Source organism: Morganella psychrotolerans, from assembly GCF_001676055.1.
In the GTDB taxonomy this organism is placed as follows: Bacteria; Pseudomonadota; Gammaproteobacteria; order Enterobacterales; family Enterobacteriaceae; genus Morganella; species Morganella psychrotolerans_B.
Genome location: NZ_LZEX01000045.1, coordinates 57,672 through 115,342, shown reverse-complemented (window position 1 = coordinate 115,342; position 57,671 = coordinate 57,672). Strand labels below are relative to the sequence as shown.

The 57,671-nt window shown below is 48.4% G+C and carries 55 protein-coding genes and 3 pseudogenes (1 of these 58 only partly in view); 17 read left to right on the top strand and 41 right to left on the bottom strand.

Going from position 1 to position 57,671, the window contains the following annotated elements; genetic code table 11:
- Positions 1-65: 65 nt before the first annotated feature.
- Both leuE and AYY17_RS19520 read right to left on the bottom strand, forming a co-directional pair.
- Positions 66-704: a leucine efflux protein LeuE gene (gene leuE, locus AYY17_RS19525; RefSeq protein ID WP_067426582.1), complete on the bottom strand. Its 639-nt coding sequence runs from the start codon at positions 702-704 to the stop codon at positions 66-68.
- Positions 705-925: 221 nt separating this feature from the next.
- Positions 926-2,404, bottom strand: coding sequence for an MFS transporter (locus tag AYY17_RS19520; protein ID WP_067426579.1), 1,479 nt, complete (start codon positions 2,402-2,404; stop codon positions 926-928).
- A 144-nt stretch (positions 2,405-2,548) separates the two neighbouring features.
- On the opposite strand from AYY17_RS19520, the gene AYY17_RS19515 reads away from it, so the two are divergent.
- On the top strand, positions 2,549-3,088 hold the full coding sequence (locus AYY17_RS19515) for a TetR/AcrR family transcriptional regulator (RefSeq protein WP_235845435.1): 540 nt from the start codon (positions 2,549-2,551) through the stop codon (positions 3,086-3,088).
- Positions 3,089-3,205: 117 nt separating this feature from the next.
- On the opposite strand, the gene map is transcribed toward AYY17_RS19515, so the two are convergent.
- From map to AYY17_RS19490, 5 genes are all read right to left on the bottom strand, one after another.
- The gene (gene map / locus AYY17_RS19510) at positions 3,206-3,982 is read right to left on the bottom strand and encodes a type I methionyl aminopeptidase (protein WP_067402626.1); all 777 of its coding nucleotides are present in this window, start codon (positions 3,980-3,982) and stop codon (positions 3,206-3,208) included.
- Positions 3,975-4,181, bottom strand: coding sequence for a ParD-like family protein (locus AYY17_RS19505; protein WP_067361214.1), 207 nt, complete (start codon positions 4,179-4,181; stop codon positions 3,975-3,977). The genes map and AYY17_RS19505 overlap by 8 nt, the downstream gene beginning before the upstream one ends.
- 108 nt (positions 4,182-4,289) lie before the next feature.
- Complete coding sequence (trpS, locus tag AYY17_RS19500) at positions 4,290-5,303, bottom strand: tryptophan--tRNA ligase (protein ID WP_067426577.1); 1,014 nt, start codon at positions 5,301-5,303, stop codon at positions 4,290-4,292.
- Between the two features lie 1,137 nt (positions 5,304-6,440).
- Positions 6,441-6,686 carry a GDCCVxC domain-containing (seleno)protein gene (locus AYY17_RS19495; RefSeq protein WP_067402635.1) on the bottom strand — a complete coding sequence of 82 codons (246 nt, stop codon included), beginning with the start codon at positions 6,684-6,686 and terminating at the stop codon, positions 6,441-6,443.
- A gap of 258 nt (positions 6,687-6,944) precedes the next feature.
- On the bottom strand, positions 6,945-7,214 hold the full coding sequence (locus tag AYY17_RS19490) for a hypothetical protein (protein ID WP_067426568.1): 270 nt from the start codon (positions 7,212-7,214) through the stop codon (positions 6,945-6,947).
- 708 nt (positions 7,215-7,922) lie between these two features.
- Between AYY17_RS19490 and AYY17_RS19480 the strand changes: the two genes are divergently transcribed.
- From AYY17_RS19480 to AYY17_RS19470, 3 genes and pseudogenes are all read left to right on the top strand, one after another.
- On the top strand, positions 7,923-8,255 hold the full coding sequence (locus tag AYY17_RS19480; protein WP_067426560.1) for a hypothetical protein: 333 nt from the start codon (positions 7,923-7,925) through the stop codon (positions 8,253-8,255).
- A gap of 343 nt (positions 8,256-8,598) precedes the next feature.
- A pseudogene (locus tag AYY17_RS19475) lies at positions 8,599-8,961 on the top strand (site-specific integrase); the annotation flags it as partial.
- 302 nt (positions 8,962-9,263) lie between these two features.
- Positions 9,264-10,016: an LEM-3-like GIY-YIG domain-containing protein gene (locus tag AYY17_RS19470; RefSeq protein WP_067426554.1), complete on the top strand. Its 753-nt coding sequence runs from the start codon at positions 9,264-9,266 to the stop codon at positions 10,014-10,016.
- Positions 10,017-10,155: 139 nt separating this feature from the next.
- Here the strand turns inward: AYY17_RS19470 and AYY17_RS19465 are convergent, their stop codons facing one another.
- Positions 10,156-10,695, bottom strand: a complete 540-nt coding sequence (locus AYY17_RS19465; protein WP_067426551.1) for a cysteine hydrolase family protein — start codon at positions 10,693-10,695, stop codon at positions 10,156-10,158.
- A gap of 502 nt (positions 10,696-11,197) precedes the next feature.
- Positions 11,198-12,451, bottom strand: coding sequence for an NADP-dependent isocitrate dehydrogenase (gene icd / locus AYY17_RS19460; protein WP_067426547.1), 1,254 nt, complete (start codon positions 12,449-12,451; stop codon positions 11,198-11,200).
- 139 nt (positions 12,452-12,590) lie between these two features.
- Here icd and rluE point away from each other — a divergent pair, with 139 nt between their 5' ends.
- The 8 genes from rluE (at position 12,591) to AYY17_RS19420 (ending at position 20,512) form a co-directional block, all read left to right on the top strand.
- Positions 12,591-13,232 carry a 23S rRNA pseudouridine(2457) synthase RluE gene (gene rluE / locus AYY17_RS19455; RefSeq protein ID WP_067402659.1) on the top strand — a complete coding sequence of 214 codons (642 nt, stop codon included), beginning with the start codon at positions 12,591-12,593 and terminating at the stop codon, positions 13,230-13,232.
- A complete protein-coding gene (locus tag AYY17_RS19450; RefSeq protein WP_067426543.1) occupies positions 13,222-13,683 on the top strand; it encodes an NUDIX domain-containing protein in 462 nt (153 codons plus the stop codon). The genes rluE and AYY17_RS19450 overlap by 11 nt, the downstream gene beginning before the upstream one ends.
- Before the next feature lie 156 nt (positions 13,684-13,839).
- Positions 13,840-14,943 (top strand): tRNA 2-thiouridine(34) synthase MnmA, encoded by a 1,104-nt coding sequence (gene mnmA, locus AYY17_RS19445; RefSeq protein WP_067426540.1) that lies wholly within the window; start codon positions 13,840-13,842, stop codon positions 14,941-14,943.
- A gap of 2 nt (positions 14,944-14,945) precedes the next feature.
- Positions 14,946-15,575, top strand: a complete 630-nt coding sequence (gene hflD, locus AYY17_RS19440) for a high frequency lysogenization protein HflD (protein WP_067402667.1) — start codon at positions 14,946-14,948, stop codon at positions 15,573-15,575.
- Between the two features lie 21 nt (positions 15,576-15,596).
- On the top strand, positions 15,597-16,964 hold the full coding sequence (gene purB, locus AYY17_RS19435; protein WP_067426538.1) for an adenylosuccinate lyase: 1,368 nt from the start codon (positions 15,597-15,599) through the stop codon (positions 16,962-16,964).
- 177 nt (positions 16,965-17,141) lie between these two features.
- On the top strand, positions 17,142-17,816 hold the full coding sequence (gene phoP / locus AYY17_RS19430) for a two-component system response regulator PhoP (protein ID WP_067402673.1): 675 nt from the start codon (positions 17,142-17,144) through the stop codon (positions 17,814-17,816).
- 23 nt (positions 17,817-17,839) lie between these two features.
- Positions 17,840-19,306, top strand: a complete 1,467-nt coding sequence (gene phoQ / locus AYY17_RS19425) for a two-component system sensor histidine kinase PhoQ (RefSeq protein ID WP_067426536.1) — start codon at positions 17,840-17,842, stop codon at positions 19,304-19,306.
- Between the two features lie 84 nt (positions 19,307-19,390).
- The gene (locus AYY17_RS19420; RefSeq protein WP_067426533.1) at positions 19,391-20,512 is read left to right on the top strand and encodes a ribosomal protein uL16 3-hydroxylase; all 1,122 of its coding nucleotides are present in this window, start codon (positions 19,391-19,393) and stop codon (positions 20,510-20,512) included.
- 74 nt (positions 20,513-20,586) lie between these two features.
- On the opposite strand, the gene AYY17_RS19415 is transcribed toward AYY17_RS19420, so the two are convergent.
- The 11 genes and pseudogenes from AYY17_RS19415 to lolC form a co-directional block, all read right to left on the bottom strand.
- Positions 20,587-21,144 (bottom strand): fimbrial protein, encoded by a 558-nt coding sequence (locus AYY17_RS19415; protein ID WP_067426530.1) that lies wholly within the window; start codon positions 21,142-21,144, stop codon positions 20,587-20,589.
- Positions 21,145-21,200: 56 nt separating this feature from the next.
- Entirely contained in the window at positions 21,201-21,608 is a 408-nt protein-coding gene (locus tag AYY17_RS19410) for a hypothetical protein (RefSeq protein ID WP_067426525.1), read from the bottom strand.
- Between the two features lie 10 nt (positions 21,609-21,618).
- Entirely contained in the window at positions 21,619-21,816 is a 198-nt protein-coding gene (locus tag AYY17_RS22470) for a FimD/PapC C-terminal domain-containing protein (RefSeq protein ID WP_235845439.1), read from the bottom strand.
- A 132-nt stretch (positions 21,817-21,948) separates the two neighbouring features.
- Positions 21,949-24,041, bottom strand: a pseudogene (locus AYY17_RS19405) (fimbria/pilus outer membrane usher protein); the annotation flags it as partial.
- Between the two features lie 48 nt (positions 24,042-24,089).
- Positions 24,090-24,758, bottom strand: a complete 669-nt coding sequence (locus tag AYY17_RS19400; RefSeq protein WP_067426521.1) for a fimbrial biogenesis chaperone — start codon at positions 24,756-24,758, stop codon at positions 24,090-24,092.
- Positions 24,759-24,812: 54 nt separating this feature from the next.
- On the bottom strand, positions 24,813-25,373 hold the full coding sequence (locus tag AYY17_RS19395) for a fimbrial protein (protein ID WP_067426518.1): 561 nt from the start codon (positions 25,371-25,373) through the stop codon (positions 24,813-24,815).
- Between the two features lie 269 nt (positions 25,374-25,642).
- A complete protein-coding gene (pepT, locus tag AYY17_RS19390) occupies positions 25,643-26,878 on the bottom strand; it encodes a peptidase T (RefSeq protein WP_067426514.1) in 1,236 nt (411 codons plus the stop codon).
- A 51-nt stretch (positions 26,879-26,929) separates the two neighbouring features.
- Positions 26,930-27,778 (bottom strand): Sir2 family NAD+-dependent deacetylase, encoded by an 849-nt coding sequence (gene cobB / locus AYY17_RS19385; protein ID WP_067426511.1) that lies wholly within the window; start codon positions 27,776-27,778, stop codon positions 26,930-26,932.
- Positions 27,779-27,861: 83 nt separating this feature from the next.
- Positions 27,862-29,109 carry a lipoprotein-releasing ABC transporter permease subunit LolE gene (gene lolE / locus AYY17_RS19380; RefSeq protein WP_067426508.1) on the bottom strand — a complete coding sequence of 416 codons (1,248 nt, stop codon included), beginning with the start codon at positions 29,107-29,109 and terminating at the stop codon, positions 27,862-27,864.
- Positions 29,106-29,801: a lipoprotein-releasing ABC transporter ATP-binding protein LolD gene (lolD, locus tag AYY17_RS19375; protein ID WP_067402701.1), complete on the bottom strand. Its 696-nt coding sequence runs from the start codon at positions 29,799-29,801 to the stop codon at positions 29,106-29,108. Before lolD ends, lolE begins: the two co-directional genes overlap by 4 nt.
- Positions 29,794-30,996 (bottom strand): lipoprotein-releasing ABC transporter permease subunit LolC, encoded by a 1,203-nt coding sequence (gene lolC / locus AYY17_RS19370; protein WP_067426505.1) that lies wholly within the window; start codon positions 30,994-30,996, stop codon positions 29,794-29,796. Before lolC ends, lolD begins: the two co-directional genes overlap by 8 nt.
- Positions 30,997-31,358: 362 nt before the next feature.
- Here lolC and mfd point away from each other — a divergent pair, with 362 nt between their 5' ends.
- Positions 31,359-34,799, top strand: a complete 3,441-nt coding sequence (mfd, locus tag AYY17_RS19365) for a transcription-repair coupling factor (protein ID WP_067426762.1) — start codon at positions 31,359-31,361, stop codon at positions 34,797-34,799.
- 169 nt (positions 34,800-34,968) lie between these two features.
- On the top strand, positions 34,969-36,138 hold the full coding sequence (locus AYY17_RS19360; protein WP_067426502.1) for a pyridoxal phosphate-dependent aminotransferase: 1,170 nt from the start codon (positions 34,969-34,971) through the stop codon (positions 36,136-36,138).
- Between the two features lie 207 nt (positions 36,139-36,345).
- Here AYY17_RS19360 and AYY17_RS19355 read toward each other — a convergent pair whose 3' ends face one another.
- The 20 genes and pseudogenes from AYY17_RS19355 to yceD form a co-directional block, all read right to left on the bottom strand.
- Positions 36,346-36,687: a glycine zipper 2TM domain-containing protein gene (locus tag AYY17_RS19355; protein WP_235845434.1), complete on the bottom strand. Its 342-nt coding sequence runs from the start codon at positions 36,685-36,687 to the stop codon at positions 36,346-36,348.
- A gap of 647 nt (positions 36,688-37,334) precedes the next feature.
- Positions 37,335-38,639: an NAD(P)/FAD-dependent oxidoreductase gene (locus AYY17_RS19350; RefSeq protein WP_067426496.1), complete on the bottom strand. Its 1,305-nt coding sequence runs from the start codon at positions 38,637-38,639 to the stop codon at positions 37,335-37,337.
- Positions 38,640-39,113: 474 nt separating this feature from the next.
- Complete coding sequence (gene ycfP / locus AYY17_RS19345) at positions 39,114-39,662, bottom strand: alpha/beta hydrolase YcfP (RefSeq protein ID WP_067426493.1); 549 nt, start codon at positions 39,660-39,662, stop codon at positions 39,114-39,116.
- Positions 39,659-40,681, bottom strand: coding sequence for a beta-N-acetylhexosaminidase (gene nagZ / locus AYY17_RS19340; RefSeq protein ID WP_067426490.1), 1,023 nt, complete (start codon positions 40,679-40,681; stop codon positions 39,659-39,661). Before nagZ ends, ycfP begins: the two co-directional genes overlap by 4 nt.
- Positions 40,682-40,699: 18 nt before the next feature.
- A complete protein-coding gene (locus AYY17_RS19335) occupies positions 40,700-41,542 on the bottom strand; it encodes a phosphotransferase (RefSeq protein WP_067426487.1) in 843 nt (280 codons plus the stop codon).
- Positions 41,532-42,116 carry a penicillin-binding protein activator LpoB gene (lpoB, locus tag AYY17_RS19330; protein ID WP_067426481.1) on the bottom strand — a complete coding sequence of 195 codons (585 nt, stop codon included), beginning with the start codon at positions 42,114-42,116 and terminating at the stop codon, positions 41,532-41,534. The genes AYY17_RS19335 and lpoB overlap by 11 nt, the downstream gene beginning before the upstream one ends.
- A 22-nt stretch (positions 42,117-42,138) precedes the next feature.
- On the bottom strand, positions 42,139-42,489 hold the full coding sequence (hinT, locus tag AYY17_RS19325; RefSeq protein ID WP_067426476.1) for a purine nucleoside phosphoramidase: 351 nt from the start codon (positions 42,487-42,489) through the stop codon (positions 42,139-42,141).
- A gap of 43 nt (positions 42,490-42,532) precedes the next feature.
- The gene (locus AYY17_RS19320) at positions 42,533-43,312 is read right to left on the bottom strand and encodes a metal-dependent hydrolase (RefSeq protein WP_067426474.1); all 780 of its coding nucleotides are present in this window, start codon (positions 43,310-43,312) and stop codon (positions 42,533-42,535) included.
- 7 nt (positions 43,313-43,319) lie between these two features.
- Positions 43,320-44,321 carry a DNA polymerase III subunit delta' gene (holB, locus tag AYY17_RS19315; RefSeq protein WP_067426471.1) on the bottom strand — a complete coding sequence of 334 codons (1,002 nt, stop codon included), beginning with the start codon at positions 44,319-44,321 and terminating at the stop codon, positions 43,320-43,322.
- A complete protein-coding gene (gene tmk, locus AYY17_RS19310) occupies positions 44,321-44,965 on the bottom strand; it encodes a dTMP kinase (RefSeq protein WP_067426469.1) in 645 nt (214 codons plus the stop codon). The genes holB and tmk overlap by 1 nt, the downstream gene beginning before the upstream one ends.
- Positions 44,962-45,984, bottom strand: coding sequence for an endolytic transglycosylase MltG (gene mltG / locus AYY17_RS19305; RefSeq protein ID WP_067426467.1), 1,023 nt, complete (start codon positions 45,982-45,984; stop codon positions 44,962-44,964). Before mltG ends, tmk begins: the two co-directional genes overlap by 4 nt.
- A gap of 20 nt (positions 45,985-46,004) precedes the next feature.
- Positions 46,005-46,844 (bottom strand): aminodeoxychorismate lyase, encoded by an 840-nt coding sequence (pabC, locus tag AYY17_RS19300; RefSeq protein WP_067426466.1) that lies wholly within the window; start codon positions 46,842-46,844, stop codon positions 46,005-46,007.
- A 249-nt stretch (positions 46,845-47,093) separates the two neighbouring features.
- On the bottom strand, positions 47,094-48,338 hold the full coding sequence (gene fabF / locus AYY17_RS19295) for a beta-ketoacyl-ACP synthase II (protein WP_067426465.1): 1,245 nt from the start codon (positions 48,336-48,338) through the stop codon (positions 47,094-47,096).
- Between the two features lie 77 nt (positions 48,339-48,415).
- Positions 48,416-48,655, bottom strand: a complete 240-nt coding sequence (gene acpP, locus AYY17_RS19290; RefSeq protein ID WP_067402743.1) for an acyl carrier protein — start codon at positions 48,653-48,655, stop codon at positions 48,416-48,418.
- A gap of 155 nt (positions 48,656-48,810) precedes the next feature.
- Positions 48,811-49,545 carry a 3-oxoacyl-ACP reductase FabG gene (fabG, locus tag AYY17_RS19285; protein WP_067402746.1) on the bottom strand — a complete coding sequence of 245 codons (735 nt, stop codon included), beginning with the start codon at positions 49,543-49,545 and terminating at the stop codon, positions 48,811-48,813.
- A gap of 7 nt (positions 49,546-49,552) precedes the next feature.
- Positions 49,553-50,484: pseudogene (gene fabD / locus AYY17_RS19280) on the bottom strand (ACP S-malonyltransferase).
- Between the two features lie 19 nt (positions 50,485-50,503).
- On the bottom strand, positions 50,504-51,457 hold the full coding sequence (locus tag AYY17_RS19275) for a beta-ketoacyl-ACP synthase III (RefSeq protein ID WP_067426463.1): 954 nt from the start codon (positions 51,455-51,457) through the stop codon (positions 50,504-50,506).
- Positions 51,458-51,462: 5 nt separating this feature from the next.
- Positions 51,463-52,509, bottom strand: a complete 1,047-nt coding sequence (plsX, locus tag AYY17_RS19270) for a phosphate acyltransferase PlsX (RefSeq protein WP_082981456.1) — start codon at positions 52,507-52,509, stop codon at positions 51,463-51,465.
- A 27-nt stretch (positions 52,510-52,536) separates the two neighbouring features.
- Entirely contained in the window at positions 52,537-52,707 is a 171-nt protein-coding gene (gene rpmF / locus AYY17_RS21395; RefSeq protein ID WP_074401108.1) for a 50S ribosomal protein L32, read from the bottom strand.
- A 5-nt stretch (positions 52,708-52,712) separates the two neighbouring features.
- Positions 52,713-53,246 carry a 23S rRNA accumulation protein YceD gene (yceD, locus tag AYY17_RS19265; RefSeq protein ID WP_067402757.1) on the bottom strand — a complete coding sequence of 178 codons (534 nt, stop codon included), beginning with the start codon at positions 53,244-53,246 and terminating at the stop codon, positions 52,713-52,715.
- A 156-nt stretch (positions 53,247-53,402) separates the two neighbouring features.
- On the opposite strand from yceD, the gene AYY17_RS19260 reads away from it, so the two are divergent.
- Both AYY17_RS19260 and AYY17_RS19255 read left to right on the top strand, forming a co-directional pair.
- Entirely contained in the window at positions 53,403-53,993 is a 591-nt protein-coding gene (locus AYY17_RS19260; protein WP_067426460.1) for a Maf family protein, read from the top strand.
- A gap of 42 nt (positions 53,994-54,035) precedes the next feature.
- Positions 54,036-54,371 (top strand): hypothetical protein, encoded by a 336-nt coding sequence (locus AYY17_RS19255; RefSeq protein WP_067426458.1) that lies wholly within the window; start codon positions 54,036-54,038, stop codon positions 54,369-54,371.
- Positions 54,372-54,485: 114 nt separating this feature from the next.
- Here the strand turns inward: AYY17_RS19255 and rluC are convergent, their stop codons facing one another.
- On the bottom strand, positions 54,486-55,445 hold the full coding sequence (gene rluC, locus AYY17_RS19250; RefSeq protein WP_067426457.1) for a 23S rRNA pseudouridine(955/2504/2580) synthase RluC: 960 nt from the start codon (positions 55,443-55,445) through the stop codon (positions 54,486-54,488).
- A 533-nt stretch (positions 55,446-55,978) separates the two neighbouring features.
- On the opposite strand from rluC, the gene rne reads away from it, so the two are divergent.
- Positions 55,979-57,671, top strand: the 5' portion of a protein-coding gene (rne, locus tag AYY17_RS19245; protein ID WP_067426455.1) for a ribonuclease E. Its footprint extends 1,562 nt past the window's final position; only the first 1,693 of its 3,255 coding nucleotides appear in the window; it begins with the start codon at positions 55,979-55,981; its stop codon lies beyond the right edge, outside the window.

Below are 57,671 nucleotides of genomic sequence, written 5' to 3'. Positions count from 1 at the left end.
GCCTGTACCTGACCTGAAATCAACACCATCAGTGCCTGTTATTTGTATTATCTGTTATTTCTGTCTCATGCCGTAAATAACGCCAGCTTGGCGGCAAATCCCATAAAAAATAACCCGATAGTACTGTTACCGGCTTTCGCCACCTGTTTTTTATGGCGGAAAAATTGGGATAATTTGGCACCGCTGTAAATTAAAAAGGAGAGATAAATAAAGCTTATCGCTTCCAGAAGCAGCGCCAGAACCGCATAACTTATCCCGGGATGGGCATAGTTAAAATCAATAAACTGTATAAAAAAAGAGACATAAAACAGAATAGCTTTCGGATTTGTCAGGCTCAGTATCAGCGCTTTATTAAAAGCATTCTCCACCCGCAGGGGCTTATCGTCATGATCGCCCTGTTTCTGAATAAAGGTGGCATAGAGAATTTTTAATCCCAGATAAAGCAGATAGGCCGCGCCGAGATAACGCACTGCGGTAAATAATAGCGGAGACGCTTTAATGACAGACGCCACACCCAGGAATGACAAAAATACCAGAACCGCATCCCCGACAAATACACCGAACGCGGCCTGATAGCCTTTTTTATAACCGAATGTTGCGCTGGATTTCAGGACATACAGCGAATTAGGACCGGGAACCAGGATGATAAAAATGGCGCCGATTAAATATGTCCCGATATTCAGTATGCCCAGTTGTTCAAACATGACGTCTCCGCGTGTCAGCACGATATCTGCTTTATATACCCTTATTCATTCAAACTGCAGGTTTGTTGGCTGCGCTCAGCTAGCCGGGTCACATACATGTGTATGCTCCCCGTCTGTCTTCCCTTGCCGCCTTCCTGCATCCTGAATGACGTTGGGTATAGTGTTAATTTGATTACTGACTAATTAAACACAAAATAACCGCCCCGGATAGCCCTTCTCTGTTATGAGGTTATTTTCCCGTTTTCCTGCCGGATTTTGTGGTGACGGGGATAAAAAATCAGGATAAATACCCATGCTGCCGACAATGCTGCGCCCGCCATCGCCAGACTGAATCCTCCGGCAAACGCCTCATAAAGACTATTTTGTACCGCCGCTGTCAGCTCCTGTCCCTGTGTACCGGTAATCAGCTGTTCCGCATCCGCCAGATTACTTCCCCGGGCAAGTGTTACCGCGCGCTGAGTCATCAGTGTGCCGAGCAGTGCTATCCCCAGTGTCATCCCGGTCTGGCGCATCATATTCAGTGTGGCAGAGGCAACACCTGAGCGTGCGGGATCGGCCGTATGCATAATCAGCGCGCCGACTGCCGGAATCGATAAGCCCATCCCCGTACCAAGCATAAACAGCATCAGACCTGTGGCAACATAAGGTGTGTTTGGTGTCAGCGTAGTCATCAGCGCACACGCACCTGCCGTCAGCACCAGACCAGTACCGAGGATCTGTTTAATGCTGAATGTGCGGGAGATCTGACCAAAGGAAAATGAAAACAGCGCCATCGCAATAAATTCCGGCGACATACGTAATCCCGCTTCCAACGCATTCCAGCCCTGTGCTTTTTGTAAAAACAGCGCAATAAAAAAGACATTGGTATAGGCGGAAAAACCAATTACAAATGAAGCAAGGTTGTAATGACGATAGTCCCGCTGTTTAAAATCCGTCAGCGGCAAAAGCGGGCGCGCCACACGGCTTTCGGTGACTAAAAAGACTAAAAATAAAATAATACCGCCGATAACCGCCGATAGTGTCACCGGATGCAGCCAGCCCCGGCTGCCCGCCTCAATCAGCCCGTAAGTCACCGCACCAAGTGCGGCAATACTCAGTAGTTGTCCTGCCGGGTCAAACGCAGCTTTCTCCGGATCCGCGCTTTCGCTGATACCATACGCACCCAGCAGAAAAGTGATAATACCTATCGGGATATTGATAAGAAAAATACCTTCCCAGCCGGTGGTATGTACCAGTACCCCGCCGAGTATCGGCCCGACAATCAGTGACAGCGCACTGACGGCTGACCAGACACCTATCACGCGGATCCGCTGCTGACTGTCGGTAAAGGTGTGAGAGATAAGCGACAGCGCTCCGGGGATAAGTAATGCCGCCGCAATCCCCTGCACAATCCGTCCCGCCAGTAATAATGTCAGCTCTCCGGCGAGTGCGCAGAGTAATGAGCCGAGTGTGAAAATCACCACGCCGGTCAGCCACATTTTTTTCCGCCCCCAGCGGTCACTGAGCGGTCCGGCAGAGAGAATAAGGGCGGATAAACACAATGCATAAGCATCAATCAACCATTGCAATGACACCATTGACGTATTCAGCTCATGCTGAATAGCAGGAAGTGCCACATTGACAATACTGATATCCAGCGTTGCCATAAACGTCCCCAGACAGATAGCCGTGGTGACGGCAAAATAACGAATTCGGTTCATGTTGTTCTCCTTTCTCTGATGCAGAATACACATCGACCGACCGACGGTCAATCCAAATGAGAACGATTTTTATTTGTCTGTTTTTTTCGCGTTAATCTGCCGGAAATGGCATAATCCCTGTTTTCCGTTATATAAGGCGCGTTTATGACTCCGTCAGCGGAACACAAACCTCGTTTTAAACCTGCCGACGTCCGGATCAATGAACTGATGGATGCCGCCGAAGCACTGTTCCTGGAAAAGGGATTTGATGCGACCACTGTCAGCGATATTGTGGCGCGCGCCGGCGTTGCCAAAGGCACGTATTATCACTATTTTACCGCCAAGCCGGATATTTATGAGGCGCTGCGTCAGCGCTATATGAAATGGTTTTTATCACAAACTCAGCAGGCAACAGATGCCTGTGCTGCCGGTGATGTGAATGCAAAACTGGCGGCCTGGTGTGAGCGCTCTGTCACCGCGTACGCAGAAAAGCAGACGCTGCATGATGTTCTGTTTCATCAGGGCTTTCATCAGCAGGAAAATGAGCATGAAAATGCCGTACTGAAGCAATTACTCGCGCTGATCGCCGAAGGTGAGCAACTCGGAATATGGCAGGTCACACATCCGGATATCACTGCCATGATTATTTATCACGGCATGCATGCGCCGTCGATATCCTGCCGCACTCCCGCGATTATGATGTGAATACTCTCGGGCCGGTATTATACGAACAGTTTCTGCGTTTTTTACGCGCCTGACATTAAATATGAAAAAACCCGGTCGCAGCCGGGTTTTTCACTAACACTCTCTGTATCTGGTGGATCAGCGCAGTGTTTCATCCGCACGCAGCGTCAGCACTTCATAACCGGTTGCCGTCACCACAATCGTGTGCTCGGATTGCGCAGATAATTTTTTATCCCGCGTGACAACTGTCCAGCCATCTTTCTTGGTTTTAATCTTAGCACCGCCCTGGTTGATCATCGGCTCAATCGTGAAGGTCATCCCCTCTTTGAGCTCAGTGCCCTGACCACGGACACCATAGTGCAGCACCTGCGGCGATTCATGCATTTCACGCCCGATCCCGTGCCCGCAATATTCGCGCACCACACTGTAACCGCGTGACTCCGCATAGTGCTGAATGGCAGAGCCGATATCACCGAGTGTGGCACCCGGTTTTACCTGCTGAATACCTTCCCACATCGCTTCGTAAGTCGCTTTCACCAGTTTTTTCGCCAGCGGAGAGGCTTCCGGCATTACATACATCTTACTGGAATCGGCAATAAAGCCATTTTTTTCCAGAGTGATGTCCACATTGATAATATCTTTATCTTTTACCAGTTCATCCGCTTTCGGCACACCATGGCACACCACTTCATTCAGTGAGGTATTCAGCACATATTCAAACCCGTACTGACCTTTGCTGGCAGGACGGGACTGAAGTGTATTAACAATATAATCTTCAACTTTGTCATTGATTGCCAGAGTGGAAACCCCCGGCTTAATGAAATCATCAAGCATGGCAAAAACCTGTGCCAGCAAACGACCTGATTCCCGCATCAGTTCGATTTCTGCGGCTGTCTTAATAACGATACTACTCATGCTGCTCTCCTTTCCGGCTCAGTGACTCTTTTTCCAGCATCTCACTGATAAGCATTGTGAAGGTTTTATCGGGATTCATTTCAGCCTGCATACCGATTTTTATCCAGAATTCCGCCTGTGCATTGATTGAGCGTGACATTACATTGCTCGCACGGCGCAGATAAACATGTAATTCATCGGAGATTTTAACAATACCCACGTGAAATCCTTTACTGATAAACCATATATGAAACAGATATGGTTCATATAGTAAACCTACCGGAAACGGTAATCAATCGCATCCGGTTTAATCCGCATGATCCGTCAATCAGATAACAAACAGTCCCATGCCCCGCTTTACCTGATCCAGTGTCTTCTGTGTCACTTCGCGCGCCTTTTCCGTGCCGCTGCGGATAACCGAAAGCAGATAATGTTTATCCGCCATCAGACGTGCCCGCTCCTCACGAACCGGTGCCAGCAGTGTCTGCAAACAATCATTCAGTACAATTTTACACTGCCGGTCACCCAATCCGCCGCCCTGATACTGTGCTTTCAGATCAGAAACCAGGGCAGTATCCGGATGAAACGCATCAAGATAGGTAAATACGACATTTCCCTCAATCCGCCCGGGATCAGACACCCGTAGATGCTGCGGATCAGTAAACATCGCATTCACCGCGCGGGTTAAATCATCCTCACTGACAGACAAATTGATCACATTCCCGAGGGATTTTGACATTTTCCCGTTACCGTCAATGCCGGGCAACCTTCCGGCTTTACCGACCTGTGCGCGGCAATGCATCAGCAGCGGCTCACCGGTAATACTGTTTACTTTACTGACGATTTCATTGGTTTGTTCAATCATCGGCAACTGATCTTCCCCTACAGGCACCAGTTCAGCTTTGAATGCTGAAATGTCTGCCGCCTGGCTTACCGGATAGATAAGAAACCCCGCCGGAACAGTTCGGGTAAATTGCTTTTGAATGATTTCATGTTTAACGGTTGGATTGCGCTCAAGGCGCGAAACCGTCACCAGATTGAGATACAGCAGTGTCAGTTCCGCCAGCGCGGGCAGTGCGGATTGCAGACAAATCACCGACAGAGCGGGATCGATACCGACTGCCAGATAATCGGCAACCACATCATACAGATAGCGGTTAACTTTTTCCGGATGTGCTCCGTTATCAGTCAGGCCCTGTAAATCGGCCATCAGCACATATTGAGTGGATGAATGTTGCAGTAAAACGCGCTGATGCAGGGAGCCGATATAATGACCAAGGTGCAATGGCCCGGTAATACGGTCGCCGGTCAGGATAATCGGCTTGGTTTGATGAGCTGGCATATTATTTCCTCTTGAATACTATCAGAGGCCGCCAGAGTGAATACCTTAAACGAAATCGCCGCACTCCGGCGGCGATTTGTTAAAATTAAAATGACATAACAAAACCGGCGCCGCACGTTGTGCGCCACCAAAAAGCATTGTGTGATAACCGGGCTGTAATTTTATTATTCATCATTATTTCAATTTACAACTTTTTTAATTTATTGCCACTACTTTCTCCGGTGGTAAGAAAAGACAGACAGGGAGCATCGGGCTTCATCCCGCCAACGAACCTGTAGTTTGAATAAATAAGGATATATTTACATTCATTATTTTTTGTCAAAAAAAAATTATTAACAATGACAAATCATGACAATAAAATACCTTACTTTCATTGTGTTACATCACTGTTCAGGTAAGATTAATCACTGACAGCGTAACTGATTTATATATATTCAGCGGAGTATTTTTATCAGACTAACTTAACGTGGTATTGAGGAGAGCATATGTTTTTACTGACACTGGGGTTAATTATTACATCCTGTCTGTTTGCTACAATAATGAGCCCAAAATGGGATGATTAAATGAACGCAGGTACATTATCTGATTAAACGCCTTTCAGTTTTCGTCATAAACTGAAAGGCGTTTTCGTTTTATCCGGCTGATCCGATCCTATTCTGTCCTATTTTTATAATCTGTCCTGCCCTTTAAACCGCCTGCGCAACAAATCGGCATAATGCTGCGATAAATACACGTATTATGACAAATCTTTTTTTGACTAATTCAAATACCTTAACTATATTTAAAGTGTTACCAAGCTGAAAGTAACACCTGATGCCTCTGAACCTGCTTTGTTTGTTCAGAGGCTTTTTTTTTGCCCCTGCGCAGTGAAAAACATTAATGTATTTATAAATCAATTCATTACTATTATGTCGCGATCTTTGCCGGGAGTAAATAAAAGGCATTACCCGGGTTACGTATAAATACCAAAAAATAAAGTGGTCGTTTTTTTGACCTGTACATTCTGACCACACCCGGTATATTGATAAGTGTTTTTAATTAATTGATATTCACTTTATTTCACGGATGATATAATAATCCGGTTTTATTACTGATGTACTCTGCCCGCATTATCATTAATACGGGCATTTTTTTTCTTTATTTTCCGTCCGGTGACGGACAGCAACACGCGGTTTTACCCGTAAGTGCGGCTTCCTGTATTGGCGGACATGCAATCGTACCAAAAGAACAAAATACACAACAATCCCCCGGCAACGGCTTTAATAATGTATGGCACTGTTCACACTCATAAAACCACTGACAGGCATCCACCGGCATTGTCTCTGTTTTTTTATAACCACAAACCGGACAGGTTAATTCAGACTGTAATTCAATGTTGCTCATGCTCAATTTGCTCCTGTAAAATCACGGCTATTCACACTGCCAGCCAGATACTATCAGCTCAGAAACATTGCGGCTAATAATACAATTTTAAACTTTGACCAGGTTTGTTAGAGCTTCGTTTAAGTTAAACCTATTATTATGTCTGCATGAACTGTCTGAACTACCATTCATGATGTTCATACCTATATCTCTTTCTGCCCGGTGCCCATAACACCGGGCTTTTTTTTATCCGGAAAACAAAAAAGTAAAAAAGGCCACCTAAGTGGCCTTAATGTGATATATACTCAGAGAGTACTTACCACATATTAAAAAATTAAATGTTTTGATAAAGCCAATCATTGGTCCGAGAAAGAACGGGAAAATACCAATCCCGAAACCAATCCCACCACCAATAATTAATTTACCACCACCAGTACACTCCGTTGGAGGTGTAACTGGAGGAGAAACGTTACCAGTTCCGGGCTTCAGAAAATCGAATAACCCACTTCCGCTGACAACTTCACGCTCACTAACAGATAATTCTTTCATAATGATTTCCTTATCAAAAAGTAAAGGACGTACCATGTCATGTTATATATTTATAAATTAAAAAAACATAATCACATGCACTTATTCTATGATCATTTTTTTTTAAAAATTAAATCAAGACATTATTTTGATGTTAACAAAAAATAAGATATTATCCGACTGGTGCAGGGGTTAATATTAATTTTTATATAATAGCATACCGAAATACTACCGGTCCGAAGTGTAACATTCCACAGAAAACACACGGAAAAATAAAGTTATTACAATAGCAAAGTAATATCGCGTATTTTCATAATCCTGTTATTGTATTCATTTGTTACTATACCCAACTAAAAATAACAGAATTATTTTGTAGGAAAAACCGTTAAGAAAACAGGCTGGCATGAGTATAAGCAGCGCCATTAAACGAATAAAGGCATCCGGTAACGGCTCTGATAACTCACCAACAGCAATTCCTTTTTGTGCACCTTTATGCTGATCAAACGATAAGCCGCTTTCTGCAATTAATACCGGCCCGGATCGACACACCGGAAATATCAGAATATATCCTGTAAGACATAAATCACATTAATAAGACAATCAGAGTCAGTCTCAGTAATGCACTGTAAACCACAGTAAATCTGGTCATTATTATTTGACCCTGCCTTTAGGGGAAGGTTTATACATTAATCAATGTAAAGCGTTTACTATCCCTACAGGAGTATTACCATGAAAAATATTAACGAATGTGTAGCTGTATTTAACGACTGCGTATCACACTGCCGTCAGAGTCTCGTCCGTTGCCTGAAAGAGGGTCACGGTGATAACACGCAATGCCACCTTGCCATGCTTCACTGCGCTGAGGCAGCACAGTTTGCGGCGATGGCCGTGTCCTCTGCCGCGCCGTACACTAAAGCAGCCTGCGAAATCTGTATGAAAGCATGCCGGGATTGCATTGATGTATGCAAATCAGAAGGAGGCCATGCGGAGTGCATCGGATGCTGTCAGGCGTGTATTGATATGTGCCACGAAATGATTAAAACTGATTGTTGCAGTAACTAAGCTGTTCAGCCCCCGGCAATCGGGTGTCCGGGGGCTTTATCGGCCAGATGATCCTCTTACTGTGATTGCAATCTTCCATTTTTCCTCTTATTTGTTAGCCGAAAATATTCATCGTGGCCATAAAACATTTTCCTGCTGACGCTGGACACAAAATCAATATTTTACAGCCAGACGCAGAACGCGGCGCGCAATGACCCGTGACATACAAAAATGAGGGGAAGTACCCAAAAAACTCTGTAGAGAACATACTGGTTTGATCGGTCGTAATTGAAAATTTATTTAATAAGGTTGGCTTCCAATAAGCTGATAACTACATCTGCCCGACCGTTATGGGTTTTCGGTAATCCCTCTCTCACTGAGATACCAGGCCATAGGTATGTCATTATGCAACGTTATTGTTTTCTGCCGGGATCGTGTTGTCAGTAAATACCTGGTTCATTATCAGCACACCACATCGCCGGCACAAAAAGGGGAAAAGGTAACAGCCAATACGCTGACTATAACTTTCCGGAAAGCCCGGGATAAATGCGAAATTAAATGGAATAAAGGTGCTGCACCGACATTTCATGAAATGCGGTCATTATCGGAGCGTCTATACCGGCAACAGAGAATTAACACCAAAAATCTGTTGGGCCATAAAAACCAGCAACAAACCGATAAATATCATGATGATCGTGGCAAAGATTGGATAAGAGTGTTGATATAATATTTTATTGATCCATAGTTAAACTCGTATATCCGCCTTTCAAACTGCATGTCAGCTTTGTGCCAATAGCTGAAGTGATTAGCACATCACAATGTGAATCAGTCAAGGAACATCATTCCTGTCGCTTATTAATTGCCACTTTAAGCCTGCTGGCAAAATCCATAACTCTTTTATTGAAGTTAGCCACCAAAACCTTCATTTAACGTTAGCTAAGCCCCATGATCATTTATAGCTTAAGTTCTGGCATGTTATGCCGATAGTTTAAATAACTATTATATATCAAATGAATAAGGAAAAAAGTTGTGAAGGATTTATCAAAATATACAAAATCTTTGGATTTGGCTAAGCACTATGTTTATGCCTTTTATGACACAGAAGATGCGTCTAAGAAACCATTTTATATTGGAAAAGGGAAATCTAGTCGTTGTCTTGACCACTTAAAATGTCCCGATGACTCCCCGAAATCTAAACGAATTAAAGAGCTCATTGTTAGAAAAAACTTAGGTATTGATATTCTTCGTCATGGCATGGACGAGCCAACGGCCAAACTTGTTGAGGCCACGTGTATCGACCTCCTCGGTGTCGGCGAGCTTACCAACAAAGTACGAGGAAGCAGCTCTATGATGGGGCGTGTAACGCTTGATGAGCTTCACCACTTACTTCTAAAAGAAGAAACGGAAATTGCACCTGAGCATACCGGGCTCGCTTTTCTTCTCAACAGTACATATAAATCTGGTATGAGTTCACTGGAATTATATGAGTCCACACGGGGAGTTTGGGCTAACGTACCTAAGGATGAAAAACTTAAATTTGCTTACGCAACTTATGGTGGGCTCATTATGGAAGTCTACGAAATACAGTGCTGGGTGAAGGCCGGTTCTCAGCAATACTTTACTCGTGATTTGACTATTACGGCTGAGACTAATCGCTCTGAGTTTGTTGGACGAATTGCAGCTAAAGAAGTAAGAGACTTGTATGTGGGGAAACTGATTAAAAAATCACGCAGTCACGGAAGTCCCTTTGTAAAAGTCGGGATTTGTGAAGTGACCGCATAAAGTGCGACACTTTTAGTTAGTCCGCTCCTCACTCAAAGCAGACTCTGTGACTCATCAGTTGATACTAAGCGGTAAGTGCCGGAAGCTGACGTTGAATATTTTAGCCGCCATAAGGCGGCTCTGTATTCAGGCTCATTTCTCAGAATGAAAAACTCCAGTCAGCTGCGGTTGCGAGAGCCACAAACGGTCCGGCCAGCGTAACGTTGTGATGGCCGATGATTTCACTCGCTGACAAATGTTCGTTATCCATTGTTGTATGCGCATCGGAGATCAGCACAGTCCTGAATCCCAGTTCCGGTGCTGCGCGGCAGGTAGTATCCACACAGAATTCTGTTTTCATACCGGCAATAACCAGCTCTTTAACGCCTCTCTGGCTAAGCTGAAGCTGCAGACCGGTATCCCGGAAACAGCTGGGGTACTTTTTAACGAACACGATATCCTGCTCAGCGTTAACGTCCATTTCGCGTATCAATTGTGTTAGCGGACTTTGCTCTGAGAAAGGGGAATCGTCGGGACCTGTGTGTCGGGCAAAAAAAACAGGTACCTGAGCCTGCCGGGCTTTTTCAATCAGCAGACAAATATTTGACAGAACCGCGTTTGCGGAATATGGGGAAACCGGGCCATAAAAAAGCCCCTGCTGCATATCGATAATTAAAAGTGCATATTTAGATAAAAGCATAATGAGTCTCCATTCAGAGTGTTATGAACGGAGAGATTTTCTTCCCCGTCTGGTTTAGCGGGGAGTCTGAATCTGTTTTGTCAGGAGCCAGTCACAGATACACCCACACCGCTGAATTTTCCGGTGGTGGTGACTGTAGTTACTGACCAAACTGACTTAATCATTTTCTGACCTTCTCGTATTTATTTAGTATCAGGTGTCATAAAAAACTGCCTTTTTGTTGTAGCACTGATCAAATACCGGTTTCAACAAATATTTTGCCTGAAGGAAGAACTATCTTAGCTGCTGCATACCGGCTGTGCTAAGAATATTAAACTAATTTCCGCTGATCGCTCAAAGCCGCCCCGCTTGCTTAAAACCCCCGCTCATCTGAATCTTAAATACACTACAAACCGTACAAATTTCATACCGTTTTGGGGAAGAGTTTTGATAACCGTTTCAAACTGAATAATAAAAAACGGGAACCAATCAGTTCCCGTTAACTATTTCACAACATGCTTAATTACATGTGTTTGATAATCGCATCACCAAACTCTGAGCATTTCAGCAGTTTAGCGCCGTCCATCAGGCGTTCGAAATCATAAGTGACGGTCTTGGCAGCAATTGCGCCCTCAGTTCCTTTAATGATTAAGTCAGCCGCTTCGAACCAGCCCATGTGACGCAGCATCATCTCTGCGGAAAGAATAACGGAGCCCGGGTTCACTTTATCCTGACCTGCGTATTTCGGTGCGGTGCCGTGAGTGGCTTCAAACAGTGCACACTCGTCACCGATATTCGCACCCGGTGCGATACCGATACCGCCGACCTGTGCTGCCAGTGCATCAGAGATATAGTCGCCGTTCAGGTTCATACAGGCGATAACATCATATTCAGCCGGACGCAGCAGGATCTGTTGCAGGAATGCATCTGCAATCACATCTTTAATGACGATTTTTTTGCCGGTTTTCGGGTTTTTCACACTTAACCACGGACCGCCGTCCAGCAGTTCGCCGCCGAACTCTTCACGCGCCAGTTCATAACCCCAGTCTTTGAAAGCACCTTCGGTGAACTTCATAATGTTGCCTTTATGAACCAGGGTGACTGAATCACGGTCGTTATCAATCGCGTAATTCATTGCCGCGCGCACCAGGCGTTTTGTGCCGGCTTCAGAGCATGGCTTGATGCCGATACCGCACTCCTGCGGGAAGCGGATTTTCGTCACGCCCATTTCATCCTGCAGGAATTTAATTACTTTATCCGCTTCCGCAGAGCCGGCTTTCCACTCAATACCCGCATAGATATCTTCCGCATTTTCACGGAAAATCACCATGTCAGTCAGTTCAGGTTGTTTTACCGGGCTTGGTGTACCTTTATAGTAACGAACCGGACGCAGGCAGACGTAGAGATCAAGGATCTGGCGCAGAGCCACATTGAGGGAGCGGATGCCGCCACCGACCGGGGTGGTCAGCGGGCCTTTGATGGCCACACGGTATTCACGGATTAAATCGAGTGTTTCATCCGGCAGCCAGACATCGCTGCCATACAGTTTTGTGGATTTCTCACCGGTGTAGATTTCCATCCAGGAGATTTCACGTTTGCCGCCGTAGGCTTTTTTCACAGCAGCATCCACAACTTTAATCATTACAGGCGTAACATCGACCCCGATTCCGTCCCCTTCAATAAACGGGATCACCGGATTTTCCGGAACGATTAACTTGCCTTTTGCGTCAATGGTAATTTTAGCACCTTTAGCCGGAACAACTACTTTGCTTTCCATCAACCTCTCCTTTATGTAAGCGCAATGTTTTGTTAATTTTTTGTAATAGCACTGTCAATACTACTTGAATAATTGCATCACGCAAATCCTAACTGTTTTAAGCTATAATGTAAGTCTCATTTTTTATAAAAAAGATATCATGGCCGCGAAAACACCTAACACCCGCCCGACAGACAAAAAACATTCACATCCGGCGGCACAGCGCCTGCTGAATAAACCTGCCCGTAAACGAGGTCCGCGCAAAATGGTTTTGTTTAACAAACCCTTTGATGTGTTACCTCAGTTTACGGATGAAGCCGGGCGCAGCACACTGAAAGATTATATTCCGATTCAGGATATTTATGCCGCAGGGCGTCTGGATCGTGACAGCGAAGGGTTACTTATCCTGACCAACGACGGAGTATTGCAGTCCGGACTGACAAGACCGGATAGTAAAGCGGTGAAAGTCTATTATGTCCAGGTGGAAGGTGTGCCGGATGCTGCTGCGCTGAAAAAACTGCGCGAAGGCGTGACGCTTAATGACGGGAAAACTCTCCCGGCAGGTGCAGAAATTACAGATGAACCCGCCTGGTTATGGCCGCGTAATCCGCCTATCCGTGAGCGGAAATCAATCCCCGTCACCTGGCTGAAACTGACACTGAAAGAGGGTCGTAACCGCCAGGTCCGCCGGATGACCGCACATATCGGGCATCCGACACTGCGCCTTATCCGCTGGCAGATTGGCGATTATACCCTTGATACACTCAAACCCGGCGACTGGAGAAGTGTGAATGACATTTAAGCCCCATATTACGGTTGCCTGCATGGTCACCGCAGGCGATAAATTTCTGGTGGTGGAAGAAGCGGTAAAGGGTAAACCGACCTGGAATCAGCCCGCCGGACATCTGGAAGCCGGTGAATCCCTGATTGCGGCGGCAGAGCGCGAACTGTATGAAGAGACCGGGATCAGCGCCACACCGGATGCCCTGCTGAAAATTCATCAGTGGGTTGCACCGGACGGCACACCGTTTATCCGTTTTCTGTTCCGTGTTCCGCTGGAAACACAATGTGAAACCTGCCCGCAGGACAGGGATATTGATTGCTGCCACTGGGTCAGTGCTGATGAGATTATTAACAGCCCGATCCTGCGCTCGCCGCTGGTTAAAGAGAGTATGTTTGCCTTCTTTGCCGCAGAGCCGCTGCCGTTATCCGTGCTGGCCACGTTCGGTGATATCAGCGAAAGCTATCCGTAAAAATGCCCGGTGAAAAAAACACAGATTGTCCTGACCTGATGATGCGCCGCCCGGCGTATCATGGTAAAGTATGACGCTTAATTTTTTCCCCGGGTACATCTTTGCACCGCGCCTTTTTGCGTGGGCAGAGCAGCCCAATCGTCGCGAGATCAGCTCATGTCAGATAACAGCCAGAAAAAAGTCATCGTCGGTATGTCCGGTGGTGTGGATTCCTCCGTCTCAGCGTATTTACTGCAACAGCAGGGATATCAGGTGACCGGGCTGTTTATGAAGAACTGGGAAGAGGATGATGATACAGAATACTGCTCAGCCGCCGCTGACCTTGCCGATGCGCAGGCGGTGTGTGATAAGCTGGGTATTGAGCTTCTGACCGTCAATTTTGCCGCAGAATACTGGGATAATGTATTTGAGCTTTTCCTGGAAGAGTATAAAGCCGGACGCACACCAAACCCGGATATTCTCTGTAATAAAGAGATTAAATTCAAAGCATTCCTGGAATATGCCGCAGAAGATCTCGGTGCTGACTATATCGCTACCGGTCACTATGTCCGCCGTCGTGATATTAACGGCACAACGCAGTTATTACGCGGTCTGGACGGCAACAAAGATCAAAGCTATTTCCTTTATACATTAAGTCATGACCAGGTGGCGCAAAGCCTGTTCCCGGTCGGTGAGCTGGAAAAACCGGAAGTCCGCCGTATTGCGGAAGAATTAGATCTTATCACGGCAAAGAAAAAAGACTCTACCGGCATCTGTTTTATCGGAGAGCGCAAATTCCGTGATTTTCTCGCCCGTTATTTACCGGCAAAACCCGGCCCGATTATGACAGTGGACGGTCAGGAAATCGGTCAGCATGACGGACTGATGTACCACACGCTCGGACAGCGTAAAGGGTTACGTATCGGCGGTACGCGTGACGGATCAGAAGAACCCTGGTATGTCGTTGATAAAGATGTTGAAAACAATTTACTGATTGTTGCCCAGGGCCATGAACACCCGCGTCTGATGTCTGTCGGGCTGATTGCACAACAGCTGGATTGGGTGTCACGGGAGCCGCTGACGCAACCTGTGCGCTGCGTTGTCAAAACACGGTACCGCCAGGAAGATATTCCCTGTACTGTTACCCCGCTCGGTGAAGATAAAATCAGTGTCCGGTTTGATACCCCGGTCGCGGCAGTCACACCGGGTCAGTCTGCTGTTTTCTATCAGGATGAAGTCTGCCTGGGCGGCGGGATCATTGAAGCGCGAATTACGGAGTAACTGTGGCTAAAAATTACGATGACATTACCCTCGCTCTGGCGGGTATCTGCCAGGCCGCACGTCTGGTTCAGCAACTGGCGCATGAAGGTCAGGCAGATAATGATGCCGTTGATGTGATGATCCAAAGCATCATCAATAATAATCCGTCATCCGTAGCGGATGTTTACGGTAACAATCCCCAAAACCTGCGCATTGGTCTTGAGGCCTTTGCCGGAATGTTCAACATGACCGGCACACAGGGCATAAATACAGAGATAACCCGCTATATGCTGGGGATTATGCTGCTCGAGCGCCGCCTGTATAAAACCCCCGGGGCCATGAATGACCTGGGTAAACGTATTGATAACCTTGAACACCAGCGCGACCATTTCGGGCTGTCGCAGGAAGCCATGCTGAACACCATTGCCGGTATTTATGTGGATAACATCAGCCCGCTGGGCCCCCGCATTCAGGTTACCGGCTCGCCGGAAATCCTGCGCAATACCCTGGTTCAGGCCAAAGTCCGCTCACTGTTACTGAGCGGGATCCGCAGCGCGGTACTCTGGCGTCAGACAGGCGGAAACCGCTTACAGCTGCTGTTTTCCCGTTCACGTCTCGTGGACACGGCTAAAAAAATTCTCGCTCAACACTAAAATTATCCGGAGTTGCAACCCATGGAATTATCCTCACTTACCGCCGTTTCCCCCGTCGATGGCCGCTACGGTGACAAAACACGCGCCCTGCGCGATATCTTCAGTGAATATGGTTTACTGAAATTCCGTGTACAGGTCGAAGTACGTTGGTTACAAAAACTGGCAGCGTGTGCAGACATTCGTGAAGTTCCGGTTTTTGACCGCGACGCAATCGCTTACCTTGATGAAATTGTCGCAAATTTCAGTGAAAAAGACGCAATGCGCATCAAAGAGATTGAGCGCACCACTAATCACGATGTCAAAGCGGTTGAATATTTTCTGAAAGAAAAAGCGGAAGCTGTGCCTGCGCTGCATGTGGTATCCGAATTTATTCACTTTGCCTGTACATCTGAAGATATTAATAATCTCTCTCACGCCCTGATGCTCAGCACTGCACGCGAAACGGTTCTTCTGCCCGCATGGCGTCAGCTGATTGATACCATTAAAACTATGGCAGCCGGTTACCGTGATTTACCGCTGCTTTCCCGCACCCACGGGCAGCCGGCAACACCAAGCACCGTCGGTAAAGAGTTCGCCAACGTCGCTTACCGGATGGAGCGCCAGTACCGTCAGTTGCAGCAGGTTGAGATCCTCGGGAAACTCAATGGTGCCGTCGGTAACTATAATGCCCATTTATCTGCTTATCCGGATGTGGACTGGCACCGTTTCAGCGAAGCCTTTGTCACTTCGCTGGGCATTCAGTGGAACCCGTACACCACACAAATTGAGCCGCACGACTATATCGCCGAATATTTTGATTGTGTTGCCCGCTTTAACACCATCCTGATCGACTTTAACCGTGATGTCTGGGGCTATGTTGCCCTGAATCACTTTAAGCAGAAAACCATTGCCGGTGAAATCGGTTCTTCCACCATGCCGCATAAAGTCAACCCGATTGATTTTGAAAACTCAGAAGGCAACCTGGGTCTTGCGAATGCCGTGCTGGGTCATCTGGCAGCCAAATTGCCGGTTTCCCGCTGGCAGCGCGACCTGACTGACTCCACGGTCCTGCGCAATTTAGGCGTGGGGATCGGTTACGCATTAATCGCGTATCAGTCAGCGCAAAAAGGTCTGAGTAAACTGGAAGTTAATGAACAGCACCTGCGTGATGAACTGGATCAAAACTGGGAAGTCCTTGCGGAGCCGATTCAGACAGTAATGCGTCGCTACGGTATTGAAAAACCATATGAAAAACTCAAAGAACTGACCCGTGGCAAGCGCGTGAATGCGCAGGCAATGCAGGTGTTTATCGACGGACTGGATCTGCCGGATGCCGAAAAAGCACGCCTGAAAACCATGACACCGGAAAATTACATCGGGGATGCTACCCGTTTAGTTGATGAGTTATAATTAGTTAACTAACAGCTAATTAAATCACACAAGAGGCGGAGAATATCTGCCTCTTTTTTTATGATTAATCGCATATCCCGCGTATTATTTGGCGTACATATTCCACTTCATTCAGGTAAACTGTTACAATTCACGTCAGTTTCCTATCGGAATATCTGTATTTGTAAGGAATTGTGTATGCGCGTACTTATTGTTGAAGATAACAACTTACTTCGTCATCACCTGATGGTTCAGATCCGTGAACTCGGGCATCAGGTGGACGCTGCGGAAGATTCAAAAGAAGCGGATTATTTCCTTCAGGAAAGTCAGCCTGATATTGCGGTAGTTGATCTCGGGCTGCCCGGTGAAGATGGTATGACCATGATCGCCCGCTGGCGTCAGCAGCAGGTAAAAATCCCGATTATGGTGCTCACCGCCCGCGAAAGCTGGCAGGAGAAAGTTGCCGCCCTCAATGCCGGTGCTGATGATTACGTGACAAAGCCCTTCCAGCTTGAAGAGATCGTTGCACGGATGCAGGCATTAATGCGCCGTAACAGCGGGCTGGCCTCACAGAAGCTGGAACTGGGTATCTTTATTATCGATCTCTCCCGTAAAGAGTTTCTGGTCGGTGACAATACCGTTAAACTGACTGCGTTTGAATACACGATTATTGAAACACTGATGCGTGATAATGGTAAAGTGGTCAGTAAAGATTCCCTGATGCGCCAACTCTACCCGGATGCGGAATTGCGTGAAAGCCACACTATTGATGTGCTGATGGGACGGCTTCGCAAAAAAATCCTGGTCTTCACTGATGTGGATGCCATCGTCACTGTCCGTGGTCAGGGTTATCGTTTCGACGCCAAATCCTGAATTACGCCACTGAGGTAATTCGCATGACAATGCGAACCAAAAGTCCGTTCTCGCTGCGAACCCGGTTTTTACTGGCAACTTTTGCTGTGATCCTGGCAATGACCCTGTCTTACGGGGCGGTTGCCATTGTCGGTTATCTGGTCAGTTTTGATAAAACCACCTATACCATGCTGCGCAGCCAGAGCAATCTGTTCTACAGCCTGTCTCAGTGGGAAGACGGAAAACTCAATATCCGCTTTCCGCCGAATTTCACCCTTAATTCCCCTTCTGTTGTGCTGATTTATGATAAAAACCAGAACCTGCTCTGGCGTCAGCATCAGATTGATGCCCTTGAAAAAGCTATCCCGCCCAAATGGCTGACCAAAGAGGGTCTGTATGATCTGAATACCTCTCTTGAAGCCACCAAAGCGATTTTGGCCAATACCCCGCTGTTTTCCACAGCCGATATCCGCATCAATGACCTGGATGAAGATAATGACGGGCGCATGATCCACTCCGTCTCTGTCAGCCGCTACGGCGAAACCAATAATCTGCCGCCGCTGACCATCGTGGTCGTGGATACCATTCCGCAGGATTTGCAGAAAACATTCCAGGTCTGGGAATGGTTCGGGTATGTGGTTCTCGCTAATCTCTTTTTGCTCACCCCGCTTATCTGGCTGGCGGCACACTGGAGTCTGCGGCCGATTAATGCTCTCAGCGGGCAGATAAGCGCACTGGAAAAAGGCGAACGGGACGATTTGGATGAACAGCCGCCCACCGAGCTGCGCGGATTGGTGCGCAACCTGAATCTGCTGCTGCACAATGAGCGCGAGCGCTATACGCGCTATCAGCGGACATTGTCCGATCTGACGCACAGCCTGAAAACCCCGCTGGCGGTATTGCAGAGCACACTGCGCTCCCTGCGCAGCGGAAAAGATATGACAATTGATACCGCTGAACCGATTATGCTTGAGCAGATCGGGCGGATTTCACAACAGGTCGGCTATTATCTGCATCGTGCCAATATCGGCGGCGACAACACATTGCTGATGCGTGAAATATCCTCAGTCCCTGCCCTGATCGACAGTCTGGCCAGTGCCTTATCCAAAGTTTATCAGCGCAAAGGCGTTGATATTACTGTTGATATTCCGCCGGATATCACCTGGCTTGGTCAGAAAAATGATTTTATGGAAGTGATGGGCAATATTATGGAAAATGCCTGCAAATATTGCCTTGAATTTGTGGAAGTGACCGCCCAGTGGCATCATGATGCCGTGATCCTGATTGTCGATGATGATGGTTTGGGTGTGCCGGAAGATAAGCGGGAGCTGATTTTCCGCCGGGGGCAGCGGGCAGATACCCTGCGCCCGGGACAGGGACTGGGGCTTGCTATCGTGACAGATATTCTGGAGCAGTATGACGGCGGAGCCGTTGTAACCGACAGCCCGCTGGGTGGTGCGCGCATTACTATCACATTCCGCCGTCAGGCACATGATGAGAGTGACGACTGACCCCGGTTTTTATGCTTTCTTTCACTATAGTTATGCAACATACTGATCATATAGTTTTTCTTTTTTCTCATTGAGGGCGTAACTATGGATTATGAACTGAATTTGGATTGGCAGTCCTTTATGGAAAGCCACTGGCAAAAACGCCCTTTACTGATCAAAGGTGGCTTTCGCAACTTCCGTGATACGATTTCGCCGGATGAACTGGCGGGACTCGCGATGGAAGATGATGTCAGCAGCCGCATGGTTACCCGCTTCAATGGTAAATGGGATGTGCGCCACGGCCCGTTTCAGGAGTTTGACGATTTAGGTGAAAAAGACTGGTCAATCCTGGTACAGGCAGTCGATCACTGGCATTTTCCGTCCGCCGCCTTAATGAAACCGTTCCGCTGCCTGTCTGACTGGCGTATCGACGACCTGATGATCTCTTATTCTGTACCGGGCGGCGGTGTGGGCCCCCACCTGGATCAGTATGATGTCTTTATTATTCAGGGTCAGGGACGCCGCCACTGGCGTGTCGGGGAAAAAATCCCGATGAAACAACACTGTCCGCACCCGGATCTACTTCAGGTTGCCCCGTTCGATGCCATTATTGATGATGAAATGGTGCCGGGAGATATTCTTTATATTCCGCCGGGATTCCCGCATGAGGGCTATGCGATTGAGGAGTCACTGAACTACTCTGTCGGCTTCCGCGCGCCGAATGCCCGTGAATTACTCAGTGGCTTTGCCGATTATGTGATTGCAAACGATATGGGCAGCTATCGCTACAGTGATCCGGATCTCTCCTTCCGTGACAATCCGGCGCTTATCCAGCAGGGTGAGTTAACCAAGCTCCATCGCATGATGCAGGATTTGCTGGATCAGCCCGCGGTGTTCCGTCAGTGGTTCGGGGAATATATTTCTCAGTCCCGTCATGAATTAGATCTGGCGCAACCGGAACCGGCGTACAGCCCTGATGATATTCAGGCGTTGATGGCTCAGGGCGAATCATTATTCCGCCTTAACGGTCTGCGGGTTCTGCGCGTCGGTGACACCTGTTTTGTCAACGGCGAAGAGCTGAAAACCCCGCATATTGAAGCCGCAGATGTGCTCTGCCAATATGATGAAGTCACCGCAGATATGCTGGGCGATGCCTTCAGTGATCCGCAGTTTATTATATTACTGACTGCACTGGTTAATAGCGGCTACTGGTATTTTGATGATTAATCATTCACATGATTGATTAACTGTAAAACGCCACGATTTCGTGGCGTTTTTTATTACCAACAGCGAAAAAAATATTACAGATAGCGGATAGTATAATCAAGTACCGCCTCTGCCGTACCGGGCTCAATGATATCCCGTGTCTGTATCAATGCTGCCTGCAAACGAATTTCTGCATTCCGCGCGGCTATGCGGTCAAAAGACATCCACTGATTAAACGTCACCGGCACCCCCTGCCTGGTTATCCGGATACCAATACCTTTTGCTCCGTTTTTACCCCGGCTAAGTTTCAGCGTACCGGCCATATTTCCTGCATTAAAATGTATACCACTCAACTTGATCTCTGCACCATTCAGTTGGCTGCACCGTAATCCGATAATGAATTCCTGCACACTGCCTGTGGCAACGGATCCTTTCCTGCGAAAATCAGTCCGTGATACACGCCCCAGATCAATTTCATTGGGAGCGGTAATATCACAGGCCTGCTGACGGATACTAAAACCGGAAAAATGGACATAGGGCTCTCTTATTGCCGAATACCATGTGTTATCTTTCATCATGGTAAACTTTGCCACTTGTGCCGCTGGTATTTTGTTCCCGGGAATAGCGCCTGTTTTGTGCAATATCACTGCCACGCGCCCCCGGTAATGAAGTTCACCTTTTACACGACGATCGCGGCAGATAATTTTATCTATATCAGTCCCCTGACTATTGCTACCGTCAATATAAAACGTATCTGTCGGACAGCCGGGATAGTCAATTTTGCCCCCCAGACTATAACCAACCCCTTCCGACAGATAAAAACCGAATGCCCTTCCGACGTTGTGCCGATTTTTTCACCAAATGCAGCGATACCAAACGAGACTGTGGTGTCTTCGGCAAAAATACAGTGGTAGCCCTGTGCCACTCCCGAATAAAAAGGACCGGCTATCGGCGCCATTAACGGTAACTGTTCACTGATTTCAGCAAGATGTATATCCGGGGTCAGCATAATGTCAGGCTCCGGCGTGGTACAGGCGGCTTTTGCATATGCGGGACAGATACTCAGCAACACACAGACAATACCCATTCTTCCTACATATATAATGTCATAAATCATTCAGTTACCCTCATTGACACTGTAGTGTCATTGTTACCAGCCCCTGATTTTCAGGGGGAACAGCAATTTTTGAGCCACACTGCTGCACGGGACTATTGCCCCATTTCGCCTGTAATAATCCGCTGTCAGGTAAACCGCTCAGATACACTTCCCCATCATCACCAACAATCCCGCTTACCGTACTGCCATCGTCTCTTTTTACCTGCACAAAAGCACCGAACGGAACACTGCCGGTCACTGTTTTCAGGACATAAATGACACGGTGCCCTTCCTGAACATCAAACCGGACCGCAACCAGCGCACCTTTTGACGGAATAACTATCTGAACCGGGTCGGCTATATCGGCATTAGCAGGTAATGTTTCCGGATCGATGTAAACAGTATTATGATTATAATTACTCAGTTGCGGAATAATGCTGAACCCGCGGCTATCCGTGGCAGCCGCATTGGAGTTCATAAGGCGGATATTTTCAACTCCGTTCATATCCACCAGCGCATTGCTTTCCCCCAGCGGACGTGACAGAGTTACCCCGTTACGATGAATAACCGCACTTCCCTGTAAACCGCCATTCCAGACATTACGGTTTCCGTCAGAACTGAAACCAGCTTGTAAATCCGCTTTGCCATAACGCGAATAGATTTCGCCTCCACGCTGGTGAGTACCCATTTTATGCTGATAGCCATGATGTAATGTATAGTTCAGGCGATAATAATCACCAGCAGTACCACTTACCGAGGTTTGAGTCCCGGAACCGGCGGCCTGATGATAGTAATAAAAATGGCTTCGCAGCTGCTGTGTGCCGAATTCCAGCGGAACCGAAAATGAGACAGATATCCGGTTATCTGCGTGCTGATAAGCCCCGCTGCTGCGATACTGATAGTTCACACCGTAATTGATATAATGCATACTGCCGTGATAGCCCGCATCCCATACTTTGTCAGATTGGCGGTGATTCACGCGGCGGTGGCGCTGGTGTGGCGTCCGTTCACTGTAACGATAGCTGAGAGACAGACTTCCCCATCCCGCCAGGGACTGTTGAAACTGACCCGACCACCGCCGTCCGGCAGATATAGGACTATATTCCTGTCCGGTATTATCTGAACCATGAATGGTTTCGCCCGCCCTCAGATAAAAGGAAGACCCTGTCGGTGGGATAATTTTCTGATAATTAATACGATAGCGCTGATAACGAAGCCTGTTTGCCTGATGTGTCAGCCAGTCCAGTGAAATCCCGCCCGCAGCCCCCATATTAACACCTGCCCCCATTCCGCCGCTTATTGCCCGGTGTGCCGTATATCCACCTCCGTACAGCGTCAGGAGGAATTGATACCGTATGCAGCCGTTCCCTGCATAAACCAGGTACTGTGTTCATTCTTCTGTCCGGTGCGTTTCCCTGCATCCAGGCTGTATTTTGTCCGCCCTTCACGCAGCATGACCGGGACATAAGCGCCGGGTTGAAAGTAGTGCTGAACAGTGCCGTTCGCCTCTTCAATCAGAACCTCAAGATCTGAACCCTGAAGACCATTATGAAGGTCATTAATCTCAAACTCGCCACCGGGTAATGACATCTGACGCAATATCATTCCCTGCTGTTTTATCGTCAGTTGTGCACTGTGTGCCGTAATTCCTCTGATAACAGGTGCATAACCCTGCTGATTCTGCGCAAACATTTCTTCACGGCTGATAAGATGGACGCCGGTGTAAGCACGGCTGTCAAATATAGGATCACTGCTGAACAATTCACCCAGTTGCAATTCACTCTTCAGCGGTGCAACCGGGCGATACAGCCAACTCCGCTGTGACTGCCATGAAAACTTTTCCTTCGTTTTATCCAGGTATCCCTGATGTCTGAAGCGCCATGCACCATAATTGAAACCACTGCGCAGTGATAAAGAGTGCCGGGTATCATAATAGTGACGGTCACGTGTATGAAATATGCGGTAATCATAGTCGAGTAAAAATGCGGTTATACCGTGATCCCACTGCGACATATCCCCGCTCCGCTGGTCGGCCGGCACAAAAAAACGCTGCGGAATAATAATATCCAGTGACTGCTGTGCGGCATCAAATGTAACATTCACCGCACTGACTAACCGCGTGATATCGTCAATCTGAACCTGGTCATCCACACGTTCAAATTCAGCACCCGCATCAGAGCGTAGTCCCCACATAAGCCACTGCTTGCGGGAAACCAAGGGTAACAGCTGTTTTCGGACAGGATGGTAACGAAACTCAATCCACTGTCCGGATTGTACCTGTTGATTAACAGACACAGAGACAAAATAACGGCCTTCAGTCTGGAACTGCCGTTCACTCAATTGCTGAAACTGTACAATATCGATTGCAGAATCCGTGCTGCCGATGCCCAAAGCCGCCGGGTTAAAATACGGTTTACTGAATGTGCTGACGGAATATATACCAGACACAATCATAAATATAAGATGAGTTTTTTTTTAAATACATATATCCGCAGTTATTTTTTAATTATTGAAAACTACTGGCCTGCTGATTACCCCGCCAAGATCACTAATATAATTAATAACAATATCATTTCCCTCATGAATGACATTAGCTGAAACAATCAACTCGCCAAAAGGCTGGATCATATCGGAAACAGAATGTTCTTTTTTATTTATATCAATACTCTTTACTGTTATATGATAGGGTGTTTTATTCAGTATTTTTATTTTTCTGCCTGATGTCTCATACTGTATTTTATTAAAATCAGGCTCTGTTAATCCATCCGGACGGTAAAATAATTTAAACTTAGAATTAATAACAACCTGTAATTTATTTTCAGCATCTGACTCTGTTGCAGGAATACCCCTAACATTCAGCCAGAACAAGGTTTCTCTGTCTGATTTTAAATCAGCCTTACGCAATAAAACACGAAACATACTTTTCTTTTTTTTATTTAACTGAAATATAACCGGTGTTATCGCAAAATCTTTCGTTTTATTAATGCCATCTTCATCCTCAATCCAGGACTGGATTAAGTAAGGTCGTTCACTATCCGTATTTTCAACCGGCACAGTGATCATTTTCCGGCTCTGAGGATAGATAAACCGGGTTCCGCCGACCACAATCCCCGCATATGCCTGGCTGCATACCATCCATAACGTGATAAAATAAATGATGTTTTTTTTCATAAAAAATTATCTGATATAGCAGGGCAGCAATCCGTATTACCACCCTGTAATTAATTAATTATAAGTAACGGTATAGTTTACGGTTGCATTTGCAGGTCCCGGTGTTGCCAGACCGGTCGCCAGATAGTTAGCAGCATACGTTTTTGAATAATCGCGTGAATCCTGGCGTAATGTAATTTTTTCGCTAATTCCTGCAGGGGTAACCGGGTCACCTGCTTCTGTCGAAATTTGGATACCAACCTTACCGGCACTTTCTTCATTTGTATTAAGTGCGAAAATGGCATTATTATCTGCATGAGCCACACCATTCATTGCGATCGTTAATGAACTCATAGACAGAGAACAATCTTTAATATCAATAGTAAATTCCACAGGATTGGTACGGCTGTTTATTTCTTTTAAAACAGCTGCAGAATGTGTTCCAAGTTCGACCTCCTGCTCTTTTTGAGTAATATTACAACTTGAGTCAGTTATCAAACCCTTAAATTTAATACTTCCGTCAATATATTCAGGATCTTTTGGCTCTACTGCTATTTCAGCAGGATCATCTGCAAATGAGGTTGCTGTGAACACAATTAAAGCTGAAACCATTAACTTACTTTTTAAATTAAACATCAATATCACACCTTATATTTGGTTATGTTATTAATAACCACGTAACAATATATTATCTGAGAGCATATAAACCAACGAGGTTAACAGGCGGCACAATATACCAGCAAATAATAAACACATTTAAAACAAAAAATAAATAGCGGATAATAAAATTAATTACGCTATCTGTAATGATTATAATATTATTATTTTTAGATTAATTTAATAAAAAAGCCACCTATATTCAGGTGGCTTATTGATAGCTAATTTAAATCAGAAATATAATTGATTTATTTATTTTTCATATCAAGTGCAGTTAATTCTGCAATCCGCATGATAACTGATACTGCCTGTTCCATCCCTTCCAGCGAAATAAACTCATGCTTACTGTGGAAATTATACCCCCCGGTAAACAGGTTCGGGCAGGGCAAACCACGGTAAGAGAGTTGTGCGCCATCAGTACCGCCACGGATAGGCTTGATATCCGGCTCAATATCACAGTCAATCATTGCCTGTTTGGCAAGTTCAATAACATGCGGGTGTTTCACCACATGGTCACGCATATTGTAATAGCTGTCGTCAATAGTCAGCTCAATATAGCAATCCGGATGCAGACCGTTGCCGATTTTTTCAGCAATGACAATCATGTTATTTTTGCGTTTTTCAAAGTTATTACGATCAAAATCCCGGATGATATAACTCATCTCCGCGCGTTCAACGGTTCCTTTGATACTTTGCAGATGATAAAACCCTTCATAACCCTCGGTATTTTCAGGAGTTTCTTCCGGCGGAAGTTCATTATGAATACGGGTTGCCAGCGAGAGTGCATTGACCATCACGCCTTTGGCACTGCCGGGATGAACGTTGTTTCCTTCAATACGGATAGAGACCGCCGCCGCATTAAAGTTCTCATATTCCAGCTCACCAACACCACCGCCATCCACGGTATATGCCCACTGAGCGCCGAATTTTTTCAGATCCACATACTGAGCACCGCGCCCGATTTCTTCATCCGGCGTGAAAGCAATGCGGATATCACCATGCGGAATGTCGCTGTTTTTCAGGCGGACCATTGCGGTGATAATTTCAGCAATACCTGCTTTATCATCTGCGCCGAGCAGGGTTTTGCCATCCGTCATGATCAGGGTTTTACCCAGCATGGTGTGCAGAACCGGGAACATCACCGGAGACAGTACTTCATCACCGATGCCGAGTGCGATATCACCGCCACGGTAGTTTTCCAGAACCTGAGGATTCACATTACGCCCGGAGAAATCCGGTGATGTATCAAGGTGGGATATAAAACCGATAACCGGCACCTGCCAGTCAACATTTGATGGTAATGAGGCCATAACACAGCCTTTATCATCCAGCGAGACATCTGACAGCCCCAGCGTTTTCAGTTCTTTTTCCAGAGCACGCGCCAACCTGAATTGACCGTCACTGCTTGGTGTCAATTTGCCTGAAGGCTTAGACTGGGTGTCAAACGAGACATACCCGAAAAAGCGCTCTAATAACTTATCCATGTGTTCCCCCGATAACATTGTTTTCTTATTATCAGGGAAACATAAATTGAGTTATTGAGACAAATCAGATTTAGTGTCGTTAATCCGTGCAATCAGGCTGCGGACATATTCATCCACCACCCGGCTTGCCTCTCCGTAATGACATTCTTCAAATTCACTCTGCACCCGGCTCGGCTCCAGATTCAGCTCCACCGTGTGAGCACCACTCAGCCGGGCTTCGTGAACAAACCCGGCAGCAGGATACACATGTCCGGATGTGCCTACAGCAATAAAAATATCCGCATCACTCAGCGCCTGATAAATGTCATCCATGCCAAACGGCATTTCACCAAACCAGACAATGTGCGGGCGCAGCGGTGACGGAAACTGGCAACAGTGGCAGCGCTCATCCACCGTGAGGTCACCGGTTCGTGACTGAACCTGTCCGGACATAGTGCAGCGGATTTTCAGTAATTCACCGTGCATATGAATAACCCGCTCACTACCTGCACGTTCATGCAGATTATCAATGTTTTGTGTCACCAGCAGGAAGTTATCACCCAGTTCCTGTTCCAGCGCAGCCAGCGCCAGATGTGCTGCATTCGGCGCAATAGCCGGGGATTGCAGTTGCCGGCGGCGATCATTATAAAATTGCTGTACCAGACGCGGATCACGGGCATACCCTTCCGGGGTCGCCACATCTTCAATGTTGTGCTCTTCCCACAAACCGTCTTCTGAGCGGAAAGTACGGATACCTGACTCTGCGGAGATCCCCGCGCCGGTCAGTACCACCACTTTCGGTTTAAACCTGTCCATTTCTCCGGCTTTCCATTTATCACGATAGAAAAAGCGTAAGTGAAAACGCAGACGTAACATCCGCCGCTGTTTACGTAACTTTCTTAATCTGTGTGTTCTGCGCATAATCCGGCCTTTATTTATCAAAATCCCTGTTCAGGGTAATCCATTTGCTGTAAGGATCCAACGTCATTACATATTCTGCGGTTTTACTGTCCGCTCAGAATACGGGCAGGCTCCAGCCGGCAGGCTCGTCGTGCCGGATACCAGCTTGCAATCAAACTCAGCACAATCGTTGTAAATATCACATATACAAGATCCGTCAGTTGCAGCTGTGACGGCAGAAAATCAATAAAATAGACATCCCCGGACAAGAGTTTATGTCCGGTCAGGTATTCCGCACCGCGCATAAGCGGTGTCAGATTCAGTGCCGCCAATGTACCGAGTATCGCGCCGCTGATACAGCCAACCATCCCGGTCATCAGTCCGTACCAAAGAAAAATGGCACGGATCAGGCCGTCTTTTGCGCCTAGCGTGCGCAAAATGGCAATATCACTGCTTTTATCTTTTACTGCAATAATGAGTGTGGAAACAATATTAAAGCACGCCACGCCGATAACCAGGATCATTGCCAGATACATAATACTGCGAACCATTTGAATATCGCTGTACATATAACCGTATTCATTGATCCAGCTTTTGTAATACACATGTTCGCGGCTGGCTTCGGCGGCCTGTAACACAATTTTATCTGCATTAAAAACATCGTTTACCCGGATTTCAATACCGGTAACACCGTCGCCATAATCCAGATATTGCTGTGCATCCTGTAGCGGGATCAGCGCCAGGCGGTGGTCGAGCATACCACTGAGGCGAAAAATGCCCGCAACCTGTAAACGGATACGTTTCGGCTGTAACAGACGCTCGCTGCTGTCATTATTCGGGATCATGATGGTCAGCCATTCACCGGGTTTGATACCGAGCGTTTTCGCCGCACCATCGCCGAGGATTATCTGATTCTGACCCGCTTTAAAATCCGCCCAGGCATTATCGGCAACAAAATCCGCCAGCCCGCTGACTTTCTGTTGTGTCTGCGGATCAACCCCCATCAGCTGCATTGCCTGAAGTTTTGTGCCTTTTTCCGCAAGCCCGGTAAACTCAATATAGGGACTCGCCGCCACAACGCCCGGGGTTTTCTGTATGCGCAATAAACTTTGCGCCCAGTTATCAAACGGCTGCTCAACCGTAGAAACCTGCCCCTGCGGCACAACAGACAGCACGCGGTTTTCCAGCTCACGCTCAAATCCGTTCATCGCGCTCAGCCCGATAATCAGTACCGCCACGCCCAACGTTATTCCCAGGGTCGAAATAACAGAGATAAACGATACCATCCCCGCTCTTTTCCGCCCTTTACTGAAGCGCAGCGCAGTCAGTAATGACAGCGGTAATGCATTCATACCGCCGTCTCCGGCTGTGGATTAAGTATCCCGTCGCGCATCTCCATCTGCCGCCCCATTTTATGGGCCAGCGCCAGATCGTGTGTCACCACCAGGAATGCAGTTCCGAGGGTTTTATTCAGCCCGGAGAGCAGGTCAAAAATACTTTGCGCATTGCGCTGATCAAGATTACCGGTCGGTTCATCCGCCAATACCAAAGACGGCTTATTCACCAGCGCACGGGCGATCGCCACGCGCTGACGCTCACCACCGGAAAGCTCAGAAGGCCGGTGCAACGCACGTTGTGCCACACCGGTATTTTCCAGCATCTCATACGCTTGTTTCAGCGCCTTGTCCCGCGCCATACCGCTTATCAGCAGCGGCATTGCCACATTTTCCTGTGCGGTAAAATCCGGCAACAGATGATGGAACTGATAGATAAAACCCATTTCTTCATTACGCAGTGCCGCCAGCGCATTCTGACTCATTGATGAGAGTGATGTTCCGTTGAAAATTACCTCACCGGAGGTCGGTGAATCCAGCCCGCCCAGCAAATGCAGCAATGTACTTTTTCCCGAACCCGAGCTGCCGACAATCGCCAGCATATCGCCACGTTTCAGCTCAAAATTAACCTGTTTCAGTACATCTGTTTCCACCACACCCTCGTGGTAGGATTTGCATAACTGACGACATGCCAGTAATAACTCACTCATAACGTAAAGCCTCCGCGGGTTGTACCGCTGCCGCCCGCCACGCAGGCCAGAGTGTGGATAATAAAGAGATAAGCATTGCCGCCGCGCCGATAGCCACCACGCGCAACGGCTCAATCACCGTCGGCAGCGCGATACCTTTCGGAATAAGCCCCATCAGCGGCATCAGAATATTCAGTTGTGAAGAGAGCAGAACCCCCAGGAGCATACCGATTACAGAACCCAGTATCCCCGCGCCTGCCCCCTGAATGATAAAAATCAGCATTATTTTGCCGCGCGTCATACCCAGCGTTTTCAGGATAGCAACTTCGGTTTGTTTCTCCATCACCAGCAGCGCCAGTGATGTGACAATATTAAATGCCGCAACAGCGATAATCAGGCCGAGCAACAGCCCCATCATATTTTTTTCCATGCGTACCGCCTGGAAAAACTCGCCTTTCTGAACACGCCAGTCTGTCCAGGTCAGCCCGTCCGGTAAAGTCTGCTGACTGAGCGTGTCCACCATCAGAGGCTGTGACAGATACAACCGCCAGCCGGTGATATGGCCCGGCGCGTAGCGCATCAGACGTGCGGCATCGTCCTGATTCATCAGAATTTGATTTTTATCGGACTCGCTGCCCGAGGAAAAAATACCCGCCACGGTAAATAACCGCTGGCTGGGAATACGCCCCATCGGCGTCAGTTGTGAGACATTCGGCACCAGAACACGGACAGTATCCCCGCGTTTCAGTCCCATTTTTACCGCCACCCCCTCACCCAGAACAACATGATATTGTCCTGCCGTCAGTTCAGATGCGCGGGTGTTCACCAGATGCGCCATCAGGGGCTCCGTTCCCTGCGGATCAACACCTGTCACCGTCGCTATTCCGACATTCCCTCTGCTTTGCAGCACCACATCGCCGGTGACAATCGGTGCAGTCTGTACCACATCACGCAGCCCTGAGAGCTGAGAAACCGGATGCGCCTGCGGATCCAGGACACCGGCCGGTGTGGTTATCACCGCCTGTGGCATAAAATCCAGAATGCTTTGTTGCAGTGAACGCTCGAACCCGTTCATCACTGACGTGACGGTGATCAGCGCCGCGACCCCTAATGTGATACCGATTGCGGAAAGCAGAGAAACAAAACGGGCAAAACGATCCCCGCCCCGTCCCCGCATATAGCGCAGACCGATTAAAAATGAGACAGATTGAAACATGAAATCTGAACGCCCCTGTTGCCAAAGCGAAGTGTTCAGGGATAATAAAGGCTCCGTTAGATGAATGGAACCACTCACGTCCGTTTACAATGGTTTTTTTTCATTTATACCCTTATTCATTCAAACTGCAGGTTCGTTGGCAGCGCTCAATCAGCCGGGTCACATACTGATGTATGCTCCCCGTCTGTTTTCCCTTGCCGCCTGCCTGCATCCTGAATGACGTTGGGTATATAGTCAGCGTATTGCCGGTGAAAACGCCACAAATAAGGTAATACGGTGGCATGATATCGTTCAGAATTATTATCTTTTACAGGGCAGCCACATATATCTGCCCGGAAAACCGAAGCCTGATGGAAAACCGAATGTCGCTGAAAACACGTTATGATCTTCCGCTCCGTGCCGCAGACACCCGCCAGCTCGGTGAAATGACCGGCGCTGCCTGCGCCGTTGAAAGTGCGGCAATTATTGACCGCCACACCGGACCCGTTATCCTGGTTACCCGCGATATGCAGAATGCATTGCGTCTGCGTGATGAAATCCGCCAGTTTACCGCGCTGCCGGCAGAGACTCTCGCTGACTGGGAAACACTGCCTTATGACAGTTTTTCGCCGCATCAGGAAATTATCTCCAACCGGTTGTCGACCTTATACCGCCTGCCAACTCTGGAAAAAGGCGCTCTTATTCTGCCGGTGAATACTCTGATGCAAAAACTGTGCCCGCCTGAATTCCTCACCGCCCATGCACTGGTGATGGCAAAAGGCGAAAAATTATCGCGGGACAAACTGCGCGATGAACTGGTTCAGGGTGGTTACCGCAGCGTTGAGCAAGTGCTGGAGCACGGTGAATTTGCTATCCGCGGCGCATTGCTGGATCTCTTTCCTATGGGCAGTGAACTGCCGTTCCGCATTGATTTTTTTGATGATGAAATTGACAGCCTGCGCACCTTTGATGTCGATACCCAGCGCACGCTGGATGAAGTTGATGCGATTAATCTGTTGCCCGCTCACGAATTTCCGACCGACAAAGAGGCCATCGAGCTGTTCCGCAGTCAGTGGCGGGAAACCTTTGAGGTGCGCCGCGACCCGGAGCATATTTATCAGCAGGTCAGTAAAAACACGCTGCCCGCCGGTATTGAATACTGGCAACCGCTATTTTTCAGCACACCGCTGGTCTCTCTCTTTGATTATCTGCCGGAAAATACCCTGCTGGTCACACAAGATCTGCAATCTCACGCCGAACGCTTCAGCCTGGATGTAAACCAGCGCTTTGAAAGCCGCGGCGTTGACCCGATGCGCCCGCTTCTGCCTCCGGCACAACTCTGGCTGACCACGGATGAACTGAACCGGCACCTGAAAGCATTCCCGCGCCTGCAACTCAATAATGAAAAATTACCGGCCAAAGCCGCAAATACCAATCTGGGCTATGCACCGCTGCCGGATATTAAAGTCAATCCGCAGCTGAAATCGCCTCTCGACCCGCTGCGCCGCTTCCTGGAAACCTTTGAGGGCGCAGTCATTTTCTCGGTTGAGAGTGAAGGCCGCCGGGAAAGTGTTCAGGAACTGCTGGCACGGATCAAAATAAAACCGACAGAAATCCGCCACCTGCAGGATGCCGCAGCCCCGGGTATTTATGTAATGATCGGTGCGGCGGAGCATGGCTTTATTGATAATGTTCTGCAACGCGCCCTGATTTGTGAAAGTGATATGCTCGGTGAGCGCGTGGTGCGCCGCCGTCAGGATCAGCGCCGTACCATCAATACCGATACTCTGATCCGCAATCTGGCAGAGCTGCGTCCCGGTCAGCCGGTGGTGCATCTGGAGCACGGCGTCGGGCGCTATCAGGGATTAACCACCCTCGAAGCGGGCGGTATCAAAGCGGAATATCTTATCCTCACCTACGCCGGTGAAGATAAACTGTATGTCCCGGTTTCATCCCTGCATCTTATCAGCCGTTATGCAGGCGGTGCTGATGACAGTGCGCCGCTGCATAAACTCGGCGGGGAGGCCTGGAGCAAAGCGCGGCAGAAAGCGGCTGAAAAAGTGCGGGATGTTGCCGCGCAACTGCTGGATATCTATGCACAACGCGCCGTCAAACCCGGGTTTGCCTTTAAGCACGACCGCGAACAGTACCGCGAATTTTGTCAGGCGTTTCCGTTTGAAACTACCGCGGATCAGGAACAGGCGATTAATGCTGTACTGAGTGATATGTGTCAGCCGGTAGCGATGGACAGACTGGTGTGCGGCGATGTCGGTTTCGGTAAAACAGAAGTGGCCATGCGCGCTGCATTTCTGGCGGTCAATAACCACAAACAGGTTGCCGTTCTGGTACCGACCACCCTGCTGGCACAGCAGCATTATGATAACTTCCGTGACCGCTTTGCCAACTGGCCGGTACGGATTGAAGTCCTCTCCCGGTTCCGCAGCGCCAAAGAGCAGCAGCAGGTACTGGAAGCCACACAGGAAGGTAAAGTCGATATTATTATCGGCACTCATAAGCTATTGCAAAGTGATGTGCACTGGCATGATCTCGGGTTGCTGGTGGTTGATGAAGAGCACCGCTTTGGTGTCCGTCACAAAGAGCGTATCAAAGCTATGCGTGCCGATGTTGATATTCTGACACTCACCGCCACGCCTATCCCGCGTACGCTGAATATGGCTATGAGCGGTATGCGTGACCTCTCGATTATCGCCACCCCGCCGGCGCGGCGCCTGGCGGTAAAAACCTTTGTCCGTCAGTATGATGAACTGGTTGTTCGCGAGGCTATTCTGCGTGAAGTGCTGCGCGGCGGGCAGGTCTATTATCTCTATAATGATGTGGAAAATATCGAAAAAACCCGCGACCGCCTTGCGGAGTTGGTGCCGGAAGCCCGTATTGCCACAGGCCACGGGCAGATGCGCGAGCGTGAACTGGAACGTGTAATGACCGATTTCCACCACCAGCGTTTTAATGTGCTGGTATGTACCACGATTATTGAAACCGGTATCGATATTCCCAGCGCCAATACCATTATTATTGAACGGGCGGATCATTTCGGGCTGGCGCAATTGCACCAGTTACGCGGGCGTGTCGGGCGATCACATCACCAGGCGTATGCTTACCTGCTGACACCGCACCCGAAATCAATGACAACCGATGCCCATAAACGCCTTGAAGCTATCGCGTCACTGGAAGACCTCGGCGCCGGGTTTGCCCTCGCCACACATGACCTTGAGATCCGCGGTGCCGGGGAATTACTGGGTGATGACCAGAGCGGGCAGATGGCCAGCATCGGTTTCACCTTGTATATGGAGCTGCTGGAAAGTGCGGTTGAATCCCTGAAAAACGGGCGCGAGCCGTCACTGGAAGATCTCACCCAAAATCAGACAGATGTTGAACTGCGGATGCCTGCCCTGCTGCCGGATGATTACCTGCCGGATGTGAATATGCGCCTCTCTTTCTATAAACGGATTGCCAGCGCCCGCAGCGATACCGAACTGACCGAGCTTAAAATTGAGCTGATTGACCGCTTCGGATTACTGCCGGATGCCGCCCGCAATTTACTGGCGGCGGCACAGTTACGTTTACTGGCGCAACAACTGGGTATTAAACGGATTGAGGCTCAGGAGAAAGGTGGCTTTATTGAGTTCAGTGAGAAAAACCATGTTGATCCCGGCTACCTTATCGGATTACTGCAAAATAATCCGAAACAGTACCGGCTGGATGGCCCGGCAAAACTGAAATTTATCTGTGACCTGAGCTCACGCCCGAAACGCATTGAGTTTATCACGGAGTTACTGACAGCCTTTGCTGCCCATACTGCATAAATTTTCTTTTGTCAGAATACAGAAAGCATCTCTTAATACGCGCCGGCTTCCCTGCCGGCGTTTTTTATGAATGAATAAAAAGTCACTTATTGCGAATAATAATTTGTAAATCAATCATAACATAGGTTAGTATTTGCCTGCACATAATTAAAAAAACAGGGTAAATACTATGGATCGTCGTTTGTTTCTCAAATCAACCGGGGTTGTTCTCGGCGGTTTAAGTGCCGCCTCACTGGTCAGTCACAGCCATGCCGCCACCGATGCGGCAAACATGACAGTACCTGCGGCTCCGTTCGGTGAAAAAAATCCGCTGCTGCTCAATTTCAACGAAAATTCACTGGGTATGTCAGCAAATGCCCGCCGGGCAATTGTTGAATCACTGCCAAATGCATTCCGTTATCCGGATGCCGCCCGTGAAGCGCTGGTTGAGCAAATTGCCGCACACTACTCTCTGACACCGGAGCACATCAGCTTAGGAAATGGTTCATCAGAAACGATTCAGGCTGCAGTACAGATGCTGGTCGCGAATGCACAGAAAAAACAGCAACCGGTACAATTAATCGTACCAGACCCGACGTTTAATTATGCTGAGTTATATGCACAACCGCTGGGTGTCAATATTGTCAAAGTCCCTCTGAAAGCCGATCTCTCTTTTGATCTGGCGGCGATGCAGGCCATTGCTGATAATTTTGCCGGGCACTCCATCATTTATATCTGTAACCCGAATAACCCGACAGCGATGATAACCCCGGCATCTGATTTAGCGGTATGGATCAAAAAAGCGCCTTTACAGCAAAATTTTATTATTGATGAAGCCTATGCGGAGTTTGTTTCTGACCCGAAATTTAAAAGTGCGGTTGAATGGGTTTCTGCGGGAAAATCTAATATTATCGTAACCCGGACGTTTTCAAAAATATTTGCACTGGCGGGATTACGTGTCGGATACGGTATTGCGGTGCCGGAAGTAACAGAACAGATTAATAATTTCAATTCTATCGATAATACAAATATAGCAGGTGCCGTTGCCGCGTTAGCCTCAATTAACGATACATCGTTTATTGACTACAGCCGTAAATCAACAGATGTTTCACGGGAAATTGTTATAGCGGCACTGACTGAATTAAATCTGGCTTACGCACCTTCACAGGCTAATTTTATCTTTCACCAGGTGAACGGTGATGTAAAAACCTACCAGCAACGAATGAAAGAGAATCATATTATGGTCGGACGTGAATTTCCGCCGGTGATTGGCAAAAGCCGTCTGACATTAGGTACGCCGGAAGAAATGCTGCAGTTTGTTGCTGTATTAAAACAGTTTCGCCGGAAAGGCTGGATTTAATTATAATCTAAATTAAATTAAAAGTGACTTATACCCTTATTCATTCAAACCGCAGGTTCATTGGCTGCTCTCAGATATCCGGGTCACATAGTTTATCTATGCTCCCCGGATATCTTCCCTTGCCGCCTGCCTGCAACTTGAATAATGTTGGGTAAATGCCGGTTTATGATATAAACCGGCATTTTCTTTTCTTGTCTGTTATGCAATTTATTTCCCGTTACTTAATCCGGGTAAAATGATCAGGCGCCCGGTGTTATCAACCGGCATCGCATCCCCGGGGTTATAATTAATCCTGACCTTACCGACAGTATTATTAATCTTATACACCACATCATATCCGACTATCCGGTGCTCATAGGTAAAGACCTCAGTACAGGAGCGATAAGCCGCTCCGCCGTACAAGCGCGGAGGTTTGAGCAGCATTTCATACAGCAGATACGGCGTGCAGGTTTCTGACGTCGGGCGGATAATATCCAGATGCTCTGGTTTAAGAGGCCCCGGCATCGGTATCAGATCGCAGTATTCATGGCGTACAGGTACAGTCGCCATAATCGCCTCAGAGGATAAAACCCTGGCAATAGCCGGGTGTTTATTTTTAATAACAGCGAAGGAAATAATCACAACAAAAATAACAATAAGGAGGAATAACCCTCTTACTGTAATCCACGTTACTGATTTTTGTTTATGTTTATTCATTGTCAACGTATATAAATATCTGGCAGTGGTTATTAGGATAATTCTTATTTATTAACAGATCATTCTTCAGCTGTTCAGCTATAACGTTATATTCTCATAGCCCTGCTAAATAAAGGTTAAATAATAATAAAATGATAAGATTAACTATCTTATTTATTAATTCAATTCAGCTCACGGCGTACTGACAATGATCAACAATGATTAAGAAAGAGTAGTATCTTCTCTATTTTATCAAATACCACAAGAATTATCTGTTAGTCATTGCGCTAAATAGTATTTTTACACACAACGGGGAAATGTATATTTACCGGTATACCCTGTGAAACGGCAAAACCGAATACCCCTTCTTTTAACATGGCTTTAATTATTCTATTTTTTGCCTGCCTGCTGCCTTTCTTATCTGCCGGTCAATTAAATCAGGATGTATGATTATTTCAGCGATACACGGTCCGGCAAGGTAAAAATAACGCCCGCAGGCGTTATTTTTCATATAATTAACATTAATGTAATTTAAGTCTCGGACGGATAATCCGGTTTATTCCCCCGACCAGCATCATCAGCCCGGTTTTAATATAGCCATGTAATGCTATCTGATGCATACGATACAGCGAAATATACATAATACGGGCAATACGCCCTTCAATCATCATATTCCCCCGCATCAGGTTCCCCATCAGACTGCCGACAGTACTGAAGCGGGAGAGCGACACCAGCGAACCGTGATCTTTAAACACATAATCCTTCAGAGGCTTATTACTGAGTACTGCCAGGATATTGTGATAACAGCGCGTCGCCATCTGATGGGCAGACTGCGCGCGCGGCGGCACAAAACCCCCCTCTTTTTTCGGGCAGGATGAGCAGTCGCCGATGGCAAAAATAGCGTCATCAAGGGTTGTCTGTAATGTCGGCTTCACAACTAACTGGTTGATACGGTTAGTTTCCAGTCCACCGATATCCTTCAGGAAATCAGGTGCTTTAATACCGGCGGCCCAGACCATCAGACTTGCGGTGATGTGCTCACCTTCTTTGGTATTCAGCCCGGAGTCATCCGCGCTGGTAACCATTGTCTGAGTCATGACACGGACGCCCAGCTTGCTCAGTTCCTGATGTGCGGCGCCGGCAATTTTTGGCGGTAATGCAGGCAGAATGCGCTCACCGGCTTCCACCAGCGTCACATTCAGTGCATCGGTATTCAGACCTTTAAATCCGTAGCTGTGCAGCTGTTCAACAGCATTGTACAGCTCAGCCGATAACTCAACGCCCGTTGCCCCGCCGCCGACAATAGCGATATTCACTTTATCACCCTCGCCGTGGCTGGCAGAATACTTCAGAAACAGATTCAGCATCTCATTATGGAAGCGTTTCGCCTGTGTCGGGCTGTCCAGGAAAATACAGTTATCCCTGATACCCGGCGTGCCGAAATCGTTTGAGGTGCTTCCCAGCGCCATAACGAGGATGTCATAGTCCAGGTCACGCTCAGGTACAAGCAATTCACCGCTGTTATCACGGATCTCTGCCAGGGTTACCTTTTTACTGTCACGATCAAGGCCTGTCATCGCACCCAGTTGGAAATTAAAGTAATGGTTACGGGCATGCGCCAGATAGCTCAGTGCATCCACACCATCGTCCAGAGAGCCGGTCGCGACCTCATGCAGAAGAGGTTTCCATAAATGGCTGCTGTTGCGATCGACTAAGGTGATTTCCGCTTTTTTCTTCTTACCGAGTTTATGGCCGAGCTGTGTTGCCAGTTCCAGGCCGCCCGCGCCACCGCCGATAATCACAATTTTCGTATTAGGTGTAGTCATAACATCCTCTGAAAAATAATCTAACGTTATCTCACGGCTTTTCTGAAAAACAGTGAGATAACATCAGATAAAACTGAATCGAGTCACATCATGGTATAGCACAATAGGTAATTTGGTCATACCAAAATTGATCATTATCAAATTTTGGGTAATCCGGTGACAAAATGCAAACATTATTTTAAAAACAGCAAGACTATTTTACTTTTGGTTTACCTTTCTCAAAATCGTCAATCGACAGATTAACTATCCTTTACCGGAAAGATAAATTAAGGGAGACAAAAAAGCCTGCTATCTTGCTGATTCAGAAAAAGAACGGTATTGATGTAACGCAATTATCGTAATGATACGTAAGCCGGAGAGAGGGAACAGTGCAGAAATGAGATGTGGATCGTGTCAGTTAAGGTGCAGAAAATAAAACGATGCGGTCAACGTATCCGCACCGTTTTATGTTGCCGGTTATACGCCGGCAACGGATCAGTTCTTTTTAAACGCCGTTTTAAAGGCTTTTATCTCTTGCAGGTGATGAGCGAGATCCTTAAATTTATGGCTCTGTGTCTCATCCCAGATGACATTATAGAATGGTGAAAGCGTATCAGCTGTCCGCTGGTTATCCAGCACCTCATCATTACGGGACAAAATCACCAGACAGTTCTGTTTATTCAGCTCACGGAAATCAGAAATGCACTTCGTCATGATGTCGAGGTACTCTTCCGGTCTGTCGATTTTACCTTCCATATTTTCATACGGAAACAGATTCGGGTTAATCATCACCTGACGGATACCGCACAGATAACCAATGCGCTCGGCCCAGAACGCTCCCAGTCCCACACCGGTGATAATGGCGGGGCCGTTACTCTGTTTCACGGCTTTATCCACTTCTGTCAGCAGATATTTCATGTCATAACGCGGGTGAAGCGTACTGTAACTGATAAAACGGACATCCGGATCAGCAAATTGTAACTGCATCACTTTTTCATGATTGCCCGGGCTGGTTGAATCAAATCCATGAAGGTAAATAATCATGCTTGCTCCTGCCATTGTTCATGTAATGCGGATAAGGTTTTGTTTGCCTGCTGCCAGCGATCACTGCGCTGTAATTCAGCTAAATCATAACCTTTCCCGCGATGATACAACTTATCAATACGTTGTGCCGTGATAACCGGCAAATTATCAAGGATTGATACCGCGCCATTGCGGTTATTACACACCAGGATCATGTCACAACCCGCATCCAGCGATGCCTGTCCGCGCTCTGCATAACTTCCCATAATCGCCGCCCCTTCCATTGACAGGTCATCCGAGAAAATAACACCGTCAAAACCGAGTTGCTGACGCAGAACAGATTTAAGCCAGTACGGTGAACCGCTGGCCGGGCGATCATCAATCTGCGTATAAATAACATGCGCGGGCATAACCGCATCCAGCAGACCGCGCTGAATAAATTCGCGGAAAATCGCCATATCTTTACCACGGATAAGCGCAGGATCTCTGTCATCCCGTGGTGTTTCTTTATGTGAGTCAGCACTGACCGCACCATGTCCCGGGAAGTGTTTACCGGTACTCGCCATTCCGGCATTGCGCATACCGCGCACAAAGCGCTCTGCCATTTGTGCGGCAATTTCACCATCTTCATGAAACGCCCGTGTGCCGATAGCGGCACTGCCGTGTCCCAAATCAAGCACTGGTGCAAAACTGATATCGATATCCATAGCGATCATTTCTGCCGCCATCAGCCAGCCGGCATCTTCTGCCAGTGCCGCACCGGTCAGCAGATCATTAAACTGCGCAAAAGATTGCGCCGCCGGCAGATGTGTAAACCCGTCTTTAAAGCGCTGAACCCGCCCGCCCTCCTGATCAACAGCAATGACCAGCCGGTTGTTACGGGTAGCTTCACGGATTTGCCGGGTCAGCTCACGCAGTTGTGCGGTATCGTGAAAATTGCGGGCGAACAGAATCAGTCCGCCGACTGAAGGGTGTTGCAGGATCTCGCGCTCTTCGCTGTCCAGCTCATACCCTTCAACATCTAACATTACAGGTCCCATGACGATACCCCTTTGTATTTATCTGATCCCGAGCGCTGTCATCAGCGGCGCTGAGTGTTGCAGAAACTGCGGATCGCCGGTATTCGCCCAACGACCCTCAAACCACATTAACATCATATAATCTGTCCGGCGCTGCCAGCGGCGGGTTTGCAGCAGCACACGCTGCGGACAGTGATAACCTGAATAATAACGCAGAAAAGTATTAATCAGCGGTACTGACCAGTTGTTTGCACGAAAAAGTGCAGAGAGGGACAGGCCAATATCGGTGTCGGCGGCATACTCCCAGTCAATCAGACTGAGCGTAGTACCTGAAATAATGAGATTGCCCGGATGGATATCCATGTGCGCAGGTGCGAGTTTCAGCGGATGCGGCTCCGGTAAGCGCATAAATGCACGGTGAACCGCCCGCCAGTGCGGCGTGAGACGGCGTTTATCCATCTGCTGATAATGGTGCTGTACCTGTGCTTTCAGCGGCAACCGGTAACCCGTTAACGGCTCTGCATGCAGACGGCTGACCAGCTCCGCCAGATGCGGCATAAAATCAGCCGACGCCATACGGATTGGTGCGGGTGTATCACCTTCAACTCTGTGTAATAACAACCAGCCATGACTATAGCCCGCCACATACGGAACAAATCCGCTGTGACGCAGCCTTGAAAGAATACGTGCTTCTTTCCTGCGGTTTACGCCCGGACCCGCACTGTGTGCGACCGGTGCCCGTCCGATAAGACGAATACCGGCTTGTTCAATACTGACACTTCCCTGCGTCAGCCCGGTCAGCGGGCGGATAATCCACCCGGCTGCGGGCAGCGCAGGAAAATGATCATGCAGACACTGCAATAACCCGCAGTTACTGCTCAAGCACCGCGTCCTTACCGGACCAGATAATTTCGCCGCTGACAACTGACATCAGCTGCATTTCCATCTGGCGGGCATCGCGGGTGCCGGTAACCACACTGTACAAGACATATTGTGCATTCAGATAGCGGGCAAGACCGATAGCTTTACTGCGCAGTGTCAGCGTATCGTTATCATCCATCCCGAGAACAGACATCGCGCTGGTGACCGCACCGGCAGGGATAACCGTCAGTACACCGGTTTTATTAATAGTGTTCATCAGCGCGCCGGTCGCCACATTGGTTTGCAGACTGCTGTTGGTTTTATTACCGATTTTATTAACCAGCAGTGTGCCGCCCTGTGTGAGACCGTCACTTTTCACCATCTGGTTTACAAGTGGTGTAATACTTTGTTCCCACTCAATTTTTTTCATTTTCGGCGGAACCGGCACAGTATCTGTCGGTGGCGGCGGTGGTGGCGTGGTGTCAACCGGTGGCGGAGTTACCGTATCAACCGGTACCGGCGGTGTCACCGGCGCAAGAGACGGACACCCGGCAAGCAGCCAGACGGAGGCAATCACACACAAAAGACGCTTCATCACAATTCTCCTGTTTTGCCGCTTATTTCGCTAACATCGGACCCAGATGCTGACCACCAAGCAGGTGCATGTGGATATGGTACACTTCCTGCCCGCCGTGGCGGTTACAGTTCATAATCAGACGGTAGCCGTCATCAGCAATGCCTTCCTGCTGTGCAATTTTTGCCGCTACCGTAATCATATGCCCCAGAACCTGCTCATCTGCTGGTGTGACATCATTTACTGTCGGAATAAGATGGTTGGGAATGATCAGAATATGGGTCGGCGCCTGCGGGGAAATATCACGGAATGCGGTGACGCTGTCATCCTGATAAACAATGTCAGACGGAATTTCGTGACGGATAATTTTACTGAAAATAGTTTCTTCGGACATAGTCTGCTCCTGTAATAATTCTTCTGTATCAGTGTATCCGGGTTTAGCGGACAGACACCTGAAACAAACGGCAAAAATTATCAGTGGTGATTTCAGCAAGCGCTTCAACGCTCACCCCTTTTAAAACAGCCATATACTCCGCCACATCACGCACATAAGCGGGCTGGTTCTCTTTTCCGCGGAACGGAACAGGCGCCAGATAAGGCGAATCTGTTTCCACCAGGATACGATCCAGCGGGACAATACGCGCCGCTTCGCGGATCTGTTCGGCATTACGGAAGGTCAGAATACCGGAAAATGAGATGTAAAAACCCTCATCCAGCAGTGCTGTGGCGGTTTCTTTATCTTCGGTAAAACAGTGTAACACGCCGCCGCAATCACCGGCCTGTTCTTCACGGATAATTGCCAGTGTATCTTCGCGCGCGTCACGGGTATGCACGATCACGGGTTTGTTTAATTCACGTCCGACGCGGATATGCTCACGGAATACATCTCGCTGTAATGCCGCATTTTCTTTCTGATAATAGTAATCCAGCCCGGTTTCGCCCAGTGCGAGTACACGCGGATCGGCTGCCAGTTCACGCAGCAGGGTGAAATCATACGGCTCATCCAGATTCAGCGGATGAATACCACAAGAAAACGCCACATTATCGCGCTCACCGATCAGCTCACGCATTTTTGTGTAACCGGGCAGGGTTGTCGCCACGGCGAGAGCATAATGCACATCGCGCTGTGCCGCTTTTTGCAGTACATCGTCCACACTTTCATGCAGTTTTTCGTAATCCAGGCAGTCAAGGTGGCAGTGGGAATCGACTAAAAACATAATAAACTCATTGGGTTGATAATGATGATGCAGAAAACAGTGTTTCCTGATGTAATAATTGTTCCACCAGCAGCAATTCATGATTAACGCCGGTGACCGTCAGCAGACGGTGACGGCAGGTCAGCCAGCTGTCTGCGGCTGCCAGTAAATGCGCACTGCTGTAACGCTCCGCCAGCAAAACGATAAGAGCGGTTTGATCCTGATTAAGACAGGCGGGAGCCATATTCTGCTGATATTTAACCGCATCCATCAGCAGTGTCACCAGCCAGTTGATGCGTTTTTCCGGCTCCTGATGGTTAACAGCAGACAGCAGTGATAAAAAATCACCGCTGTTTACCGCCTGTGAAAGCTGAGCAAACAGTGTCTGCCGGGCTACCCAGTCAGGTGTCATCAGTAAGTCACGCGCGGCTGCCGGTGCATTGTGACACAGGTTCAGCGCTGTTTGCCGGTCTGTGGCATCCGATTGCGGCAGTTCCCGTTGCAGCCATTGCAGCCCAGATGCAACCGGCGGTGTTGCCAGATGATACGCGAAACAGCGGCTGCGCAGTGTCGGCAGCAACAGATCAAGGCGCGGGCTTTGTAATACAAACCAGGTATTGTCCGTCGGCTCTTCGAGGGTTTTCAGCAGCGCATTGGCGGCAGCCTCTGTCAGCAACTCCGCCTGCGGAATATGCACCAGCTTCGCGCCGCTCAATTGTGAGCGGTCATACAACTTTTCGGTGATTGTGCGTACCGCATCAACCCCCAGCGAGTTTTTGCCTTTTTCCGGCTGCAACAGATAAAAATCGGGATGAGAGCCTGCCAGCATCAGTTTACAACTGTGGCATTCCCCGCAACTTTTGATACCTTCAGGACGCTGACACATACGCAGACGCGTCAGGGCATACGCCAGTTCATCTGTTCCGGTGCCCGCAATACCATACAGCAACAGAGCATGGTGCCCCTGACCGGAGAGCCATGCCGTCGCTAACTGACGGTAAACAGGATTGAGCCACGGATACCAGTTCATTACGCCTCTTTCTGCTTCTGCTGTAAGAGCCAGTGCTGTAATGCGTTGCGGATAGATTGATGTACGTTATCCATTGATTGCGATGCATCAATCGTCACAATACGCGGATCCGCCGCTGCCAGTTCCTGATAACGCACCCTGGTGCGCCGGAAGAAATCCAGTGACTCCTGCTCGATTCTGTCCAGTTCGCCACGGCTGCGCGCGCGCGCCAGACCAATTTCCGGCGGCAGGTCAAGATACAGGGTGAAATCCGGGTAAAAATCGCCCAGTACCGTATCGCGCAATGACGTCATCAGTTGGCGGTCGATGCCGCGCCCGCCGCCCTGATAGGCCTGGGACGAGAGATCATGACGATCGCCGATAACCCACTGCCCGCGCGCCAGTGCCGGTTTAATCACATTGTCTGTCAGTTGGATACGGGCAGCGTATAACATCAGAACTTCCGCTTTGTCCGTAACGGTTTCACCGTCAATACCCTCTTTAATCAGCGTGCGCAGTTTTTCTGCCAGCGGTGTACCGCCGGGTTCGCGGGTATACACCAGGTCTGTAATTCCCTGTTCATGCAGGGTATCCACAATTGCCTGACGAGCAGTCGTTTTCCCTGCTCCCTCAAGCCCTTCAATTACAATAAATTTGCCCGTCATGGTTTTTTTAATCCGCTGCGGTAATCAGCAACTGCGCGGTTGTGATCCCGTAATGTTGAAGTAAATACATGTCCGCCTTTGCCGTCTGCAACAAAGAAGAGATAATCAGTGGTATCCGGTTTTGCCGCCGCATCCAGTGATGCACTGCCCGGCATGGCAATCGGTGTCGGCGGCATGCCGTCAATCTGATAGGTGTTATAAGGAGTCACACGTGCAAGGTCACTGCGGTAAATCGTTCCCTGATAACGCTCGCCCATACCATAAATCACCGTCGGATCTGTTTGCAGACGCATTTTCAGGCGCAAACGGTTCATAAAGACCGATGCCACTTTTTTGCGCTCGCCATCCACCCCGGTCTCTTTTTCAATCAATGAGGCCATAATCAGCATTTCATAAGGTGTCGCATAGGGTAAATCGGTATTGCGGGTTTTCCAGGCAGCGGCAAGCCGGGTCTCCATCTGCTGATGCGCCCTTTTCAGAATATCCGCATCTTCCGTCCCGGCAGTATAGAGATAGGTATCCGGATAAAAACGTCCTTCCGGATTGCTGCCTGCCGGTAATCCCAGCATGTCGGTCAGTTTATCCGCAGGGAGATCCGCCAGTGTTTGTTTAAGATAAGGCGCATCCGCCAGGATTTTCTGCCAGTCCGACAGCTTGCTGCCCTCGACAAAACGGATACTGAACTGCGCTTCTTTACCACTGACAAACAAACGCAGCATATCGCGGACGGTCATGTCCGGTGTCAGGCGGTAAGTCCCTGCTTTAATTTTTGCCAGCTCCGGCTCCAGTTGCAGTAACCAGGCGTAATTCTGTGACGCCGGAATAATCCCGCTTTCCGCCAGTTTTTTCTCCAGCGCAACACGTCCGGTTCCCGGGGAAATCGTAAAAATGGTCTCTTCTCTGATCATGATTTTTTGTTCTGAGAAGGCTTCAGTCTGATGATAAAAATAGTACGCCACACCGCCCGCTATTGCGACCAGTGCTAAAAGAGTGACAAGAATAATCCGTGTTTTTTTCATCAGTAATATACTCTGTGTGATCAGTCTGATGCCGCCGTGCAATGGGGCTGAAGATACATAAATAATGAGCGGGATGTATAATACCGGTGGTTATCACAATCAAAGCGGATATCGTTAACCGGCATCACCGGCATTAATGCATTACACATAATCACTTCGTCGGCACCTGCCAGTACCTGCGGATAACGCGCTGTTTCATAACAACGGTAAGGGCTGTTTTTCAGCACATCCATAATATGTGCCCGCATAACACCTGCCACACCGGCGTTTGCCAGTGACGGTGTAAAAACCTCGTCGCCGCAACGCCAGAACAGATTGGCACTGCACCCTTCCGTCAGAATGCCCGACACATCCGTGACAAGCGCTTCGTCGGCCTGCTGCTGCGCCACATACTGACGGATAAGCACCTGCTCCAGCCGGTTCAGATGTTTAAGACCGGCAAGATGAGGATTGATACCCAGCGATACAGGGCTTTTCACCACAGACAGCCCGGTTTCCCGCAGTGTTGCATAGTTGTCCGGATACGCCGAGAGGATAAGGATCACAACCGGGGGTGTTTCAGCCCGTAAATAGCCGCGCCCCTGCTCTCCGGCACTGATAATCACTTTGAGTACCGCATCCGTGCTACCTTCAGCCGCCTGTATGATCCATGAGGTCAGAAGCGTGTCATCAACATCCGCCAGCCCCAGCCGTGCGGTGCTGTCGTGCAGACGTTGCAGATGGCGGGTCAGCAACACAGGTTTGCCGTCCGCAATACGCATGGTGGTAAAACAGCCGTCACCGAACTGCACACTGCGATCAGCAATAGCGAGAGTGTCGCACGGGACACCATTGACCAGGTATTTTGTCTGTTGTGTCATAGCCAACTTATTGTTTTACCGCTTATTATATAACCGGAACTTTGCATCTGAACAGAACTGTATCATATACCCTTATTCATTCAAACTGCAGGTTCATTGGCTGCCCTCAGATAGCCGCCTGCCTGCAACTTGAATGACGTTGGGTATAGTACAATGGTGTTTTTGTGCAAAATACCGCTGATATCGTTCAGTCTCTGTGAGACAGGCAAAAAAAAAGCGCCACCGGCGCTTTTTTTCTGACGGAATAGCTTACATCTTACGGAAAATCAGGGAACCGTTGGTGCCGCCGAAACCGAAAGAGTTACAAAGAACATATTCCATACCTTCCACTTTGCGGGCTTTATTCGGCACAAAGTCGAGTTTGCAGACAGCATCATCCTGATTATCCAGGTTGATGGTCGGCGGAACAATCTGGTCACGCAGGGACAGAATCGTAAAGATCGACTCAACCGCACCTGCCGCACCCAGTAAATGTCCGGTCATGGATTTAGTGGAACTGACCAGAACAGATGTTCCCTTGCCAAATACCGCTTCAACAGCGCGGGCTTCTGCCACATCACCCGCAGAGGTTGATGTGCCGTGTGCATTAATATAGCCAATCTGGTCAGCGGATAATTTCGCATCCTGCAACGCATTGGCCATTGCCAGCGCTGCACCTTCACCGTTTTCCGGTGGTGATGTCATGTGATAAGCATCGCTGCTCATCCCGAAACCAACCAGTTCCGCATAAATTTTCGCACCGCGTTTTTTCGCGTGCTCATACTCTTCCAGCACCAGCATTCCGGCACCATCACCCAGTACGAACCCGTCGCGATCTTTGTCCCACGGACGGCTTGCCGTCTGCGGGCTGTCATTATTAGTGGATAATGCACGGGCAGCACCAAACCCTGCCACACCTAATGGTGTGCTGGCTTTTTCAGTTCCGCCTGCGACCATCACATCTGCATCACCGTACGCGATAATCCGCGCCGCATGACCGATATTATGAACACCGGAAGTACAAGCTGTGGCAATCGAGATACTCGGGCCACGCAGACCGTAGATAATGCTCAGATGCCCTGCGACCATATTAATAATCGTCGACGGCACAAAAAACGGGCTCACTTTACGTGGTCCGCCATGATTGAGAAAATTACAGTTTTCTTCAATCAGTCCGAGACCACCAATACCAGAACCAATCGCAGCACCGATACGCGTTGCATTGGCTTCTGTTACTTCAATTCCGGAGTCTGTCATTGCCTGAATACCGGCAGCAACACCATATTGAATAAAGAGATCCATTTTCCGTGCATCTTTGCGCGAAATATTGAATTCTTCGTGATTGAAGTCTTTCACCATACCTGCGAACTTTGTCGCATGATTCGTGGTGTCAAAATGTTCAATCAGGCTGATACCACTCTGTCCGGCACACACAGCATCCCATGATGATTCAACTGTATTACCGACAGGAGATAACATGCCCAGTCCGGTCACGACTACACGACGCTCAGACACGCTGATCCTCCAGGGAGGGAAAATAAAAAGGATAAACAACATAGGCGGTCGGGTGACCGCCTGGATATGAGGTTTGCTTATTTGCCTGCGTTACCATTAACGTAGTCAATAGCAGCCTGTACAGTTGTAATTTTTTCTGCTTCTTCGTCTGGGATTTCGATGTCGAACTCTTCTTCCAGAGCCATCACCAGCTCAACTGTGTCGAGAGAATCAGCGCCTAAGTCATCAACGAATGAAGCTTCGTTTTTTACTTCTTCCTCTTTAACACCCAGTTGTTCAACGGTGATTTTCTTAACACGTTCTTCGATAGCGCTCATACTATTAAATTTCCTATCAAAACTCGCTATATGCGATGGTTTTCGTAGTTTATAAAATACAGGAAAAGATGCAACCCAATCCCGGCTGGTCTAACCAAATAATTGCTTATTTTTGTGTATTTCCACACAAAATCAGCAAATGGTCAGCTCAAACATTAAATCATGTACATGCCACCATTGACATGCAATGTCTCGCCTGTAATGTAAGCCGCTTCATCAGAAGCTAAGAAGGCTACAGCACTGGCAATCTCGTCAGCATCACCTAAACGGTTCGCAGGAACCTGAGATAAAATGCCTGCGCGCTGGTCTTCTGTCAATGCACGGGTCATATCTGTTTCGATAAAACCTGGTGCAACAACATTGACGGTGATACCGCGCGACGCGATTTCGCGGGCGAGTGATTTACTAAAACCAATCAGCCCGGCTTTCGCCGCCGCATAGTTAGCCTGTCCCGCGTTCCCCATCGTTCCGACAACAGAACCGATAGTGATAATACGACCATAACGTTTTTTCATCATGGAACGCATAACCGCTTTGGACAGACGGAAGATTGATGAAAGATTGGTGTCCAGGATATCCTGCCACTCATCCTCTTTCATACGCATCAGCAGGTTGTCACGCGTGATACCTGCATTATTAACCAAAATATCGATTTCGCCAAATTCCGCACGAATTTTTTCTAATACCTGGTCAATGGATGCGCTGTCCGTCACGTTCAGGGCAAAACCTTTACCCTTTGCGCCTAAGTATTCACTGATAGCAGCCGCACCGCTTTCGCTGGTCGCTGTACCAATGACTGTTGCACCGCGTGCAACTAATTTTTCCGCGATTGCACGGCCTATTCCGCGGCTTGCGCCGGTAACAAGGGCAATTTTTCCTTCAAAGCTCATCTCAGCCTCAGCGATTTTCAAGAGCTGTCGTTAATGATGCCATATCATTGACAGCGGATGATGTTAATGTTTTCACAATACGCTTGGTCAGTCCTGTCAGAACTTTACCCGGGCCTGCTTCCAGCAGATCTTCAACATCCTGTGCGGCCATAAACTCAACAGTTTCTGTCCAGCGGACCGGATTGAAAAGCTGACGGACTAATGCATCACGAATTGCGTCGGCGGATGTCTCTATCTTAACATCAACATTGTTCACAACCGAAAAGTTTGGTGTATTAAATGTGATATTTTTTAGCGCAACGGCTAATTTTTCAGCAGCGGGCTGCATTAATGCACAATGTGACGGTACACTGACCGATAATGGCAGCGCACGTTTTGCACCAGCTTCTTTACATAATACCCCGGCACGTTCAACCGCGTCTTTTTCACCGGCGATAACAACCTGGCCCGGTGAGTTAAAGTTAACCGGGGAAACAACCTGCCCCTGAGCCGCGTCTTCACACGCTTTGGCAATCGCATCATTATCCAGACCAATGATCGCGTACATTGCGCCCACCCCGGCCGGAACGGCTTCCTGCATCAGGCGTCCGCGTAATTCGACCAGTTTGATGGCTTCTTTAAAATCAATCACCCCGGCACACACCAGTGCAGAATATTCACCCAGCTGTGACCTGCCATCAGTGCCGGCATCGCGCCGTTATTTTCCTGCCAGACACGCCAGACAGCAACAGAGGCTGCTAACAGTGCAGGCTGAGTCTGCCAGGTTTTATTCAGTTCATCTTCAGGCCCGTTCTGCACGAGTGCCCATAAATCATAGCCCAGTTCAGCGGATGCTTCGGCAAATGTTGCCTGAACGACCGGAAAGTGTGCAGCCAGTTCAGCCAGCATACCCACAGACTGAGAGCCCTGACCGGGAAATACCATTGCGTATACAGACATGAATTATCTTCCTGAAAAATTAAAAACGAATTAAAGCAGAACCCCAGGCAAAACCACCGCCGAAGGCTTCAATCAGAATCAGCTGACCACGTTTAATGCGCCCGTCACGGACGGCTTCATCAAAGGCAGTCGGAACAGAGGCAGCGGAGGTGTTTCCGTGACGATCGAGCGTCACAACCACTTTATCCATGCCCATGTTTAATTTTTTCGCAGTCGCCGTAATAATACGCAGATTTGCCTGATGCGGTACCAGCCAGTCTAATTCTGATTTATCGATATTGTTAGCGGTCAGTGCTTCTTCAACCACATTCGCCAGTTCGCGGACCGCCACGCGGAACACTTCGTTACCTGCCATTGTCAGGTACGCCGGTTTCTCACTATCTTTACGATCTTTATTCGGTAATGTCAGCAAATCGCCGTAACGACCGTCAGCATGTAAATGCGTGGATAAAATGCCCGGCTCTTCTGAGGCTTCCACCACAAATGCACCGGCACCATCACCAAAGAGAATGACTGTTCCGCGATCCTGTGGATCCAGCGTTTTTGCCAGCACATCAGAACCAATTACCAATGCTTTTTTCGCCATACCGGTTTTAATAAACTGATCGACTACGCTGATGGCGTAGCTGAAACCGGCACAGGCCGCTGCCACATCAAATGAAATGCAGGTATCAATACCCAGCAGATGCTGAATTTCACAGGCTGCACTCGGGAAGCCATGTGTTGATGATGTGGTGCCGACAACGATAAGATCAATATCATTTACCGCAATTCCGGCCATATCCAGCGCATTCAGTGCGGCCTGATGACCCATAGTGACAACAGTTTCATCATCACCGGCCAGGCGGCGCTCGCGGATACCTGTACGGGAAACAATCCATTCATCAGAGGTGTCGACCATTTTTTCCAGATCTGCATTAGAACGGATCTGTGCAGGAAGATAGCTCCCGGTTCCTAAGATTTTTGTATACATATTAGTTAGTTACTCTTGGATGATGCCATAGCGAGACGTGCAGCTATCCGTTCAGGGACTTGCTTTTCAACCGTTTGTACCGCAAGTGCGATAGCTGCGTTGAATGCATTTATATTCGCGGCACCATGACTTTTAATCACAATACCACGTAATCCTAACAGAGAAGCACCGTTATACTGGTCGGGGTTCAGGTGACTGAAACGTTTATTCAGCCATTTGGTTACCGCTTTCTTCACGACTTTCTTAACTATTCTATACAACCAGGATGAAGATTTACCTTCATTCTGTGATTTAAACATAGAAAGGATCACACGTATAACCCCTTCCATTGTTTTGAGGGTAACATTACCCGCGAAGCCGTCACACACCAGAACATCGGTTTTACCGGTCAGCAGTTCATTACCCTCTGCATAACCAATATAGTTGATTTCCGGCATTTCTTTTAAAACGGCGGCGGCTTCGCGGATAGTGTCCGGCCCTTTGGTCTCTTCTTCCCCGATATTGAGAAGTGCGACCCGCGGGTTTTTAATCCCCGCAATATCTTCAGCCATCACCGATCCCATCACCGCGAACTGTACCAGCATTGCACTGCTGCATTGCGGGTTTGCGCCTAAATCCAGCAAAACAGTTTTTGTTTTTATCTGGTTCGGCACAACTGTCATCAGTGCAGGTCGCTCAATACCGTCAATGGATTTGAGCATCAGTTTAGCCAGTCCCATCAATGCACCGGTGTTGCCGGCACTGACGCACGCGCCAGCCTCTCCGCTTTTAACCAGCTCAAGTGCTGTACGCATTGATGTTCCTTTACTCTGGCGGATAGCCTGAGACGGTTTTGCATCATTTGCGACAGTCTGATAAGCAGGGATCACCCGCAGACGACTGAGTAGCTCAGCATCCTGGTGTGCAAGCAGAGGAGAGATAGAATCAGGGTGCCCGACCAATAGTAAGGTGAGCTGCGGATTAGATGCCAGTGCCTGCAACGAGGCAGGCACTGTGACGCGGGGGCCAATATCCCCGCCCATGGCATCTAACGCAATGGTTAGATTAGTCAAGATATCAACGTGCCCGGAGGCAGCAGATTACTTGTTGATTACCTTGCGACCACGGTAGTAACCATCAGCGGTCACGTGGTGACGAAGATGAGTTTCACCTGAGGTTTTGTCAACAGAAACCAGAGTTACTGACAGAGCGTCATGAGAGCGACGCATACCACGTTTAGAGCGAGTTGGTTTATTTTGTTGTACGGCCATTGACCTTACTCCTTAATATTACTTTTCTTTAAGCTGGCTAATGCGGCAAAAGGATTCGGCTTTTCAACTTCCTCTGGAAGTTTACCAAAAACTTTCTCCGCGTCGGACACTTCACAGTGTTCAGATTCATGTACCGGAACCACGGGCAAAGAAAGAATTAACTCATCTTCAATCATTGCCAGTAAATCTGTTTCACCAAAATCATTTACGTCAATTGGCTCATACTCTTCCGGTAATGCCTCAGCCTTTTCGTCACTGGTGACAGGGCTGAAACAATACGTTGCGCGGACATGAAGCGGGAAGATGTTACCACAACGCTGACACTCAAGTGAAACATCAACTTCTGCTGTTCCCTTAATCACTGCCAGACGCTGAGGATCGATTTCAAACCGCAAATCAACATCAACATCGCTGTCCACACTGGCCACTGATTCCGCTAACCGCGTAACCTGCTCAGGTGTATAACACCCCTGGTAATCCAGTCGCTTCTGCGCGGTACGTTTTGCATCAATGGTCAGAGGTAATTTTATCTTTTGCATAAGGCGCGCATCTTATATTTGTAAGACGATTTAGTCAAAGAAAATATAGAAAGCAAAAAAGGCGATAACCTGCCCTTCCCGCTAAAAATACACTCAATAAGCGGCGCATAGTTTAGAATGAGTCTATTACTTTTACCACGTTTTTCCGGGATATTTATGACATCACTGGTTTTAGCCTCAACATCACCTTACCGCAAAGCTCTGCTGGAGAAGCTCGGCATTCCTTTTGTGACCGGCTCTCCTGACATAGACGAGACACCGGTGCCCGGCGAGGAACCACAGGCACTGGTCATGCGCCTTGCCCGTGAAAAAGCCCGCGCACTGGCGTCAGCACACCCTGACAGTTTAATTATCGGCTCCGATCAGGTGTGCGTACTGGATGGCGAAATAACCGGCAAACCACATCATTACGACGCGGCCTTTACACAGCTGCGCAAAGCCTCCGGCCAATGTATTACGTTTTATACCGGCCTTTGCCTGTATAACAGCGCCACCGGCCTCGATCACACATTATGTGAACCTTACTTTGTTCATTTCCGTACACTGGATGATGATGAAATCCGGGCTTATCTGCTCGCAGAAACACCGTATCAGTGCGCAGGAAGCTTTAAATCAGAAGGATTAGGAATCGCCTTATTTAAAAAACTGCAGGGAGATGACCCTAATACACTGGTAGGATTACCCTTGATCCGCCTGACGCAATTATTAATACAGGCCGGATCTCACCCATTACGAGTCTCCCGGTAAATCCTGTTTCCGGGGCATTCTCTGACTTTTTAAGGATCTGACATGAAATGGAAAATGACCGCTGTAGCAACTGCTGCCCTGGTATTCAGCGCCGCAGGTTTTGCTGCATCGCCTTCACTGGCTGACAAAACAACATTTGTTGCTAACTGTTCGAAGGAGGCCATTGCCAATCTGAAAAACCCGGATAACCGCAGTAAAGTTCCGGCAGTATGCGAATGTGTGTATGACAAAGCGGCAGCAAAATTCGGTACCAAAGGGCTGACAAAGCTCGATGACCAGATCCGCAAAGGGCAGCAATTATCAGAACAGGATTCTCAGGCGATTGGTGAGATTGCACAGAGCTGCACAACCGATATTATTGACGTCCCTGCAAAGTAGGTTGTCAGAACCGGAAACCCGGCTGATAAACCTGCGGTAACGGGCCGGGACAGGCAATAAGATGATTTTCCCGCCCGTTATCACGCAGTCACCGGCAAACAGTGCCGGTGGATTTTATTTTTCCTGCTTACCACGCAGTATGGTCAGGCAATGGCGCAGTTTCGGGTCGATCGGTGCCTGCAGATGCATTTTCTCCCCGGTTGCCGGATGCGTGAACACGAGTGCTGCCGCATGCAAAAACAGGCGGTTCAGCCCTGTACCTTTCAGTTGCTCATCAAACTGGCTGTCGCCGTAACGGTTATCAAAGGCAATCGGATGACCGGCATGCAACGTGTGTACGCGAATCTGATGTGTCCGCCCCGTGACCGGGCTTGCTTTCACTAGTGTCGCATGTTCAAAGCGCTCTTCCACTTTAAACCGGGTTTCTGATGGTTTCCCTTCTGCACTGACTTTCACCACACGTTCACCGCTTTGCAGAATATTTTTAAGCAACGGCGCCTGAACCGACTTAACCGTCGCCTGCCACTGCCCGCGCACCAGCGCCAGATAATCTTTCTGCATCTGTTTCAGGCGCAGTTGTTCATGGAGCGCGCGCAATGCAGAGCGCTTTTTCGCAATAAGCAGGATCCCGGAGGTATCGCGGTCAAGGCGATGGACCAGTTCCAGGAACCGGGCATCAGGGCGCAGCGCCCGCATAGCCTCAATCACACCGAAACTCAGACCACTGCCGCCGTGAACAGCGGTGCCTGCCGGTTTGTTGATAACCAGGATATGGTCGTCTTCATAGATAACGCAATCTGCCAGTACCGCGACTTTATCCAGTTTTGCCGACACGGGAGCGGCGTTTGATTCTGCCACACGCACCGGCGGAATACGGACACTGTCACCTTCCGCTAATTTGTATTCCGGTTTGATCCGGCCTTTATTCACCCGCACCTCACCTTTGCGGATAATGCGGTAAATCATGCTTTTCGGCACCCCTTTCAGGCGGGCGAGCAGAAAATTATCAATGCGTTGTCCGGCTTCATCATCGCTTACAACAACGAAATGAACGGCTAAATTATCAGTTTTCATGAAACGGGGGGCTATCCTCTGAACTGTTGCACCGTCACCCGGTATTGCTCCGGTGAAACAGGCGGCAAATGTGCGTCAATGTTTTACACGGTTATTTTCCCATTTTTTTCAGGAAAAGACCAAAGATTAACGCCATTAACAAATTTCTGCACAATTTTGATTAAAACATGCAATGTCGCCTTGCTATCACCACGCCAGCAATGGAATAATGCATACGCCGATATTGGCAAAACAGAAATTTTATATTTGTCTGACCGATGAAAACGCTGCAATGGCATAAGACGTTATTTCCGGTCAGATAATCAGCGGGCTGCGGGTTGCAGCTTACCGGGCCGGTATCACGTATAAACGTGATTTTCTGCCGGCAAAGAGAATTTCAGAATAAGACTGAACCTCACCGACACAATTTGCACCTCTATACGATCGACAGCCGGGAGGCTGACGGTGCGGTAAAAGCCACGAGGTCATCGGTTCCGGTAGCAACAAGATTGCCCGCAGCGCACTAACTAAATGAAAAAATTGAGTAACTTATAATGAAAAGAATGTTAATCAACGCAACTCAGCAAGAAGAGTTGCGTGTTGCCCTCGTTGACGGGCAACGGCTGTATGATCTGGATATCGAAAGTCCCGGTCACGAACAAAAAAAAGCAAACATCTATAAAGGGAAAATCACCCGTATTGAACCGAGTTTAGAAGCTGCTTTTGTTGACTATGGCGCTGAGCGTCACGGTTTTCTTCCTATCAAAGAAATTGCCCGCGAGTATTTTCCCGCTAATTACCACGCATCCGGTCGCCCTAATATCAAAGATGTCCTGAGAGAAGGTCAGGAAGTCATTGTTCAGGTTGATAAAGAAGAGCGCGGTAATAAAGGTGCTGCACTTACCACTTTTATCAGCCTTGCCGGGAGCTATCTGGTTTTAATGCCGAATAACCCGCGTGCGGGGGGAATTTCCCGCCGTATCGAAGGTGATGATCGTACTGAGCTGAAAGAAGCCCTTTCCGCGCTGGATATTCCTGAAGGCATGGGGCTTATCGTCCGTACCGCAGGTGTGGGTAAATCCGCTGACTCCCTGAGATGGGATCTGGAATACCGTGTCAAGCACTGGGAAGCCATCAAAGCGGTATCAGAAAGCCGCCCGGCTCCTTTCCTTATCCATCAGGAAAGTAATGTTATCGTCCGTGCGTTCCGTGATTATCTGCGCCCGGACATCGGTGAAATCCTCATCGATAATCCTAAAATTCTGGAACTGGCACGCAAACATATCACGGCTATCGGCCGTGCTGATTTCGTCAGTAAAATTAAGCTGTACCAGGGCGAAGTGCCGCTGTTCAGCCACTACCAGATCGAGTCACAGATTGAATCCGCTTTCCAGCGTGAAGTCCGTCTGCCGTCAGGCGGTGCTATTGTTATCGATACCACCGAAGCCCTGACCGCCATTGATATTAACTCCTCCCGCTCAACGCGCGGTGGTGATATCGAAGAAACGGCCTTTAACACCAACCTCGAAGCGGCAGATGAAATTGCCCGTCAGCTGCGTCTGCGTGACCTCGGCGGTCTGATTGTTATCGATTTTATCGATATGACCCCCGTGCGCAATCAGCGTGAAGTTGAAAACCGGATGCGCGAAGCCGTTCGTCAGGATCGCGCCCGTATTCAGATCGGCCGTATTTCCCGTTTCGGTTTACTGGAAATGTCCCGCCAGCGTCTCAGCCCGTCACTGGGTGAATCAAGCCACCATGTGTGTCCGCGATGCAGCGGAACCGGGACTGTGCGTGACAATGAATCACTGGCGCTCTCTATTCTGCGTCTGATTGAAGAAGAAGCGCTGAAAGAGAATACCCATCAGGTTCATGCCATCGTGCCGGTACCGGTTGCCTCCTATCTGCTGAATGAAAAACGTCAGGCAGTCAGTGCAATTGAAACCCGTCAGGCCGGTGTCAGTGTCATTATTGTACCGAACAACCACATGGAAACGCCTCACTTCAATGTCGTGCGTGTCCGTAATGGTGAAGAGATCGGAACACTGAGCTATCGCTTACCGGAGAAATACGAAGCCGAAGCCGCAGCCGGTGAAGAAGAAGAAACCCAGGAACGCCGCGAACCTGAACAGCCGGCAATTAATGCATTTGCAATTACCGCTGATGGCCCTGCACCGACACCGTCCGCGCCATCCCGTAAACAGGAAATCAAGCGCGATAACCGTCAGACAGATAAAGCCGCTGCCT

Bases quoted from the DNA above. Each gene is read 5' to 3' on its own strand.
- AYY17_RS19260 (WP_067426460.1), top strand. From the start codon at position 53,403: ATGACATCACTGGTTTTAGCCTCAACATCACCTTACCGCAAAGCTCTG.
- lpoB (WP_067426481.1), bottom strand. From the start codon at position 42,116: ATGAAGCGTCTTTTGTGTGTGATTGCCTCCGTCTGGCTGCTTGCCGGG.
- lolD (WP_067402701.1), bottom strand. From the start codon at position 29,801: ATGAGTGAGTTATTACTGGCATGTCGTCAGTTATGCAAATCCTACCAC.
- AYY17_RS19450 (WP_067426543.1), top strand. From the start codon at position 13,222: ATGACATTTAAGCCCCATATTACGGTTGCCTGCATGGTCACCGCAGGC.
- yceD (WP_067402757.1), bottom strand. From the start codon at position 53,246: ATGCAAAAGATAAAATTACCTCTGACCATTGATGCAAAACGTACCGCG.
- pepT (WP_067426514.1), bottom strand. From the start codon at position 26,878: ATGGATAAGTTATTAGAGCGCTTTTTCGGGTATGTCTCGTTTGACACC.
- rpmF (WP_074401108.1), bottom strand. From the start codon at position 52,707: ATGGCCGTACAACAAAATAAACCAACTCGCTCTAAACGTGGTATGCGT.
- AYY17_RS19400 (WP_067426521.1), bottom strand. From the start codon at position 24,758: ATGAAAAAAAACATCATTTATTTTATCACGTTATGGATGGTATGCAGC.
- AYY17_RS19490 (WP_067426568.1), bottom strand. From the start codon at position 7,214: ATGAAAGAATTATCTGTTAGTGAGCGTGAAGTTGTCAGCGGAAGTGGG.
- map (WP_067402626.1), bottom strand. From the start codon at position 3,982: ATGAGTAGTATCGTTATTAAGACAGCCGCAGAAATCGAACTGATGCGG.
- AYY17_RS19420 (WP_067426533.1), top strand. From the start codon at position 19,391: ATGGATTATGAACTGAATTTGGATTGGCAGTCCTTTATGGAAAGCCAC.
- rluC (WP_067426457.1), bottom strand. From the start codon at position 55,445: ATGAAAACTGATAATTTAGCCGTTCATTTCGTTGTTGTAAGCGATGAT.
- purB (WP_067426538.1), top strand. From the start codon at position 15,597: ATGGAATTATCCTCACTTACCGCCGTTTCCCCCGTCGATGGCCGCTAC.
- icd (WP_067426547.1), bottom strand. From the start codon at position 12,451: ATGGAAAGCAAAGTAGTTGTTCCGGCTAAAGGTGCTAAAATTACCATT.
- leuE (WP_067426582.1), bottom strand. From the start codon at position 704: ATGTTTGAACAACTGGGCATACTGAATATCGGGACATATTTAATCGGC.
- lolE (WP_067426508.1), bottom strand. From the start codon at position 29,109: ATGAATGCATTACCGCTGTCATTACTGACTGCGCTGCGCTTCAGTAAA.
- phoP (WP_067402673.1), top strand. From the start codon at position 17,142: ATGCGCGTACTTATTGTTGAAGATAACAACTTACTTCGTCATCACCTG.
- mltG (WP_067426467.1), bottom strand. From the start codon at position 45,984: ATGAAAAAAACACGGATTATTCTTGTCACTCTTTTAGCACTGGTCGCA.
- nagZ (WP_067426490.1), bottom strand. From the start codon at position 40,681: ATGGGACCTGTAATGTTAGATGTTGAAGGGTATGAGCTGGACAGCGAA.
- AYY17_RS19275 (WP_067426463.1), bottom strand. From the start codon at position 51,457: ATGTATACAAAAATCTTAGGAACCGGGAGCTATCTTCCTGCACAGATC.
- AYY17_RS19515 (WP_235845435.1), top strand. From the start codon at position 2,549: ATGACTCCGTCAGCGGAACACAAACCTCGTTTTAAACCTGCCGACGTC.
- fabG (WP_067402746.1), bottom strand. From the start codon at position 49,545: ATGAGCTTTGAAGGAAAAATTGCCCTTGTTACCGGCGCAAGCCGCGGA.
- holB (WP_067426471.1), bottom strand. From the start codon at position 44,321: ATGAACTGGTATCCGTGGCTCAATCCTGTTTACCGTCAGTTAGCGACG.
- mfd (WP_067426762.1), top strand. From the start codon at position 31,359: ATGTCGCTGAAAACACGTTATGATCTTCCGCTCCGTGCCGCAGACACC.
- AYY17_RS19355 (WP_235845434.1), bottom strand. From the start codon at position 36,687: ATGGCGACTGTACCTGTACGCCATGAATACTGCGATCTGATACCGATG.
- AYY17_RS19360 (WP_067426502.1), top strand. From the start codon at position 34,969: ATGGATCGTCGTTTGTTTCTCAAATCAACCGGGGTTGTTCTCGGCGGT.
- AYY17_RS19395 (WP_067426518.1), bottom strand. From the start codon at position 25,373: ATGTTTAATTTAAAAAGTAAGTTAATGGTTTCAGCTTTAATTGTGTTC.
- AYY17_RS19255 (WP_067426458.1), top strand. From the start codon at position 54,036: ATGAAATGGAAAATGACCGCTGTAGCAACTGCTGCCCTGGTATTCAGC.
- AYY17_RS19495 (WP_067402635.1), bottom strand. From the start codon at position 6,686: ATGAGCAACATTGAATTACAGTCTGAATTAACCTGTCCGGTTTGTGGT.
- AYY17_RS19410 (WP_067426525.1), bottom strand. From the start codon at position 21,608: ATGATTTATGACATTATATATGTAGGAAGAATGGGTATTGTCTGTGTG.
- AYY17_RS19465 (WP_067426551.1), bottom strand. From the start codon at position 10,695: ATGCTTTTATCTAAATATGCACTTTTAATTATCGATATGCAGCAGGGG.
- hinT (WP_067426476.1), bottom strand. From the start codon at position 42,489: ATGTCCGAAGAAACTATTTTCAGTAAAATTATCCGTCACGAAATTCCG.
- acpP (WP_067402743.1), bottom strand. From the start codon at position 48,655: ATGAGCGCTATCGAAGAACGTGTTAAGAAAATCACCGTTGAACAACTG.
- pabC (WP_067426466.1), bottom strand. From the start codon at position 46,844: ATGACACAACAGACAAAATACCTGGTCAATGGTGTCCCGTGCGACACT.
- phoQ (WP_067426536.1), top strand. From the start codon at position 17,840: ATGACAATGCGAACCAAAAGTCCGTTCTCGCTGCGAACCCGGTTTTTA.
- AYY17_RS19320 (WP_067426474.1), bottom strand. From the start codon at position 43,312: ATGTTTTTAGTCGATTCCCACTGCCACCTTGACTGCCTGGATTACGAA.
- AYY17_RS19350 (WP_067426496.1), bottom strand. From the start codon at position 38,639: ATGACTACACCTAATACGAAAATTGTGATTATCGGCGGTGGCGCGGGC.
- trpS (WP_067426577.1), bottom strand. From the start codon at position 5,303: ATGCCAGCTCATCAAACCAAGCCGATTATCCTGACCGGCGACCGTATT.
- lolC (WP_067426505.1), bottom strand. From the start codon at position 30,996: ATGTTTCAATCTGTCTCATTTTTAATCGGTCTGCGCTATATGCGGGGA.
- AYY17_RS19480 (WP_067426560.1), top strand. From the start codon at position 7,923: ATGAAAAATATTAACGAATGTGTAGCTGTATTTAACGACTGCGTATCA.
- ycfP (WP_067426493.1), bottom strand. From the start codon at position 39,662: ATGATTATTTACCTTCATGGATTTGATTCAACCAGCCCGGGCAATCAT.
- mnmA (WP_067426540.1), top strand. From the start codon at position 13,840: ATGTCAGATAACAGCCAGAAAAAAGTCATCGTCGGTATGTCCGGTGGT.
- tmk (WP_067426469.1), bottom strand. From the start codon at position 44,965: ATGACGGGCAAATTTATTGTAATTGAAGGGCTTGAGGGAGCAGGGAAA.
- rluE (WP_067402659.1), top strand. From the start codon at position 12,591: ATGGCCGCGAAAACACCTAACACCCGCCCGACAGACAAAAAACATTCA.
- cobB (WP_067426511.1), bottom strand. From the start codon at position 27,778: ATGCGCAGAACACACAGATTAAGAAAGTTACGTAAACAGCGGCGGATG.
- AYY17_RS19520 (WP_067426579.1), bottom strand. From the start codon at position 2,404: ATGAACCGAATTCGTTATTTTGCCGTCACCACGGCTATCTGTCTGGGG.